At 44.4% G+C, this 57671-nt stretch carries 53 protein-coding genes and 2 pseudogenes (2 of these 55 only partly in view); 6 read left to right on the forward strand and 49 right to left on the reverse strand.

Annotation, left to right across the window (positions count from 1 at the left end; genetic code table 11):
• Positions 1-2223, reverse strand: the 5' portion of a protein-coding gene (locus C3V36_01820) for a hypothetical protein (protein AVM68101.1). The gene continues 486 nt to the left of window position 1, outside the view; the window shows 2223 of its 2709 coding nt (coding positions 1-2223); its start codon is at positions 2221-2223; its stop codon lies off the left edge, out of view.
• Positions 2224-2232: 9 nt separating this feature from the next.
• The gene (locus C3V36_01825; protein AVM68102.1) at positions 2233-3576 is read right to left on the reverse strand and encodes a hypothetical protein; all 1344 of its coding nucleotides are present in this window, start codon (positions 3574-3576) and stop codon (positions 2233-2235) included.
• Positions 3577-3867: 291 nt separating this feature from the next.
• Here C3V36_01825 and C3V36_01830 point away from each other — a divergent pair, with 291 nt between their 5' ends.
• Positions 3868-4635: a hypothetical protein gene (locus tag C3V36_01830; GenBank protein AVM68103.1), complete on the forward strand. Its 768-nt coding sequence runs from the start codon at positions 3868-3870 to the stop codon at positions 4633-4635.
• Between the two features lie 179 nt (positions 4636-4814).
• The gene (locus C3V36_01835) at positions 4815-5252 is read left to right on the forward strand and encodes a hypothetical protein (GenBank protein ID AVM68104.1); all 438 of its coding nucleotides are present in this window, start codon (positions 4815-4817) and stop codon (positions 5250-5252) included.
• Between the two features lie 239 nt (positions 5253-5491).
• Here C3V36_01835 and C3V36_01840 read toward each other — a convergent pair whose 3' ends face one another.
• The 15 genes and pseudogenes from C3V36_01840 to C3V36_01910 all read right to left on the reverse strand — a co-directional run bounded on the left by C3V36_01840 (position 5492) and on the right by C3V36_01910 (position 19595).
• A complete protein-coding gene (locus C3V36_01840; GenBank protein ID AVM68105.1) occupies positions 5492-6859 on the reverse strand; it encodes a triacylglycerol lipase in 1368 nt (455 codons plus the stop codon).
• 280 nt (positions 6860-7139) lie between these two features.
• Positions 7140-7793, reverse strand: a complete 654-nt coding sequence (locus C3V36_01845) for a class II aldolase family protein (protein AVM68106.1) — start codon at positions 7791-7793, stop codon at positions 7140-7142.
• A gap of 11 nt (positions 7794-7804) precedes the next feature.
• Positions 7805-8338, reverse strand: coding sequence for a hypothetical protein (locus C3V36_01850; GenBank protein ID AVM68107.1), 534 nt, complete (start codon positions 8336-8338; stop codon positions 7805-7807).
• 255 nt (positions 8339-8593) lie between these two features.
• Positions 8594-10000 (reverse strand): PTS galactitol transporter subunit IIC, encoded by a 1407-nt coding sequence (locus C3V36_01855; protein ID AVM68108.1) that lies wholly within the window; start codon positions 9998-10000, stop codon positions 8594-8596.
• Between the two features lie 70 nt (positions 10001-10070).
• Entirely contained in the window at positions 10071-10376 is a 306-nt protein-coding gene (locus C3V36_01860; protein ID AVM68109.1) for a PTS fructose transporter subunit IIB, read from the reverse strand.
• 67 nt (positions 10377-10443) lie between these two features.
• Positions 10444-10914 (reverse strand): transcriptional regulator, encoded by a 471-nt coding sequence (locus tag C3V36_01865; GenBank protein AVM68110.1) that lies wholly within the window; start codon positions 10912-10914, stop codon positions 10444-10446.
• A gap of 76 nt (positions 10915-10990) precedes the next feature.
• Positions 10991-11782, reverse strand: coding sequence for a triose-phosphate isomerase (locus C3V36_01870; GenBank protein AVM68111.1), 792 nt, complete (start codon positions 11780-11782; stop codon positions 10991-10993).
• A gap of 1 nt (position 11783) precedes the next feature.
• The gene (locus C3V36_01875; protein ID AVM68112.1) at positions 11784-12236 is read right to left on the reverse strand and encodes an RpiB/LacA/LacB family sugar-phosphate isomerase; all 453 of its coding nucleotides are present in this window, start codon (positions 12234-12236) and stop codon (positions 11784-11786) included.
• 19 nt (positions 12237-12255) lie between these two features.
• Positions 12256-13533, reverse strand: a complete 1278-nt coding sequence (locus C3V36_01880) for a transcriptional regulator (protein ID AVM68113.1) — start codon at positions 13531-13533, stop codon at positions 12256-12258.
• A gap of 29 nt (positions 13534-13562) precedes the next feature.
• Positions 13563-14195 (reverse strand): hypothetical protein, encoded by a 633-nt coding sequence (locus tag C3V36_01885; GenBank protein ID AVM68114.1) that lies wholly within the window; start codon positions 14193-14195, stop codon positions 13563-13565.
• 84 nt (positions 14196-14279) lie between these two features.
• Positions 14280-16355: a hypothetical protein gene (locus C3V36_01890; protein ID AVM68115.1), complete on the reverse strand. Its 2076-nt coding sequence runs from the start codon at positions 16353-16355 to the stop codon at positions 14280-14282.
• Positions 16356-16627: 272 nt separating this feature from the next.
• Complete coding sequence (locus tag C3V36_01895; GenBank protein ID AVM68116.1) at positions 16628-17125, reverse strand: hypothetical protein; 498 nt, start codon at positions 17123-17125, stop codon at positions 16628-16630.
• Positions 17118-17315 carry a hypothetical protein gene (locus tag C3V36_01900; GenBank protein ID AVM68117.1) on the reverse strand — a complete coding sequence of 66 codons (198 nt, stop codon included), beginning with the start codon at positions 17313-17315 and terminating at the stop codon, positions 17118-17120. The genes C3V36_01895 and C3V36_01900 overlap by 8 nt, the downstream gene beginning before the upstream one ends.
• 47 nt (positions 17316-17362) lie before the next feature.
• Positions 17363-18637: an RNA-splicing ligase RtcB gene (locus C3V36_01905; protein AVM68118.1), complete on the reverse strand. Its 1275-nt coding sequence runs from the start codon at positions 18635-18637 to the stop codon at positions 17363-17365.
• 54 nt (positions 18638-18691) lie between these two features.
• A pseudogene (locus C3V36_01910) lies at positions 18692-19595 on the reverse strand (hypothetical protein).
• Between the two features lie 658 nt (positions 19596-20253).
• Here C3V36_01910 and C3V36_01915 point away from each other — a divergent pair.
• Positions 20254-20466, forward strand: coding sequence for a hypothetical protein (locus C3V36_01915; GenBank protein AVM68119.1), 213 nt, complete (start codon positions 20254-20256; stop codon positions 20464-20466).
• Here the strand turns inward: C3V36_01915 and C3V36_01920 are convergent.
• The 8 genes and pseudogenes from C3V36_01920 to C3V36_01955 form a co-directional block, all read right to left on the reverse strand.
• Positions 20467-21902, reverse strand: a pseudogene (locus tag C3V36_01920) (hypothetical protein).
• Between the two features lie 20 nt (positions 21903-21922).
• Positions 21923-22807 (reverse strand): acetamidase, encoded by an 885-nt coding sequence (locus C3V36_01925; GenBank protein ID AVM68120.1) that lies wholly within the window; start codon positions 22805-22807, stop codon positions 21923-21925.
• A 29-nt stretch (positions 22808-22836) separates the two neighbouring features.
• Positions 22837-23646 carry an alpha/beta hydrolase gene (locus tag C3V36_01930; GenBank protein ID AVM68121.1) on the reverse strand — a complete coding sequence of 270 codons (810 nt, stop codon included), beginning with the start codon at positions 23644-23646 and terminating at the stop codon, positions 22837-22839.
• 30 nt (positions 23647-23676) lie between these two features.
• A complete protein-coding gene (locus C3V36_01935) occupies positions 23677-25425 on the reverse strand; it encodes a hypothetical protein (protein ID AVM68122.1) in 1749 nt (582 codons plus the stop codon).
• Positions 25426-25598: 173 nt separating this feature from the next.
• Complete coding sequence (locus tag C3V36_01940; protein AVM68123.1) at positions 25599-26639, reverse strand: hypothetical protein; 1041 nt, start codon at positions 26637-26639, stop codon at positions 25599-25601.
• Between the two features lie 552 nt (positions 26640-27191).
• A complete protein-coding gene (locus C3V36_01945) occupies positions 27192-27698 on the reverse strand; it encodes a hypothetical protein (protein AVM68124.1) in 507 nt (168 codons plus the stop codon).
• 378 nt (positions 27699-28076) lie between these two features.
• Positions 28077-28319: a hypothetical protein gene (locus C3V36_01950; GenBank protein AVM68125.1), complete on the reverse strand. Its 243-nt coding sequence runs from the start codon at positions 28317-28319 to the stop codon at positions 28077-28079.
• Positions 28320-28349: 30 nt separating this feature from the next.
• Positions 28350-28640 carry a hypothetical protein gene (locus C3V36_01955; GenBank protein ID AVM68126.1) on the reverse strand — a complete coding sequence of 97 codons (291 nt, stop codon included), beginning with the start codon at positions 28638-28640 and terminating at the stop codon, positions 28350-28352.
• Positions 28641-28965: 325 nt separating this feature from the next.
• Between C3V36_01955 and C3V36_01960 the strand changes: the two genes are divergently transcribed.
• Positions 28966-30252, forward strand: a complete 1287-nt coding sequence (locus C3V36_01960) for a hypothetical protein (GenBank protein AVM68127.1) — start codon at positions 28966-28968, stop codon at positions 30250-30252.
• 169 nt (positions 30253-30421) lie between these two features.
• On the opposite strand, the gene C3V36_01965 is transcribed toward C3V36_01960, so the two are convergent.
• On the reverse strand, positions 30422-30811 hold the full coding sequence (locus C3V36_01965; protein AVM68128.1) for a nuclear transport factor 2 family protein: 390 nt from the start codon (positions 30809-30811) through the stop codon (positions 30422-30424).
• Positions 30812-30947: 136 nt separating this feature from the next.
• On the opposite strand from C3V36_01965, the gene C3V36_01970 reads away from it, so the two are divergent.
• Positions 30948-31292 carry a transcriptional regulator gene (locus C3V36_01970; GenBank protein AVM68129.1) on the forward strand — a complete coding sequence of 115 codons (345 nt, stop codon included), beginning with the start codon at positions 30948-30950 and terminating at the stop codon, positions 31290-31292.
• Between the two features lie 20 nt (positions 31293-31312).
• Here C3V36_01970 and thpR read toward each other — a convergent pair whose 3' ends face one another.
• From thpR to C3V36_02070, 20 genes are all read right to left on the reverse strand, one after another.
• Complete coding sequence (gene thpR / locus C3V36_01975) at positions 31313-31813, reverse strand: RNA 2',3'-cyclic phosphodiesterase (protein ID AVM68130.1); 501 nt, start codon at positions 31811-31813, stop codon at positions 31313-31315.
• Between the two features lie 190 nt (positions 31814-32003).
• Positions 32004-33941 (reverse strand): lysine--tRNA ligase, encoded by a 1938-nt coding sequence (lysS, locus tag C3V36_01980; protein AVM70403.1) that lies wholly within the window; start codon positions 33939-33941, stop codon positions 32004-32006.
• Positions 33942-34522: 581 nt separating this feature from the next.
• Positions 34523-35002, reverse strand: a complete 480-nt coding sequence (locus C3V36_01985) for a transcription elongation factor GreA (GenBank protein AVM68131.1) — start codon at positions 35000-35002, stop codon at positions 34523-34525.
• A gap of 201 nt (positions 35003-35203) precedes the next feature.
• Positions 35204-35914, reverse strand: coding sequence for a hypothetical protein (locus tag C3V36_01990; GenBank protein ID AVM68132.1), 711 nt, complete (start codon positions 35912-35914; stop codon positions 35204-35206).
• A 53-nt stretch (positions 35915-35967) separates the two neighbouring features.
• Complete coding sequence (locus C3V36_01995) at positions 35968-36147, reverse strand: hypothetical protein (GenBank protein ID AVM68133.1); 180 nt, start codon at positions 36145-36147, stop codon at positions 35968-35970.
• Positions 36148-36150: 3 nt separating this feature from the next.
• Positions 36151-37422, reverse strand: coding sequence for an AAA family ATPase (locus C3V36_02000; GenBank protein AVM68134.1), 1272 nt, complete (start codon positions 37420-37422; stop codon positions 36151-36153).
• 269 nt (positions 37423-37691) lie between these two features.
• On the reverse strand, positions 37692-38654 hold the full coding sequence (locus tag C3V36_02005; GenBank protein AVM68135.1) for a tRNA dihydrouridine synthase DusB: 963 nt from the start codon (positions 38652-38654) through the stop codon (positions 37692-37694).
• Positions 38651-39442: a type III pantothenate kinase gene (locus C3V36_02010; protein ID AVM68136.1), complete on the reverse strand. Its 792-nt coding sequence runs from the start codon at positions 39440-39442 to the stop codon at positions 38651-38653. The genes C3V36_02005 and C3V36_02010 overlap by 4 nt, the downstream gene beginning before the upstream one ends.
• Before the next feature lie 67 nt (positions 39443-39509).
• A complete protein-coding gene (locus C3V36_02015; GenBank protein ID AVM68137.1) occupies positions 39510-39968 on the reverse strand; it encodes a hypothetical protein in 459 nt (152 codons plus the stop codon).
• A gap of 99 nt (positions 39969-40067) precedes the next feature.
• Positions 40068-40439: a flagellar export chaperone FliS gene (fliS, locus tag C3V36_02020; GenBank protein AVM68138.1), complete on the reverse strand. Its 372-nt coding sequence runs from the start codon at positions 40437-40439 to the stop codon at positions 40068-40070.
• 174 nt (positions 40440-40613) lie between these two features.
• Positions 40614-43247, reverse strand: coding sequence for a valine--tRNA ligase (locus C3V36_02025; protein ID AVM70404.1), 2634 nt, complete (start codon positions 43245-43247; stop codon positions 40614-40616).
• 426 nt (positions 43248-43673) lie between these two features.
• Positions 43674-44927: a hypothetical protein gene (locus tag C3V36_02030; GenBank protein AVM68139.1), complete on the reverse strand. Its 1254-nt coding sequence runs from the start codon at positions 44925-44927 to the stop codon at positions 43674-43676.
• Positions 44928-45021: 94 nt separating this feature from the next.
• Positions 45022-46101 carry an iron ABC transporter permease gene (locus C3V36_02035; protein ID AVM68140.1) on the reverse strand — a complete coding sequence of 360 codons (1080 nt, stop codon included), beginning with the start codon at positions 46099-46101 and terminating at the stop codon, positions 45022-45024.
• Positions 46098-46886 carry an iron ABC transporter ATP-binding protein gene (locus C3V36_02040; protein AVM70405.1) on the reverse strand — a complete coding sequence of 263 codons (789 nt, stop codon included), beginning with the start codon at positions 46884-46886 and terminating at the stop codon, positions 46098-46100. Before C3V36_02040 ends, C3V36_02035 begins: the two co-directional genes overlap by 4 nt.
• Positions 46887-47128: 242 nt before the next feature.
• The gene (locus C3V36_02045) at positions 47129-47353 is read right to left on the reverse strand and encodes a hypothetical protein (protein ID AVM68141.1); all 225 of its coding nucleotides are present in this window, start codon (positions 47351-47353) and stop codon (positions 47129-47131) included.
• A gap of 33 nt (positions 47354-47386) precedes the next feature.
• Complete coding sequence (locus C3V36_02050) at positions 47387-48661, reverse strand: hypothetical protein (GenBank protein AVM68142.1); 1275 nt, start codon at positions 48659-48661, stop codon at positions 47387-47389.
• A 272-nt stretch (positions 48662-48933) separates the two neighbouring features.
• Positions 48934-49914: a prolyl aminopeptidase gene (gene pip / locus C3V36_02055; GenBank protein AVM68143.1), complete on the reverse strand. Its 981-nt coding sequence runs from the start codon at positions 49912-49914 to the stop codon at positions 48934-48936.
• A gap of 208 nt (positions 49915-50122) precedes the next feature.
• The gene (locus C3V36_02060) at positions 50123-50536 is read right to left on the reverse strand and encodes a hypothetical protein (GenBank protein ID AVM70406.1); all 414 of its coding nucleotides are present in this window, start codon (positions 50534-50536) and stop codon (positions 50123-50125) included.
• A gap of 137 nt (positions 50537-50673) precedes the next feature.
• Positions 50674-51885, reverse strand: coding sequence for a 6-phosphofructokinase (locus C3V36_02065; GenBank protein ID AVM68144.1), 1212 nt, complete (start codon positions 51883-51885; stop codon positions 50674-50676).
• A gap of 94 nt (positions 51886-51979) precedes the next feature.
• A complete protein-coding gene (locus tag C3V36_02070; protein ID AVM68145.1) occupies positions 51980-52513 on the reverse strand; it encodes an adenylate kinase in 534 nt (177 codons plus the stop codon).
• A gap of 367 nt (positions 52514-52880) precedes the next feature.
• On the opposite strand from C3V36_02070, the gene C3V36_02075 reads away from it, so the two are divergent.
• Complete coding sequence (locus C3V36_02075; protein ID AVM68146.1) at positions 52881-53087, forward strand: hypothetical protein; 207 nt, start codon at positions 52881-52883, stop codon at positions 53085-53087.
• Positions 53088-54162: 1075 nt separating this feature from the next.
• Here C3V36_02075 and C3V36_02080 read toward each other — a convergent pair.
• From C3V36_02080 to C3V36_02090, 3 genes are all read right to left on the reverse strand, one after another.
• The gene (locus C3V36_02080) at positions 54163-55491 is read right to left on the reverse strand and encodes an amino acid ABC transporter permease (protein ID AVM68147.1); all 1329 of its coding nucleotides are present in this window, start codon (positions 55489-55491) and stop codon (positions 54163-54165) included.
• Between the two features lie 120 nt (positions 55492-55611).
• Entirely contained in the window at positions 55612-56874 is a 1263-nt protein-coding gene (locus C3V36_02085; GenBank protein ID AVM68148.1) for a YeeE/YedE family protein, read from the reverse strand.
• A 124-nt stretch (positions 56875-56998) separates the two neighbouring features.
• Positions 56999-57671 carry the end of a pyridine nucleotide-disulfide oxidoreductase gene (locus C3V36_02090; protein ID AVM68149.1) on the reverse strand. The gene runs 1025 nt beyond the window's last position, so only the last 673 of its 1698 coding nucleotides appear in the window; its start codon lies off the right edge, out of view — the gene reads right to left on this strand; its stop codon occupies positions 56999-57001.

Raw genomic sequence — 57671 nt, forward strand, 5'->3', positions numbered from 1 at the left:
CGTATCATCAAAATGTTTATTGCTGATCCACAGAGAAAAGTCTTTTAATCTTGCCTTTTGCTCAATCTCCGTATTGACCGCACTAATCTGCTTCAGCTTCTGGTTGGCATGATAGTATAAATCAACCTCGGTTTTTTTACCCTGCTTATCGACAAAGAAATAATGCGGCACTACTTTAATCGAATCGGCTTCATAAAATAGATCGCTGTTGGTTGTCAGCATTAAGTCAACCGGCATCCCCAGGGCAATGCCGTCCTGCCGGTTTGCGAGCTTGCCGGCCTGCGGATAAACCGGCATTTCTAAGCTGGCATAGTTTCGTCCGTCGGCAATCTGCAAAATCCGGCTGTCCATTACCTTGCCAAAGACTGCCACTGTAAAGTCCTGAACCGCTTTTTCGTTTTTAATATCTTTATTGGCCAAATATTCAAAGGCTTGACTGGCTTCATCCCTTAAGTTGACCGGCAGGCTGCGGAAAGAAATATCGTGCTTCTCGCCTTCTTTGGCCCAAGCGGGGATAAAGTAGCTGGCCGTATCTTTTTCTGCTCCGGCCGGAAAATCATACCATTTGCCGGCCGGCCGATAAATACCGGTATAGTCCGTCCCCTCATAAACATCAAAGCTGAACCGCACCTGCCGTTTGGCAGTGTAAGCACTGTAATCACGGCTGCCATAGCCAGGAATGGCTAAATGCTCGCCGCTTAGCGGATAGGTAACGGCAAAGCTTTCCTCTTTCATGTATTGCTTTTGACCGTCTTTTGCTTTCGGATATTTTTCACCCGGTCCAAATGTCCGATCCGATAGGCTGGGATAGCAAACGACCGGCGTATGCGCCGTGACCGGGTTTCCGGTCAGGCTTTCTTCCTTAGTTGCCGAAAAGTCCCCGCCATAGGAGAAAGCCAGCCGGTAAACGGCTCTGCCGGTAGTCGGCGCATCCTTTTGATTGGGTGTCGCCGTCGGAATGACAATTCCGTCCTGATACAGAACATCGGCGCTAATCTTGGGTGAAGCCGGTATCGACTCACCGGCAGTAATGGTGTGGCCATTAATCGTTAGCGTGGCATTCGTTGTTTTACCATTTTGATAGCCACCGCTGGTCATACTAACAGTTACAGGACTGTAATTTTGAGGCATCAGGGTCAACTGACCGCCCGGCAAAACGGTGCTGTTAATCTCGGCTGAAGCAATTTCATAGACATAAGCCCAAGCAATATCCATATAAGGATATTCTTTTTTCTCTACGCCGACTAATTTCATTTTTCCGGTTTTCGGATCTGGCTCATACTTCTTTTCCCATTCAATATGCACTCGCTTTTCCGGCAAATACAAACCTTTATACTGATCGATAATAACATTGGCATACAGCTTTTCGGTAGCGGGGATTCCCTTTGCCACATCAAAGATTTCCTGCCCCGGCTTTTCCGAAGCCAGTCGCAATATCCCCCCCTGAAAATCGGCCGCCTGGGGAATCAGCGGCTGAACCAGTTCTTCGGCGGTAATTTCTATCGGTGTCTTCGACGTTCTCAGCCAATCCTTGGGCATACTGGCAGTGACTTCATAGATTTTGCCATCATCCCCTAAGTTACGGAAAGAAATCAAAGTCCGCCTCCCCTCGGCCATCGGATACACCAAAATCGCCGCTTTCAGCATCGCCTCTTCCATTTCCTTGGTAATATTTTCCCGGTCAAAACCTTTGCCGAACTCGGCTTCAAAGCTGTCTTTGATTAGGTTGATATAGTAGTAGTGCTGGCGTTTTCGCTCATCTTTGGTCAGCAGTTCTATTTTTTGCCATAAACTGGTTTTCTCATTCTGATTTTTTATCCAGTTAAATTGACTAAATGGCTTACCGTTATAAGCATCTGCCGGATAATCCGGGTTTTCTACCAAGTATCCTTCTGGGGTAGTGCCCAAATATTTCCACTGCCCATTTACCTTTTTATTATCGGTGATGGTCTTTTTAAAGCCTTCTGTTATGTCAAAACAAGAAAAACGTGGTTTTTGAACATTTTCTTTTGTTACCAATAGCCCATGCTTCGCCCATACTTCTTCACTAAAATTTTCTATTCCCCTCTTAGCATACTCTGCATTTTGCGCGGCAAAAATTGTTAATGTCTTTTCCATTTCCTCTTTGGAATAAACATTGTCTGCTTTTACCGGCAAAAGAAAGGCTGACAATACACTGACAGTCAATGCAAATGCAATTCCCATTTTTTGATATCTTTTCATATCCGCCTCCTATCGAATCTTAGGGAAATTATAATCATAAATTTCTTTATATAATTTTTGCCATTTGGCATCCATATAACAAATATTAAAAACAACATCATACGCATTACCATCAAAGTCTTCCGCATTGCTGTTTATTATGGTACGAATTTCCATAAAACGAATGAGATAGCGATTATTATCTAAAATAAAATCAACGTTGCGATAACCCAAATGCTCAATCGCATTGGTTTTTTTTCTTAAATATTGCATTACCTTTTCTGCTTCTGCTTTTGGCAGACGGCGCAGCAGCAATTTTTCAAAATCTTCCAACTGTCCCGGTGATTTCATCCCCTCGTCCGTGTATTTAATAATTCCCCTTATTTCATCAACACTAAGATTTGGCCAATCATTGTCCTCAATTACAATATTAACTCTTGGCGAATAGTGCAATCCCCCTTTAGTCATATTCCGGTCTTCCAGCACCCGGGTCAATTTAGGAATACTTTCATCCGCTGGATTCACCCACTTGCTGCCGCCGTAATAGTGAGCAGCCAGCTCTGTCTCCTGCTTTTGCTTCATCACTTCCGGCTGAAAAGCCGACCGGCGGCTGGGGGTAAGCAGACGCATAACGACAGTAGCGGCCTCCGCTCTGGTCAGGATTCCCTGCGGCTTAAAACTGGTGTCCTCATAGCCAGTCAAGAGGCCCAGAACATAGGCTTCCTTGACCGCTTTTTGATAGGCTTCTTTGCCGGCAGTTGTCTTTTGATAAGCCCCGACCAGAACAAAATCCAAGATTGCCGCCTCCGCCTGACTAATATCCAGCTTTGATAAGTCCTCGCGGCCGGCTAAAAAGCGCATCATTAACAGCGCCATTTCCTCACGGCTAATTTCCGCCCGAAAGTCAGCAAAATCGCCGTCCTGCAAAATCCCCATTTCTTTCGCCTTGTTTAAATAGTTAATCGCCCAGTATTCGGAATTATTTGCCGCTGTTTGGCCGCCCGTCCGCACCAGCATAGTAATAAACTGGTCAGCCGTCAGTTTGGTATCCGCCCGAAAGCTGCCGTCGGGATAGCCCTTGATGATTCCGTTGCTGTTAGCCGCTAAGGCGGTAACATCGGCGGCATACCATTCCTTGCCCTTGATATCGGTAAAGCTGACCGCTTTTACCGGCGCAGCGCTAAAGCTCCAAAAGCCGGCTAAAATACTGACGCTCAGCAGCAATGCCCAAAACGCCCGCCGGCTGCTTTTTTCTGATTTACTCAAAAACTTTCCTTTTTTTGCCATTTCGGTAATCCGGCGTTGAAAGGTAGTCGGCACTTTGTTTTGACTTCCGGCAAGACCTGTTCTTTTCATTTCTGTTTTTTGCGTCATTATGATTCCCTCCTAATATTAAATTGCGTGGTTTGTTCCGGATTAGCCCGATTGTTTCGGCTTGTTACTTACCGGCTGCTGCTTGCAGTCTGATTTTCCGGCTGTTACCGTTGATTATTACTGACTGCCTAGCATTTACTAATTCTATTTTAACATTTTTTTCTCAAAAAGTCGTCCACAATTTGTGGAATTAATAAAAATCGAAAAAGCCTCATAAATAATCCCTGTGTTTCTTGACATTTTTTCAATAAATTGATACACTGAAAAAAAGATGTAAGGGGACTTGAACCAATGAAAAGCAAGCAAAATATAAATTATCTTTCTCTTCTCTCAAACCTGCTCAGCTTGGCGCTTGGCATTGTTCTTTCCGTTGTTTTGCTTTTATCCGCCATCCGACATTATTCCTGTAATGAAACTTATCTGGAACAACAGTTTCAAAAAAATAATATCGCCGCCGCCACTGGTTTCAGCGAGCCGGCCCTAACTCAAATCATCCGGCAAATGACCGGATATTTGTCCGGCCGGGAAAGTTCGGTTCAGCTGACTTTGCCTGTCAGCGGAAAAGAAACGCCTGTTTTTAATAATCGGGAGCTGGCATATCTGCTTGACGTAAAAGTAATCTTCGTTTTACTTGATAAAATAAAGCAGTTTTGTTTACTGCTTCTGCTGACAGTCTTGATTCCATTTTCGCTTTATGTTTATTTTTCCTGCCGCAAGCGTCGGAATGCCAAAACGGTTTGGCTGCAGCGCCGGTACTGGATGAATATTTTCAAAATTCTGGCCTTCAATGCCGCATTTACTCTGATTTTGACCGGTGGACTGACGTTTATGATGCTGACAAACTTTGATAAGTATTTTACTTATTTTCACCGTTTTCTTTTTGATGTCGATTTATGGCTGTTAAACTCTTATGACCGCCTCAGCCAAATGCTGCCGAAAAAACTTTTTTATGATGTCATTTTGCAAATCATGGGGCATTACGCTGTTATTTCTTTAATTTTGGGCGCTGCCGGACTGATCTTTTTTGCCATCTTAAAAAAAGACGAAGCTGCCCTTTAAAGCTTTGTTTACCTGCGGGGAAAATTTTATAATGGCCGCACAGAAACGGGCAATGTTTCGAACATGGGAAAGCCCAATAAAATGATATAACTAAGGCTTTGACCGCAAATTGGGGTGTCTGCTGCCAAAGCCGTATCATCGTAAAATTAACTAAGGAGGGGGCCTTTTGCCCATATGTCATGAAAAACCGCGAAGAAATCCGTACCACTTTTTTGCTGCAGGAATTAAAGGAAAGCAAGAGTATTTATAGCTATCTGCAAAACAATTATGAAATTTTTTCCGAACAGATTTTTACTGAATATCTAAAACAGCTGATCGACCGAAACAACATTCCCAAAACCGAATTGGTTTTGCAGACCGGTTTATCCAAATCTTATGTTTACGCAATTTTAAGCGGCGAACGGCGGCCGCCTTCCCGCAATCGGGTAATTTTAATGGCACTGGCTGTTAAGGCAACCTTAGAAGAAACACAAAACTTACTGGTTTACAGTGAATATAACCCGCTTTCTCCCAAGGTTCAGCGCGACGCCGCCATCATTTTTGCCATTGAACAGCAGCTCAGTTCGTTTCAACTAACCGAGCTGCTGTTTGACTTAAACCTAGAGCCGCTGGAATAACGTCACATACAAGTTCGCTAATATGCAAAATTACCTTAATGGTTAGCTGTATTTGCCTATACTGAAAGCAAGCTTTCGTATAGGCAATATAAGCTAACCATCTTGATAATATGCTTTTGTTGCCTATATAAGAGCTTGCTCTTAATATAGGCAAACAGAGCAGATTATCTTGCTGTAATCCATTGAAAAAAAACTTGCTCTGAAAGGCAAACTGCAAAACAGCCTGCGCCGGCCATGCTTTAATATCCTCTGTCCTTTAAACCGGCTGCCAGGGATACATAAAACTCCCGGACATCAAAGCCCGGAATATTTTCCCGATTCAGATCAATCATATCACCATGCGAAATCCCGCGCCGGGACCCGGGCTCCAAAAGAGTAAACCGTTCTCCCCACGGCGCTGAGTCGATCGCTACCAGCCCGTCATTTTTACCGTCAAAATGCCTGACGACAGGATAACTGACATTCAACGGAAAACGCCCGCCGGTGGCCTTGCGGCAATAGGAGCCGACGCTTTCATAGAGTATGCCCGGCATATCCGGCGTGATTTTATTCCGCTCGGCACAGGCTGATGCCGTCAAATCACCGACTGCCGCCAAAAAATCCGGCGTTTGATCACCCAACTGCTTCAGCACCCGATTATAGGAGGCAGCCATCGCTTGTTTTAAGCCATTCGGACAGCGTCCGATCAGATATTCGGCGAAAATGCAGCCCCGATGCGGCGTATTAATAGTGGTCAAACTGGCGACATAGGGCGCTGCCCCAAAACGGCTGATTGCCGCCCGGCTGTCCAGCCCGCCTTTAGAATGAGCAATGATATTCACTTTGCCGCAGCCCGTTTCCTGAACGATCTGCCGGATTCGTTCCGCCAGTTCTGCGCCGCAGCAATCAACGGACGCGGCTGACTGCTGGTTGCCGTAATAAATAGTCGCGCCGTTTTTAATCAGCTCTCCCGGCACCCGCCCCCAATAATTCAAATATCGAAAATCTCTGAAAAAAACACCATGCACCAGCAGCAGCGGATATTTGGTCCGGCAAATCTCACTGGCCGCCCGCCGGCTGTTTCTTTCAGCCTTCTCGGCTTCAATCGCTATTTCCGCTTCGGCAATGCGAATCATTTTCAGCAGATAGTATAAATTAAAGCCCGGCACCCACGCCAACAGCAGCGCCAAAACCCGGTGCCTGATCCCCAGCTGAACGGACATCGTGTATAAACGCAGCATTCCGCTCCAAAAAACAACCGCTTCACACAGCAATGCCAAGAAGATACTTTGAGCAGCATAGGCCAAATACCAGATGCCCATTTCCGGCCCTGCTTCCTGATAAGCTCCAATCAAAAAAACAAGCTGCAGCGGCAGTGTTACGGCCGCACTGATTAAAAACAGGCGCAAAAGCTCACAGCCATTGGCTAGCACACGCAGCACTTTCGTCGGCTGGCTGTTCTTCTGCGGAACAATCAAAATAAAAAGCAACAACAAAAACAACAGCGCCGTCAGGATTCCCAGCCCGATCGCCGACACTCCGGCCGTCATCAACAGTGCCAGTAAAACAAATAAATTAGCCGCTCCGATAATAATGCCGCTGTAAATAAAGCGCCTGAATAATCGCATGATGTTTCTCCTCATATTTTGACATTCTCTCATTGCCAATTTGAAAATGCTCAAATGCAAACCATTTCGTCAAAAAAGTCGAAGTACTAACATAAGATACTACTAAATATTATATCATAAACTTAGCGTGAGCAATAGAAGATATGAAAAGATTTCTTTTTTGGACATACTAAAAGATGTGCCTGCTTTCCAATCAGAATAAATTAACCTTGCTATTATGCTTGAATAAATCTATGACTTTTCATAACTGGAAGCATGCACAATTGATTTGATTTCAATTTTATTTTTCGTGATACCCATGCCATTTTTTGCCCAGTTCATTAAGACGTAAAACCTCATTGGCAGGCAAATCAGCATTAATATCTGGAAACATTAATTTACGGATAAACTCCGTCTGCAAAAGATTTTCCAATGAACATATTTTAGCAAAAGCTGTCAATGGGTCTGCAGCATAAGCTACCACTCCATGATTTTGTAAAAAAACAGTATCATAATCCATTATATATTTAGAAATATCCCCCAAGATATCCCTTGTTCCCGGCATTCCATATCGACAGCATGGCACTCTGCCAAATTGAAGAATTCCTTCGGTCGCACATTTTGTTTCATATGCCTGCCCCGCTTGCGCCCAGGCCGTCGAAAAAGGCGCATGACAATGCACAACCGCATTTACATCCGAGCGCATTCTGTATATTTCTGTGTGTAAAATATATTCTGATGTCTTTGCCAAATCACCTTCCTCTTGATTCCCATCAATATCAATACAAATTATTTTTCCTTCCGTCAATGTCTCTTTGTCCTGTGTGGTAGGCGTCATATAAATCCGCTCCCCATTTCTATAGGAAATATTACCTTCAAACGTTCCGGCAAAACCTCGTCGCGCTAACCTGTGAGCAATTTCTACAACAGCCGCTTTACACTCATAATCAAACATATTTCCTCCAGCTATAGTTTATAGAATCTTCCGTTTAAATTACCCTCTAACAAATCCAAGAGAATACTGTACTCCCGCTCCGTTCGTATCGCTCGTTTGGGAATAACTACCGCATCCCGTGCATTTACTCCAACTAAAAAATAATCCTCTAATTCCTTTACTCTCGCAATATCTTCCCAACTATTATGACCACTTTCTTGGGTGGAACGATTTCTAAATGTAAAACCACTTTCATCCACGGAAATTTGTCTCTTAAAATTATTTTCTGTTTTATATTTTGTTTTATAGTTATATATGGCAATTTGCATTGATATCCATGCTGTCCCTACGATAACCGTCACCAATAAAAAGCATGTATACATTGTCGGGCTGACCTGAAATACTTTTGTTACTGTCAACAAAAGGCATACAGCACTAAATATCCATGTTATATAAATAGCATATCTTTTCCATTTTTGTATTCCAAATGTCATTGCCACTATTGTTGCCGCATAATCGCTCGGTTCAATTTTAAAATCAAATGTCACAGTTTTTTTAGCTGGCATGTCTCCCTCCTTATCCTATCCGGGGTAACAAGTTGCTTTTTCGGCAATTAAGCATAAATACAAACACTTTATCAGTACCTCAACTTTCCCATATTTGTTAGAACGATCTTTTTTAAACCAGTCGCGCACTCACGCAGAAGCGCAAAGCACTTCGCACAGGGAAAAATTGAGTTGCCAATTATCCTTATCTGTAATCTTTTAAAAAGGGGGAAAGGGCACGCCGGTCTGATGAATAGCGTGCCTTTCCCACTAAATCTACGCAGCAGCCGGTGTTTCTTCGCCATAATGCGCCTGTTTTTCAAGCACTTCGTGAATCTTATCCATATTTTTCTTAAGCACAATATATAGCACAGCATAAATCAGCACTTCAATTAGCACCCCAATCCAGCCGAATTGATATGCCAGTTGGAAGAGAAGATAAGCAATCGGTTGTCCAATAATAATCAACGACGTAACCATCATCTCTCCATTCACCTCACCACCTGCCGCAACCACAACCTGATGGAATGTCGGTCCGCATGCTGTACAGCAGTACAGGAAAATAACAGAAATAATCGTACCGCCAATTACCGATTTAAGAACATTACCATTTGCCATCGCTACCATCGGCTGAATACAGTAGGGCAGAGCGACTAAATCAACAACCGGCAATGTCTGGTTGCCCGGAAGCACAAAAGACAGGAACAAACACAGAGGCATACAAATCAAACCAGAAATCAAAGTGGCTGTTTCCCCATAGCCAGTCGCATCATTAACCGCCAAGTACCATTCTCCTTTGTATCCTTTCGTCCTCTTTTTAGATGCTTCCGTCATGGCTGAAAATGCACCAGAGAAAATAGAGGAAATACGCGGGAAAACAGACATAACTGCTGATGTCGCAATACCACAGGTAAAAATTTCACCCCAAGCTGCCAAATCACCTATCCGCGTGATATTTCCAATAAATCCAATAATAAGCCCCAGCAAGAGGCCTAAAGTCATTGGTTCACCGACAAATCCTAACTTTGCTTTAAGTGCGGCCGGATCCGCCTTCACCTTATAAAGGCCAATCTTATTCATAAGCCAGTTCAGTGGAATTGCAAAAACCGCTATTGTAGCCGTGTGCAATGACGCGATTGAACACCCCGGATACTTATAGTATGTCGACCAGCGCTTTGCTATCACTTCTGTAATAAGAAGCGTATAAAGCTGCTGAATAATCATAACTGCAACTGCAAATACCATATTGCCAGTCAGGACATAAATCATAGAACCCCAGCACATATAAGAATAGTTATTCCAAAGATCTCCCGCTTGGAAAATACTTGTAAAATGCGACAAGAATAAGACAATCTGAAGGAAAATAGCAATTGCAATAAAAATCATTCCGGCAGTTGACGAGTATGCAACTACAGAAGTATTAGGCCATCCCAAATCATAAACCGGAAGATTAACCCCGGTTGCCGTAATCATTCGGCTAATAACCGGAGTGATTACAGATGAATATGCATTAATGACCAGTGAAAAGCCTTCCAGACCAACACCGGCGGATAATGCAGATATAAATGCCTTCTTGCGCACAACGCCAAACGCACGATTAATAATATACATAATGACCGGAACAAATACTGCCGCCGGAAATGTGTCAAAAAACGCTTTTAATGCACTAAAAAAACCATCCATTTTTAATAACTCCTTTCCCTTTTCTCAGCCATTCAATTATTAACTTTCCCTTAGACAAAACGCCACAGAATTATAGACCCTGACTTTTAAGAACCTCCAACATCTGCTCTTTAAATTCATCCGATCCGCGTCCGGTAATTAAACCAATTGCCGGAATTGCCGGAACGCCGTTTGTTTCTTTTTCATCAATCGGCGAAGCATACGCAATAAAGTTATAATTTTTGCGCATTAAAAAGGTTGACATTTCACTCGGATTTGATTCCTCCGCACTAACATCATACCCCTCTTCTTCCAGCATTTCTTCAATCTGATGAGCAATCATTGAAGATGTAACGATTCCGGATCCACATACTGTTAAAACATTTACTTTTGCCATAATTTTGTTCTCCTTTCACTCTATTAAATTATCCTGAACAATTAATGTCCATTAACCAAGACCGTTCTCATTCACCATCCCCCTCAATTTTGAGGGCAGGCTCTAATATATCGTACACTTCATCTGCCGTTTTGGCATTTTTTACTCGAAACAGCAGATCATCACTTTGCACAATCTTAACAATATTCTGAAGAGTCTTTAATTGATTTTTAGGATCAATGATTGCCAACATAAACAGGAGTTGAGGGTATAATGTAATCTCAGGCGAACCCATCTGTTTAAATTCAACCGGATGCTCCAGAATGGCTATTCCCATTGCTTCTTCATTCACATACTCTGCATATGTATGAGGAATTGCAATATCAAACGCTGCTGCCGGCAACGCAGTTGGGTAGTCTTTTTCCCTGGCAACAATCGCATCTGGGTAGTTTGACTTGCCCACTCCCGCCTCTACAAAAACAGCTGCAAAGTTTCGTTCTACTTCTTCTGATGTACTTCCTTTCAGCCCAATCCTAATTAGATCCTTTCTTAAAAGCATAATTACTTACCTTCCTTCAAGTCTGTAATTAACTATTACCTAAACGGTTATCTGCAGCATTTACTCCATATAATCCCTAATTTCTATCTTTCTCCCTTTGTAATGCCATTAGCGACTGTCTAATCAATGCATTAAAATCATCTGCATTCCATGCTGCCCGTCCGACAAACAATCCGTCAATGGATGGCTGAACAATTAATGATTCACAATTTTGTTGATTAACACTGCCGCCATATAGCACCGGAATATCACGCCCTTTAGAGCCAAAAATTTCAATCAGGCACTCCTTTATAATTTTATGCATTTCTTCTACATAATCTGCTTTTGCTGGTTTTCCATTCACACCAATTGACCATACAGGCTCATACGCTATCCATATTTTATTTACAGATTCTGTGTTGACACCATAAAATCCGATTCGAAGTTGTTCCCTAAGTACCTCTTTGCTGATCATATAGTCTTTTTGTGTTTCCGTTTCACCGATGCAGAGCAATGTTATAAAGCCATTTTTCAGCGAAGAAAGAACTTTTTTATTCTCTTCATAATTCGTTTCATTAAAAATATGCCGTCTTTCCGAATGACCAATCATCACTAAATCAATACCTGTTTCTTTTAACATTAACGGCGAAATTTCACCGGTAAACTGTCCTTGATCTTCCCAACACATATTTTGCGCACCAAGCAGGATTTTTTGGTGATCAATTGACTTATTGGCCGATTCCAGCGCCGTGTATGAAGGTATAATAAAAAGTTGAACGTCATCGCGACTAAGGTCATAGGTATTCTGCTGTAGATCTTGCAAATAAGTAACTGTATCTGCTATGTTTTTATACATTTTTAAATTGCTGCCAAAATATACCTTTTTCATACTAATAGCAACTTCCTTTTAAGGCATCATATTTATGATATGCATCCACTTTAGGCTGACTGCTGCATCCTGGTACAAACTCATTCGTCAAAAAAGCCGTTATTATTTCTTCCCTATTTTTGCTGCCGGTTGTAAATGCTCCCATAGTTATAATATTCGCATCGTTTGATAATCTTGCCCGTTCAGCTGAATAAACATCTGCTGCCAATGCTGCATAAGCTCCCTTTACCTTATTGGCCGCAATTGACATCCCGATCCCTGTTCCGCAAAGCAAGATTCCTCGATCATATTCTTTTCTGGCGACTGCTTCCGCCAGTTCAATTGCAACATTTGCGTAAATCGGATCTTTGCTGCCAAAGTCCGTTACTTCACCATATCCTTTTTTTTGAATGAACTCAATAACAGCTTGCTTCTCCGCTTCTGCATTTGGGTCGCATCCGATTGCAATTTTCATATTTTCCCTCCCATTTTCATTAATCATTTAAGTAACCCCATCGCGCGATTGCGTTTTCGAGTTCAATATGTCCTTGTGCGGCATCCAAAAAGTTTTCTTCCCTGCATACAATATCGATGGCATCTCTCATTGCTCTTGCGCCAGCCGTCGGCCCCATAGAGTGCCCCTGAATAGAACCGCCTGCAGCCAAAACAATATCTTTTCCAGCTTCTTTAATATATTTTTCAACTATTCCCGGATGAACTCCGCCCCCAATGGACGGCATAACGGGTTTGATTCCTGTTAAAGGTAAGACCAGCTGCTGCAGTGTTTGCATATACTTCTGTTTCCGCAACGGATAGCCTCCATATGGTGTATTTAACATTACAATATCAGCCCCCGCCAAACGAGCCAACTTTCCCACAGCTAATGGAGTTGCCATGCCACTCATAATTCCTTCCGTATACATGCCTGCGCCAGCAGAATGTCCTAAAATCGGCAGTTTTGTATTTTCCGAAACATACTTCAAAACGCTGTACCCAAGCACCGCAAAATTAACCATTAACCCATCTGCACCGGCATCTTCAATTTTATGAATTCCATCTAACAGCTCGTCAACGCCTCTCGTTACATTTGCAAAATAATAAACTTTATTACCCGTTTCTTCATACACACGCTTAGCCGAATTTTTATATGCTTTTACTCTCGTTTCCGTAGGACTGTATTCTGGATTGCCAAAAAGCTCATCATCCTTAATTAAATCTACGCCACCCTTAGCGACATCATAAAAAATATCAGCGCCAATTTTGGGTGTCGTACCAGTACAAGGTTTAATCATATTTAAGAGCAGCGGCCGATCATAAATATCAAATTTTTCACGAATTCCACTAATCCCAAACTTAGGCCCATTGAATTTCTCGAGAAAATGCTTAGGAAATTCAATATCCATCAATTTCACCTGAGCTGATGTTGATGCGTCATTTCCCAGCAAAGATGTTATCATCAGTGGAAAATCATTTCCAAAGTTTGCTGCCGGATACGCAATCTGAATAATATAACTCAATTCCTCTTCCTCAAGCTGCGTTGACAATTCAACTGGAGGAACATCAAAAATATTTACAACTTTCCCCATGTATTTTTCACGGATTTCATTTGTAATTCCAGGAATCGGAACCCAAGTTCCAATCGTTTGACCAACAGCTAAGGATTCTGCCTTTTTAATAATATCTATTTTCTGAGACAGTCTGATAAAATAGGTAGCAATGACATATTCCTGTGTATGTATCGTTTCGGATAAAGAATATAATGCACTGTCCATTTCCATCCTCCTTATGTGTGCTAAACTTTCTAAATCTCAACAACCGAAATTAAATCTGTCAATTTACTAATGCAATAATCAAAATCATTTGTATTACCAAAACCATAAGAGGCAAAAGCAAATCTCACTCCCGCCGCCCGCGACGCATCACAATCCATTTGCGTGTCTCCGACATAAAGCGGATTATGCAAGGAGTGTTTTTTTTTCATCAGTTTAATATTTTCGGCTTTATTAAGATTGGTATCGCCATTACAGACATGATCCAAAACATACGCTGCCGTCCCACTGCTGTCAAGAAATGCATCGATATATCCAACTACCGAATTACTAATGACTATAATTGGAACTTTCTTTGACAAGGTTTCAAATGTTTCTTGTATCCCCGGATAAAAATACGGCACTGTTTCCCGAACAGACCAAACTTGAGCCAATGTAAGTTCTGGAATAACCTCATCTATTTTTGCCTGCGGCACGCTGTTGGGTACGGAATGCCGTATTACATAAGAAAGTTCGTTACCGAACAAAGGACTTAAGTTTTCAACTGTAAGCCGCACATCAATTCCATGCCGATTAATAATTTTTGTCCATGCATCCGCTAAAATCTGCCTCGTATCCCAAAGTGTTCCATCCAGGTCAAACATCACACTATCAATTTTATCCACTGTGTTTTATGCTCCCCTTTCCAAATTGCTTATAGCTTAAACCGATCATTTGTCCCGACAGACATAAGCCCCGTCTTCCCTCCGCTACATTCTGCGTTCATATTTTTTTATCATTTCCGCCATTTGCTCCGGCGTTTCACACAACTCCAATTCTTCTAAAAAAGGCTGTAACCGAAGCAGGTTTAGCAGTTCAAAAAACGGCTTTAAATGCTGCTTTTCGTCCACCGCCGAAAGCACCCCCACATAGCGAACCGGATCCAGCAGCCCCGCTCCAAATGCAACCGGCTCCTTCAGCTTGGTCAGGCTTAAGGCCACCTTTAAGCTACCCTCGTCAATACCGGCATGAGCCAACGCAAAGCCTTGAGCAATCACAATATAGGCTCCGTTTTCCTCCACATTTTTAATCATCGCCTGTACATATCTTTTTTCAATGCAGCCATTTTGCAAAAGCGGCTCGGCAGCTAATGAAATCGCTTCCTTCCAGTCTCCGGCCTCTGCTCCCGTTCTTAAAAAATCCAGTGTCAAAAAGTCAGTTAAGCTGCTGCCTCCTTCATTTTTTTGCTCTTTTTTCTGAAAATAGACTTTAACGTCCTTTTCCAGCTTTTCCAGTAAGCCGTCATATTGCGACACCAGCGGCCGGATTTGGGAAATCAGTTCCGCAGCTTTATCTTTTTCTGCTTCCCGCTTGGCCGGCAGCCGGTCAAGCCGCCGAATCAGTGCAATATGGTCCTCTTCCGTGAGCAGCGGCGAAACCTTAATATATTTTTCCGGCGAAAACGGCAAATCAACCGTGCTGATAACCAAATCCACTGTTGCCAGTTCCTTGGCCGCTAAGCTATGTGACGATTTAACCTCCGTTACCTGAAAAGCAAACCTTTCGGTCAGACGGGACTTGAGCAGTTGACTGGTGCCAATGCCGCTGTTACAAATCAACAATACCCGTAAATCGGAGTTCTGTGCCCTGAGCCGCCCAATGGCCGCGTACACATAGATAACAATAAAATCCAGTTCCGCTTCCGTAATTTTGCGCCGCGCCATGCGCTCAATCAAACCAATTGTTTTTTCCACCGCCCCCACAATTTCCGGATTTTGATTAATAATTGCCTTAACCTCCTGATATTCAGAAATAAAAGTAATTTTTTCCTCAAAAATCCGTTCCAAATGCCGGGATAAGCCAATAAATAAATCATAATCCCGATAGAGCTTAATATGCAGCTCACCGGACAGTTCCTCGATAAACTTGCGGGTGATAGTCTGAATCCGAACACTGTTTTGATTGCGCCGAGTATTTTTCTGAAGGTAGCGCAGATTCATAATCACACCGCACAGGAACTGAAACTCGGCCTCTGATTTGGAAAAATCAAAATATTGACAAATATACCGATATAAAACTTCCGGAAACACTTCCAGTTCCTTGGGTAACCGTTCTTTTGTGCCGCTTTCCATCTCCCGCAGATAATGATTTTTCCGCAATCTTTGCACCAAGAAATAAAGATATTTCATCAGGGCCCGATAAGAACCCTCTGTTAAAAAATTGCCGCTGACCTGTTCCGCTTCCGCTGTTAAGTTTTGCAGCATAATTTTTTCCGAATCCTTTAAAATTAGAATTTCAGCTTTTTGTCCATCTCGGGGCTGATGAAAAAACATTTCCAGCAAATACTTTTTCCCGGCGGCACAAGCCAAAAAATAGCGTCGAATCGCCAGTTCTGAACCACTCAATTTAACGCCATGACTGGAATACCCCTGCACTGTTAAATTTTCCCGGCCTAAAGCATCATTTAAATCTGTTAAATCCGTAATGACAGTAGTTCGGGAAACAGCGCAAAAATCAGCAATTACTGCCAGTGTTACATATTCCCCGGCAAACAGCAGCAGCAGCGCCTCAATAGTCAGCCGTTCCTCCTTAGATAAAATATATTCCTGAAAAGACAAACTTTCCAGTGCCGCCGGCAGCATTTGTCTTTCTCCAGTTAGTATCAAAGCTCCATCCTCTAACTGAATTTCCCCCAATTTCCTTGCTCTTAAAAATTCGGAAATAATGGCGACATCCTGATAAATCGTCTTGACTGATACCTTGAATTTGACGGACAGGTCTTTTAAAGAACTTTTCCCCAGGTCGTTTTCCATATAAGCGATGATGTCTAACGCTCTCTTGTTCATAGCCTTCTCCTTTTCTCATTATTTTCGCCGCTTATATTTTTTATTCTTAAATTTTCTCAATTAATATTAAAATACTTTTTTTATGTTTTTATCTTATCATTTTTACATAAATTTGAACAGTTAAAAAAGAGTCTTTTCAATTTACTTGGTTTGAACGGTATCTTTTTTCTTTATTTTTCTCGATATAGAAAAAACAAAAAAGAACCCTAACTCCGCCCATCGGCTGTTAAGGTTCTTTTTTATCCTATTTATTTTTCAGCGGCACTTCCGACCTATGCCCAAGGGTTACTGCTTTCCGGCTGACGAATTCCTCCCAGCAAAAACTGTTCCCACATATACCATTTTCCATCTTTCGCATTGCGCATCTTAACCTGCCGGGGCGAATCTGCTCCGCCGGAAAAAAGGTTCAGTTTAGCATAGCCCTCCCCCGTATAAGAGTACGGTTCTTCACTAACTACCACGGTATAGGGCTGAGCCGGTGTATAGTCATTGGCCGGAACTGCTCCCACAAAATAGGAGCGCGGCACATAATCCTTGTCCATAAACCGGTCAGCAATAAACTGTTTCTCCACGCCGTTTAAAGGTCTGGGGCCTCTTAAAAAATCCAACATCTCCAAAGATAATGCCTTGTTTTGCGGATAAACGCACAGCGCTAGCACTGTCAGAGCTGCGGTATCAAAGGGCGTTGCCATCTGCGCCTGCGGCAGCATTTTAAATTCTTCGATACTCTGCGGAATCCCGGGAAACACAATTCTTTCACTTCTAAGCATAGTCGTCACTCTCCTCTTCTTTGTCTGTTATTATTCTGTACCAATCCGGCCGGGAAAAGGGTTCAACACATGGAAAGCTTTTCGGTCTTTTCCTCTTTTCCCTCTTTTTTCCCTGTGACTGTACATTTTTATTATAAGGATTCCCTGACGAAATTGCAATAGGAAATATTTTTTTCGGTACATAAACCACGCCACAGCCCTTACCAATCCCGATACCCGCCTTTTCCTTTAAGTTCCTTATTCTGTCACATCTAAAAACAATCCCTCATTGTTATTTCCCTGCTTTTTCTGCCACGGAAGCTCATCGTCGGCGGCTTTAAAATTATACACCGGCTTCATGATATCAATAATATCAACCGAGTCGCCAATCACATCAATGATGTCATCAATTGATTTATACGCCATCGGCGCTTCGTCAATAGTCTGTTCATTGACGGATGTGCTGTATATACCTGCCATCGCCGCTTGATATGCTGCCAGATCAATCTTTTCTTTGGCTTTGCTTCTGGACATAATTCGGCCGGCACCATGCGGCGCGGAATAGTTCCACTCCGGATTGCCCTTGCCTACAGCGAGCACAGAACCGTCGCGCATATTAATCGGAATCAGCACCTTCTCCCCCTGATGGGCGGCAATTGCGCCTTTGCGCAAAATCATCTCCTTGGTATCAATGTAGTTATGAATCGTATGAAATGCTTCCATCGCCGTCATACCGGTTCTTTCCAGAATAATCTCCACCATTTTTTCTCTGTTTCTGCGGGCAAACCGCTGACAAATTTCCACATCATGCAAATAATCCTCAAGGAAAGAGCCATAAAGCCAGCACAACTCCTCCGGCACATCCGGCGTCTTGACTTTATATTCTTTTTCCAGCACTGTCAGTGTACTTTGAATTTCACTGCATCTGCCTTCCGCTTTATATGTGCTGATAATTTCCTCGAGTCTGCTCAAATAATCCTCTTTGCCGGCCTGTAAATCAATGGCCAGCTGCTGATAAAGTTCGGCAACCTGTTTTCCCAGATTTCGGCTGCCGGAGTGGATCACCAGATAAAATGCGCCATCCGAGGCCTGATCAATCTCAATAAAATGATTGCCCCCACCCAGAGTGCCGAGAGAACGCTCCAGTCTTTTGGCATCCCGCAGCTGGCGGTAACATATCAGGCCGGTCAGGTCAAAGTGCTCTATCCGCCCTTCCCAAGTATTCATGCCCGACGGAATAAAGTGCGCCGCCGCGTCAACTTTTTCAAAATCAATGGTTTTTGCCGTCAGCCTGACGGTATACATGCCGCAGCCGATATCAACTCCGACAATATTCGGGCAGACCTTTTCCTTGATGGTCATGGTCGTTCCCACCGTGCAGCCTTTGCCGGCATGAACATCGGGCATAATGCGAATCTGGCTGCCCTCGGTCAGCGCACAGTCGCACAGTTTTTTAATCTGCTCGACAGCACTGTCGTCAACCACCTTGGCGTAGCAGACGGCAGTATTTATTTTTCCCTGTATTTTAAACATAGTATCCCTCTCTTCCAAAAAACGGCGGACTCTTGTCCGGTCCGCCGCTTTATGCTATGCCGCTATTTTAGCATAGCGTTCGCTGCCCAGCACTTCCATCATAAAGTTGTACGGTGAAAGGACTCCGCCTGCCACCATTGAAAAAATGCGGGGCGTTACTCCTGACACCAGCGCCACTCCTTGCTCATTTTGCGTAACCGGCTGCTGCCGATTCCGGCTGGCCACATTCCAGAAAATGATCTGCGGGAGCTCGGAAAACTCTACTTCCTTTTCCGCCAGCGTAATATTTTTCATAAAGTTCTCTCCGTACCAATTGGCAGTAAGATAAGGCGCAACCAGTTCATAGGGCGCAACATGATCGGCATGCAAAGTTGCTGCTCCGGCGGCAACGGCATTGATAAAAGCGTTATAGCGCTCCTTGTCGTTACGGATAAAAGCTTTTCTGTATTTAAACAGAGCCTTTGACGGCTGCTTTTCATAGTCAAAGGAATAGTCCTTTTCCCGCAGGTTGTTTTCAATGATACGAACTTTTCGGCGCAGCGCTGTCAAAGCCTTCCTATAATCCGCTGCCGAAAGGCCAAGCGCCCTTGCCATTTTCTTGCCCCAAGTTTTGGTCCTTACGCAAGTCATCATAGCGTCCGTACTCGGCAACATACTCTATGTTTTTGCGAACGGATCCCGGCTCATTTGCCGCCAGCCAGTTAAAGATTACCCGAAATACCCGTCTTTCTCCCAATCCGCCTCTGATATCCCTGGCAAAAAAGAGCAGTTTCATGGCGATATCCGCATTTTCTGTATATGCGTGAACAAAACGGCTAATAATCTCCGTCTCTCCCTCCCGGCGAAGTGCGCCGATAGCGGCAAAAAGGTCAAGACACTCGGAGCCTGTCGAGGCAAAGGCGGCCGCTCCGTTTTCCGTTAAGGTCCTATTCGCTTCTTGTTTCATATATTCCAGCATGAAATTTCCTCCTTTTATTCATCCTTAGCGTAGCTTTTCCCGGTTTGATAAAATCATCCTTTTTTCTTAGCGGTTCGCAAAATATTTCATTCCTATTGGCGAAAAGATCGTGCTTTTTTGATTGACATTCCGCTTAAAAAGTTAAGTCATCCCGTTACAAGGCACCGTTTGCGGTGGACTTAAGCCCACAAAGGTGATTTTTCATCACCAGATAACCATTTATCCCGAATTGCTGTTGGTGCCTTTAGCTCGGACAAGGCACATTTCGTTTTCCGGACTTCGTCCGTTAGCGATGAGAGTTAGCAGTTCTCGGCCAATATAGGTTGCTGTTTGCGCCTTTCCAAGATGCTTTTTCATTCAAACCCGGGTCATGCCCGGTGCCCGCCTAAAGCGGGTCATCAGTTTTGCGGTAAATGAATTGCTGTATGCATTTTTTGTTTTGCTGACAATGCTATTTTATCAATTCAGCTGCCGCTTATCACGGAAAAAAAGTTGCGAACCCCTTATTTCTATATCAAACATCTTCGGTTTCGTGCTTGAAAAATTCATATATTTCCTGTATGATTTGAATTAGATATCCTAGGGATAGTATCTAATTGATGATCTCTCGGAAGCCTGAGTAATGATGCCAATGAAACTCTGGCGAGGAGGGTTATTTATGAAAAAGATTAGCTGTTTGTTTTTTGCTCTTGCAATTTTGTTATCTGATGTGATGTGTGCAGTTGTTGCTTTTAAATATGCTAAAATGCTTTGGGGTATTAAAAATGCAGGATATAGCGCACCTGCCGCTACTGCTCTTTTATGGGCAATTCCTTTTTTAATCGGTATAGTTGCATGTATTATTATTGCAGTAGTAGCAAGAAAAAAATAGTTATGAATAATGCTCGCAACTTTTTTGCTTGATTAGTCTTGCTTTGATTAGATCCACAAAATGGGCAGGCGCCGTCACCTTCACCATCGGGCCAAATGACAATATTCTGATGACCATTTCGGTTTCATCCTCCACATCATAGGTAACTCTTACCTTGTATCGACTGTCATTTAGCCTCTCCGCCTGCTTTTCAAAATGCGCAAAATGCAACAGCACTCGTTCCAAAGCATTTCGATCATCAACCAACTCCAGTTCTACCGTTCTGCTTTTGGGTCGCCGCTTCCAGGCCGAACTTTTGTCATAAGGTTTATCATACGGCTTGGCATTTACTATCCGCCCCAGGTTGATGATTCCGCCATATCTGCTCCCTGACCCGATTAACCGGAATTTATCATCCTTTTCCGAGTATTCTATATATTCCGGCATCAGCACCAACTGAATCAGCCTGCCCCTGTGATTTATCGTCTCAATCCGCAACGGAACCCGATTCCGCACCGCAGCAAGTACCAGCCGAAAGTTTCTGATATAGTCCGCATCGGTATACGGATCACCGTCCGAATACTGGTCAAAAATAAGAATATCCTCCTGCTGAAAAAGCGGCTCTACTTCCGGCCAAGGAATCTCTTCATCCGTAAACAGCTTGATGCGCGGATCAGCAAATATGGCTTTCAGCCAGCGTTTTTCCCGCTCTAAGCGTTTATGAATATGATCTTCCTGTGCGTCATATCTGACTGTAAACTCGACATGCTCCAGCCGGCTGCCCGCCGGACTTTGAGTGCTGACACCCCACATATAGGCAAGCATGCCGTCCAGTTTCCTGCGAAGCTGATCAAACCGAGCGCAAATATCACCCGGCTTAACCGCAGCAATGTTATCGATCCGAAAAGATGTAATCCGCTTAAAACGCGGCGTATATGCCATCAGATACTGTCTCCCGCTTTGAACACTAATCATAATACGAAGCGGTACAACATGATTTTCCGTAAGCCTGTCTTGATGGCGATTAATTATTTCCAGCGCAATCTGCCTTTTTTCGGACATGGTAGCAAATAACAAGCATACTATTTCGCTGTCCATTGCGCCGGTTATATAATGATGCTTAAAGGCAAAATGCTCGTCATGAGCGCCTTCTCTATCCAGCAGATACGAGCCGATCACGCCGCAGGGCGACACCTCCGAGAAAAAATCCAGAATATCCGGACGGCCGATATTTCCTGTTTCTGCCCGCCGGTAATACATGGTTTTCCCACGTTTTTCTGAAACGATGATACCTTCGGCTATGTACTCATTCAGCTTTCTATCCGGCGCCGCTCGTTATCGTAGGAACGAGCACTTTTGCGGGTATATTCGTCACGGCTTTTAAAGCCATAAACATAGAACTCCCGCATATAGTCGCGAATACGGTTGAAGTTCTTGATCAGCTCGCTGTACGGCATGCCGGTTGCCTCCCTCTCACCTAAAATAACGAATCAAGAATTGATTTTGGAATGCACATCATAACTGTCCGTTCCGGATCGACTACCTGACAAAATTTTAAGTCGCCGACGGCACTGAGCAGCATACCGGCATCATTAAAGGACAAGCCCAGCTTTTTCTGCACGATCTCATTCATGATCCTGACCGCATGAAATACAGCTTTTTCAATGTGCTCATGGGAATAAATAACACCGCAGATATCCTCATTTTCCAGCATTGGCGTTTCAATCGTGAGACCTTTGATGACAGACAGCCGCACTTTGACATCGGCTGCAATCTCAACTCCGCTGACCATCACTTCTCCGTCTCCCATGGCCGCATGCACATCGCCTAAAGAAAAAATCGCCCCATCATGAAATACAGGGAAATAAAGGGTTGCACCTGCCGCAATTCGTTTATTATCCATATTTCCGCCATGATTACCGGGGGTACCGCAATTTACCGCTCCCTTTTCGGGAGCTACCCCTATCACCCCGATCATCGGATTGATAGCAAACACAATTCGGTCATTAAAATGAACCTTTCCGTTTTCCACTTTTAGACGCTTGACCGACTCCTCTGTAATCAGTGAGCCCAGCACACCATTATCCGGCAGGGCACACATGACTCCCTGCTTTCCAAGTGCAATTTCCAGAATTTCAACCTTGAGTACATCACCGGCTACTGCATTTTTGACATAGACCGGGCCGGTCGCCGGATTGATGCAATCCCAGTTCAAATTGCCAATGGTCGAGCCGGCTTCATCCAGCTGGTTGTCAAAGCAATCATGGGTCCGAAAAATCAGAGTTTCTCCATCCTCAACCTGTGCCACACATTCATTGGTGCCATCAAAGGCAAATATCATTTTGTTTTCGATTATTTTCATCGCCGGTTTCCTTTCTGCCAACCTGTCTTTTAATTGCCGACAAATTCCGCCACCACCTGATTAAATTTATCCGGTTCTTCCCAAAACAGCATATGTCCGGATTCCTCAAAGAAAACCGTTTTGGCACCCTTAATATTTTCACCGACCCAGGCACTGCCCTGCCAATCAAAGACCTTGCTTTGTCTGGCTACGCAAACCAAAGCCGGAACATCAATCCGTTTGACAAAATCCCGCCAGTCTAAATTGGTATGGTCTCTCATAATCTCAATTGCCACTGTGGCCGGACAATTTAAAATTTCAGTTGATAAAAATTGCAGCTCATCCTCTGTCGGCTGACGGTGCATACATCCATAGACCGTACCAACCGCACAATCTTTATGGGCATATTTTAAGTCGGCGCATAAGCGAATAAACATTTCCACATCATAACAGCCATTTTGCCCCCAAGCCCAATCCGGGCCGGTATATTGAAGCGGTGCCTGATCAACACAAATCAGCTTCCGGATTCGGTCTTTGCCAAATAATTCCAAGTAACTCCATAACACGGCGCTGCCCATGGACCACCCCAGCGCCGTAACATCTTCCAGTTCCAAATGATCCAGTAAGTTTTTCACATCCATTGCATAGCGGGCAATCCGATGTCCATGATCAACCTTTTCCGATTGACCATGCCCTCTGAAATCCATTAAAATTACTTTGCAGGTCCGAGACAGCGCTTCCGCATTTTTATCAAAAAATCTGGTTGAACATGTCCAGCCCGGCAGCAGCAATAGTGCCTTTCCCTCCCCTTTTACCTGATAATAAATTTGGACACCATCATTTGTTTGCAAAACAGCCATTTGGAATCTCCTTTCTGGATTCAATTTATTTTACTTTTCCTTTTGAATTGCCTCCCACACATTTAGATATGGCGCTTTTTTATCATTCGGAATATTACCCAGCCGCCAGATGGAAATATTTCTTACCCCAAACATCTTGGCCAATTGGATCTTCGCCACTATACTTCTGGAATCCTCATACCATAAGATGTTTTCTGTCCCGTCTTCCGTCAAATAAGCCGCTCTCGGACTGCTGTACTGCTCCTGAAAAGTAATCTCTGCGTTTGGCTTGGTCAGTGCTGCCGTAATTTTATCATAGGTCGGCTGAAAAGCACTTTGATTGATGACTTTTCCATTTTTTCTCTGCCACTGCACAGAGGCAAAGGACACTTGCAGCATAACTTTATTGATATCTTCCACTCCGGTATTCTTATCCGTTATAAAGCGCAGGGCATTATAGATCTTATCCAGTGGTGCTAACGGAGTTAAAGTATATCCCTGCTCGGCTTCGGACGGTGTCAATGTCTTGGCATAATAATCATGCGCCATTAATATCACTCGATCGGCAATCTGTCCGATTTTGCGAAAATCATAGCCGTCAAAATAGGCAATGCCTTCTTTTCTTTGCGGATGAACCGCGACCAGCAAACGTTTCCCGTTTAACGCAACTTTTAAATTATTTAAAAAGCTCACAAATTGCGCCTTCTTTGCCTCGCCTTTCATTTCCTCAAAATCAATGGTCACTCCATCCAAGTTCAATTTAGCCGCTGAAATCTCCTCCACAATCTGCTTGATCAGCTTGGCCTGTTCAGACGGCTTCTCCAAAAAGACAGTTAAATTGCCGGCCTCGCCAATTTTGCTGGTATCACTGGCATAAACCATCAAATGCATTTTTACATTTTGGGCTCTGGCTTCGGCTAACACTTGTTCATAGCCGACCGGGATTGCAAAATCATTATCCTTTTCTCTTGAAGTATTAAGGTAATATCCTTTTTGGGCGCTATGCCCCAACCGGCTCCAGCCAAAACTGACGGAATCCAGTCCATTTATAAATTGTCTTTGTCCAAATGAGCGAATGGCATAAAAACCATGCAAATCGCTGATACCGGCATCCAGTTTTCTGGCCATCCGAATCATCATGGCGGCCGCTTCTTCCTTTGTCGCCGTCGCCGTCGGCGCAAAAGTCCGGGGTCCGGTTCCGTTAATAATTCCCAAGTCTTTGGCTACATTAATATAACCTTTAAAGCGTTCTACATCAGAAAAGCTGGGTTCTAAATCCAGTTTGGAAGCAATCTGTCCATAACCCAAAGCCCGTACAATCATAATTGTCATTTCCTGACGGGTAATGGCATAGTCACCGCCAAATGAGCGCTTGGAAACACCCGGATTTTTATCAAACTCCGAGCCGACAGCCATCAATAAACCTTTTGAAACCGCCGTTTCCAGCGGCGCATAATACCAGGCCCCGGTATCAGTGGCATCAGCAAATGTGGGATTGGGCTGCTTCACCAAATCCCATTTCATGAGCCGCACCAAGAAAGTTACGAATTCATAGCGGCTGATTGACTTACCCATCCCAAATTGATTATTGCCGATTCCATCCGTAATACCCCGGTTTCTAAGTTCCTGCACATATTCCGCTGCCCAGTGCTCTGCCGGCACATCTGAAAATGCCTTTGGCTCCGCCGCTGATATAAGATTAAATGATAATAAATTAGAAATTATGCTCAGGGCAGCCAACCAGGCCCCTGTTTTTGTCTTTTTCCTATTTTGTCCTTTTATAGCCAAGTTATCAATCACCGTCTGTTTTCCTTTCTTATGTATTGCCCAATCCTGCTCAATATGCTAATTAATTTGATTATGATCCCTCTCGGATATTGCTTATTTTAATTGTACCATTTTTTAGTTTGATACGCAATGAAAAATGGCCCTGCTGTCACAAACGCAGCAGAGCCATTTTAGTTACTCCTCTTTTATTTCGTTTTTTCACTTTCCGTTTTTTCGCTTTCCATTTTCTCCGGTTGGGGTTGATTCACGCCCATATTCGGTGCCGCATAATTCATCGGATATACCGGCGGATGAGCGTTCATTCTTTCTAAGCGTTTTTTAGCCGCCCGTTTGCTAATCCTCTTAATTAACCAGATTACTATAATAATTATAAGCGCCATAATTAAAAGTGCAAACCAGGAGCGAACCAAAAATATCACCAAACCCTGGAAAAAGTCAACCATGCCGTCAATAGAGTCCCGAAAGGCCGTTTTCACGTCACCTAAGAAGTTATCTTCTTCAATTACTTTTGTTTCTCTGACCTCTCGCAAGTTGATTGACAGAAAATCATATTGAACATCATATTCCAGGTTTTGCAGAGCCGCCTGGCTATATTCCCGGTTGGAAATAATTTCCGCCAGTTCGGTTTCAATGTGAATCAAGGCTTCAATGTCTTCCGTTTTTTTGGACAACTCAATCAAGCGGTCTTCCTTGGCTTTTAAAAGCTCAATATCACGCTTGGTATCACGAATTCGTTTGGTCACGTTTTCCGTGCTCATTTGTTCGTCCACAACCAGTCCAACTTCTGATTTAATGGTATTTACCGCAGTGGCACTGGAGCCTTTGGGAATTCGCAGCATATAGAACACCGACCGATTCCGGTTCCGGTCATAGGTTGTGCCATAACTTGCTTCTACGCTCTCTATATAGCCCTTTAATTCACTGGCCAGCGCTTCAATTTTCTTGACCGATTCATCAAATTCCTTTGTTTCAACACTTAAACGTGTCCGGACAATAAATTGTTCCTTAGTGGGCAACTCAAACTTTCCGCTTGAAAAATCCGCATCCGGTGCAATCTCTTCCTTCGACATTTCCGGCGGCATTGGCGCTTCCATAGCGTTTCCCACCATTTGTTTTGAGTAGTTGTAGTCATAAGAACTCTTGCTGGAACCGCCGCAGCCGGTGGTAATCAGCATCAACCCCATACATAAAACCCATGTCATAAAATAATACCATTTCCGTTTCATGTTACACCCTCCTTTTTTCTTGTACGCTATTTTTTTTACTTTTAAAATAAATACTGCCCGTGTATCCTATAGCGTTACCCTCGATCAAAAAAGTTTCATGAAAAATCCTCACTTTTAAAAGACCATTCCATTAATTAAAACCCGTTCTCAAGATATTTTTCGATAAAATATTTTTGAAAATTTATTCTTTTCTATACTCAACTTTCCCCTGTTCGAAGTCCTTCGCACTTCTGCCCGGGCGGGCGGTCTGCCTGATCGAAAGCTTCGCTTCCTGCCCGGGCGGGCGGTCTGCCTAAAAAAGACTGTTCCAGTTTTGCAGAATATGGGGAAGTTGGGCTTCTATATTTATATTATTTTTATATTTCGATTGTATCATTATTTTTCATAAAAAACAACCCGAATACGCTTCGGGAAGAATTAATTTTCATTTTTTTATATTTCTCTATGGCTTGCCATCACTGCTCCCAAATTAGCGCCAAAAAGCGCCATTTTAATTATCTTGTCTTTCAATTTAGAATAATTTTTATTTACTCCTAATCTATCTACATAAATTTATCTTCCTAATAAGCCAACAATCAGAGCCTGCATCGCCGCTGCAAACGGTATAATCAAAAATGGAGTTACTACAAAATGTTCCATGATTGCCAAATGCTTCATCCAGTTGCCGAACTCATAATCAGGGTGTCCTTCTGTCCCGGGAATGACGATTTTATCTTTATATTTCCCTTGGAATAGCAGGCAGTCCAACAAAAAGAAATCTCCTAAGTTTAATATGCTCCACTGAATATATCCCATCCAAAAAAGATTCCAAAAGCCCGAGATGTCTGTATGTAAAAGACTCACTACGGAATACACGAAACAAATTCCACAAATGATAATGGTTAGAATGGTATTTATATTTTTCTCTTTTTTTGTCATCTGTTCAGGTGCAGCCTTCTGAATTGCCTTTGGATAAGAATCAAAAAAGTATCTTGGATCAATAAGCACCAAAGCAGCCACTGCGCCGTTAAAAATAGCAGCTATTGCAATTCCATCCATAATTGCTCGCATTACATCCATAAAACACTCTCCTTTAATTATTTCTCCTCTTTTGGAGGCTCCGGTAATTTTTTCGATGATATCCTAAGACAGAAATTATTGATATTGTATCACTTCACGTCTTAATTTTCAAGAAATTATCGCAAGTTTTAAGATGTTATCCGATTCCTTCTTTCGTTTAAGTAACCTGCGCTTATACTTCCTTTAATGATTTCTTCAATGAAAAGCTACTTTGAAACGCTCAATGATGTCCCTTTCTTCAGTGCTTAATTTTGATATAGCATTTCTGACTGCGAAAGTCTCATCTGTGTTTCGACAATCTTTTCGACATCAACGATTGTTTCTACAAAATGTCCATCATAATCCAAAGAGGAAAAAACAGCAAATCTTTTTCAAGATTTACTGCTTAAACGGCCCGATGTCCATCATGGAGTCCCGCTCCGTTTTCATGTCATCGTTTTTTTCCTTCCAATATTCGTCCTCCTTTTTCTGCTCCTCCGGGGTAAGCGGAGCGTCTTCTCCTCCCTCCGGGATTTTGGGTGCCTCGCCGGGAGCAAGCTCCGGGGCTTCTCCTACTTTAGTAGGGGTAAGATTCCAGATGGTATAGAGGTACTTCCCCTTGCTTTCGGCTTGCACCGGCACGGTACACGTAGGTTTTATACGTTCAAATCTCTAATTCTTTTTTACTGCGATATGAATGACCCCGTCCAACTCCGTTTTCAGCGTTTCCACGAAAGACTCTACCGCTTTCAAATCCAGGATTTGTCCCTCATACATGGTTTGTCCGCAGAGCATAGTAAAGTACGTCTTGCCATGGTCATTTCGGGTGATGCAAAAATCCTTGACCTCCGAATAGGGCAGTGAGAATGCATCATTCTCCCCGGTAAACTCCAGCGCGGCGCTACCGGTGTTAAGCTCATAGCGACTTGTAGAAAAATCTTCCCGTTTAATGAGAATCTGCATATTTGCCGCCTCCTTTGCGTTCGTATATTTATATATTATCTGAAACTGCGGCTAATACAATAGGTTATGTCAAAATGGTCATGCCAAATTTACGGCATAGTTTGTGCCATTCTCATTGTAACAGGTTCTATTATATGTTATAATGTTGCCAAACAGAAAGGGGGAATGAGGTCGTATGTTTGCGGAAAGATTTGATACTTTGATGAATATCGCAGAAGTGTCCAACAGTCTTCTTGGGCGAAACATCAATATAAACTCTTCTCACATAGGGCGACTGCGCTCGGGTGCGAGACCTCTGCCAAAAAAGCATGAGTATCTTACTCCCATGTGTTTATATTTAGCCAGGCATATCAAAAAAGATTATCAGATGAATGCATTGCAAAAGCTGACGGGGATCGGAACGGTTGCTTTAAGCGCACCTGATGCTATGGCGTTATATCTGGAACAATGGCTTTTGGAAAAAGAGAGTGATGCCTCAGAGGCAACCGGAAGGCTGATCTCCGGTTTTTCCCGTCTTGCGGCGCAGCCGGTCACTCTTCCTGAAAAAAAGGATATGAATGATATTTCGCAAAAGTATGCATCCTATCTTTACGGAAATGCCGGAAAAAGAAGAGCCGTAGAACAGTTTTTCCTGATGATCCTCAAAGAGGAAAAACCGCAGACACTTCTGCTTTTTTCCGATGAAAATATGGCCTGGCTTTATGAAGATGCCGCTTTTGTATTGCGCTGGACAGAACTTTTTACACAGGTGCTTCTAAGAGGAAACCGGGTGCGGATCATCCATACCGTATCCCGGAACATGAATGAAATGCTGGAAGCCGTCACGAAGTGGATTCCCATTTATATGACAGGAATGGTCGAGCCTTACTGCTATCCCAGACTGCGGGACGGCTTATTTCAGCGGACTCTTTTTATCGCACCGAATACAGCCGCTGTCATTTCCTCTTCCGTACAGCAGGAGACGGACGGAATGCTCAACCTCTTTCTCACCGATCGGGCGGCAGTGGATGCACTGGCAACAGAATATGAACGTTATTTTGCATTTTGCCGCCCCGTCATGCGGATTTTTACCGAGCAGAATCCAGATGTTTTTCAAAGCACGGCAGAAAGCCTTACTATGGCAGAGGGAAATGCTTTCCTGTGCTGCACAGTGCCTCCTCTTTTTGCTATGCCGGAAAAACTCGTCCGGAAACTGTCAGAACAAGCCGGAGACGATACCCTAATTCTGCAATGGAAGCACCGTCTTTCCCTATTCCGGAAAAGTATAAAACAGCAAAGTCTCACCGTGGTACTGCCTGATCCGAAATCCACCATTCGCACGCCGGTTGAACTTCGATTGCCTATGAGCGAATTGTTCTCCGACCGTGTTTTTCCTTACGAAAAGGAACAGTATCTCATGCATATAGAGCACCTGAAATATCTGGAACGCCGCTACGAGAACCTAAAGGTACATATTGTCAGTGCATTTCCAGACAATACGCTGCTCTATGCGAAAGAAGATATGGGCGTAATCATGGAAAAAACAGACACACCTAAGAAAGCATTCGTGATAAATGAACGAAACATGATCAATGCTTTTTACGATTACATAGAAAAGCACATACTGGCCTAACGATTCGTTAGAAAGGACGCTCTGCAACCAAGTTGACATTGATGTTGATCATTTTCTGCTTCATATTTTTAAATTCTCCTTTCCGGTTTTTGAATTTTTGACAACAAAAAAGGAAGTATCGGCTATTTGCTTTTACTTCCTTTTAGTGATTTTATTGGATGAATTTGATTTATTCCCAAAACTTATCTTCCTCATCTTGTTTTTCTGCGAAAGTCCAAACTTCTTGTATCTTGCCGTTCTCTATTCTAAATAGATCAATCCCCGGATCATTTAGTTTTTCTTCTCCTCTTTCTGCTAAAGAAACAACACTGGCAGCCACAAAACAGTCATTGCTTGCGGCCCAATTTGTCATAACTTTAAATGTTCCGTTGCTTCTCTTTGCAAATTCACTCAAACGCTCTCCTAATGCCTGTTTCCCAACTACCACACCGGAAAGTGGACTCTCTCCTCCCATATGCCATACAATATTATCCGACATCGTTTCAAAAACCGCTCCAAAATCTCCTTTCAATAATGCTTTCGTGTAAGCATGAAACACTTTCATAACTTCATTTTTCATAGCTGATCTCCTTTCATTTTTTGAGAAATGATTTTCTCTTGCTATCATTATACTTTTTTAGTCTTGATTTTAGAAGTACGAACATTTATAATACATAGTATCTAATACGGTACTATAATTATCTAAGGAGGTCACAATGTCAACTGTTTATGATAGATGTCCCTATGTTACTACTCAAAAAGTTTTACAAGGAAAATGGGCAATTGTAGTTTTATATCATCTAAGCACAGGTACGAAAAGATTTAGTGAACTTGAAAGGTTAATTCCTGATGTTACTCGAACTGTATTAACAAGACAGCTTCGTCAATTGGAACAAGACAAACTAATCGTTAGAAAAGTTTTTCCGGAAATACCTCCCCATGTTGAATATTCTTTGAGTACATTAGGCACTAAGTTCCAAAGAGTATTAAATGAAATAGAGGTCTTTGGTTTGGATTATATTGCTGAACTTAACAAGTCTAAAAATATAAAGAGACATTAGACATAACCTGTCTTATCCGCTTAAATCTGAGGCGCGCTGAAAATCTCCGTATAAACCAGTTTGCCATTTTCTCTGGCTGATTTCATCAGCGATATTTTTTCTACCTTCATTTTTGCATCAGGAAGCTCCAATTTCGGAACATCTCCTTCTACCTTTCTGGCTAATGTAATGTGTGCTTTAAAAGGTTTCCTGTCATAATCAATTTTCGCCTTATCCAGTTCAATTTTTATGCTTTTTGAAAGTTCGCTTAACGCCTGATTTTTCTTGATTACCACCCAAATCATGTCCCGAAAGTTTTGAACCTCGGAAACGCTCAGCACAAATGGCTGAAAATTCACTCTTTTAAGAGCCGATTTTATTTGATCAACTTGCTGCGTTTCACCGATAAAACAAAGCGTTAAATGCAAATTTTCATCTAAGGTAAAATTCCCTTCGACTCCTCTTTGCCTTAATTGATGCTTTAGGTCAATAAAATGATTTTTAAAGTCCGGCGAAAATGTTATTGCAATAAATAGTCTCATAATACCTCCATTGAATATAAAGCAAGATTTTCACATCGTCTGATCCCCGTGCAAAAAAGCACCCGCTTCAGCAAACCGCCAAAGCAAGTGCTTCTTTCATCGGTTATATAATTTTTATAGATTCGCCAAAGCACAAAGCATCCTCTGATCTTTGTGCTTTGGTCTCTGCTGTTTTTAATCCAAGAACCGATTAGTACAGCTTTGCCCCTGCCGGAATATGCGGATCCACCATCAACAGATGAAGCTTTTCCTCGCCTTCTTCTTCGTGGACGGCGCTGATCAACATACCGCAGGATTCGATTCCCATCATTGGCCGCGGCGGCAGATTGGTGATGGCAATACAAGTCTTTCCCAGCAGTTCTTCCGGCTCATAAAAGTTATGAATACCGCTTAAAATCGTTCTGTTTACACCTGTTCCATCATCTAAGGTAAACTTTAAGAGCTTCTTGGACTTGGGCACCGCCTCACATCCCAGAACCTTTACCGCTCTAAAGTCGCTCTTGCTGAAAGTTTCAAAATCAACACAGTCTTCAAACAAAGGTTCGATTTTTACCTTGGAAAAATCAATTTTTTCCTCGCCAGCCGGTACAACCGAATCTGCTTCAAAAACCTTCCCCGTCTCTCTCTTTTCGCTCTTATTGCCGTCGATATTTTTCATCGTCGGGAACAGCAACACGTCCCGAATCGACTGAGCATTGGTCAGCAGCATAATCATCCGATCCATGCCGATACCCAAACCGCCCGTCGGTGGCATTCCGTATTCCAGCGCCGTGATAAAGTCATCGTCAATCCGGTTGGCTTCTTCATCACCGGCTGCCCGCAGACTTTCCTGATACATAAAGCGTTCCTTTTGGTCAATCGGATCGTTTAACTCGGAAAAAGCATTGGCATGCTCTCTGGTTAAAATAAAGAGTTCAAACCGCTCCGTATAGCCCGGTGCATCAACCTTTTTCTTAGCCAGCGGCGAAATCTCAACCGGATGATCCATAATAAAAGTCGGTTGCACCAAATGTTTCTCGGCATATTCTTCAAAGAAAAGATTTAAAATCTCACCCTTTTTGAAATGCGGCTGAAATTCAATATGCTTTTCCTTGGCCAGCGCCCGCGCCTCTTCATCACTTCCGATTTCATCAAAATCAATTCCGGCATACTGCTTAACCGCGTCTTTCATGCTCAGACGAGCAAAGGGCTTCCCTAAGTCAATCTCCACATCGCCGTAAGTAATCACCGTCGTGCCCAGCACACGTCTGGCCGTCTCTCGGAACAGTTCCTCCGTCAAATCCATCATCCCCTGATAATCGGTATATGCCTGATATAATTCCAGCAAAGTAAACTCCGGATTATGCCGAGTAGAAATACCCTCGTTTCGGAAAACCCGGCCGATTTCATACACCCGGTCAAAACCGCCGACAATCAGGCGCTTGAGCGGCAGCTCTAAGGATATCCGCAAGTGCAGCTGCATATCGAGCGCATTATGATAGGTATTGAAAGGCTTGGCCGCCGCGCCGGAAGGAATCGTCATCAAAATCGGTGTTTCCACCTCTAAAAAGTTCTTTTCTTCTAAAATATTGCGCACCGTCCGAATAATTTCCGAGCGCTTTCTAAACGTATCTTTTACCTCCGGATTAACAATCAAATCCAAGTACCTCTGGCGGTAACGAATATCCGTATCCTTTAAGCCGTGAAACTTTTCCGGCAAAATCTGCAAACTCTTGGACAACAGCGTCAGCTTTTCCACCCGCACCGAAATCTCACCCTTATGCGTCCGGAAAACACAACCGGTTATGCCGATGATATCGCCCAAATCCAACTCTTTAAAGCTCTGATAAACTTCCTCGCCGACAATATCTTTTTTGATATATAGCTGAATCCGGCCGTCCTTATCCTGCAAATCACAGAACGAAGCCTTACCCATTGTCCGCTTGGTCATCATCCGGCCGGCTAAGGTTACTTCCTTTTCCTCAAAGCTCTCAAAATTATCCTGAATTTCTTTGCTGTAATTGGTAACGGTAAACCGGGTAAGCACAAACGGATCTTGTCCGCTCTCCTGCAATGCCTTTAATTTATTGCGGCGAATCTGAAACAATTCCCCCAATTCTTCTGCGCTGACCGGCTCTCTGTTTTCCATATTATTATTTTCCATGTTTTACTCCTTTTTATTCAGTATTTCCGCTTGCCGCGTATTGCTATCAGTATACCAAATCCAACCACATTTTTCAAATGATTTTTGCAAACAGTTCAGGCAAGCAGGTATGTGTACCAAAGATGCTGGCGGAGAGTTTACTCTCCAAAAGCATCTCATGCTTAAATTCCTATTTGCGTGAGCAAATACACGGATAATTCGCTTACAGCGAATTATCCGTGCTGCTTGTCTGAACTGTTGAAATTTGAAAGTTTGCCCGCAAAACTCACAACCGATTTCCATACTTTTGACATTTATGTCATTAACTACGAAAAATCTTGTGCGCATAGCAAAAGGGCTGTTGCAAAATAGAGATTGCACAAAATGTGGCGGCATTTCAGCAGAATGCCATCATATAACCTGTGTAAAACTCTTAAAATGCAACAGCCCCTTAATAAGTCAACTTTCCCATGTTCGTTCAAACAATTTTTACAAACATAAGCGAACAGCACTTCCATCAAGGCAGGACACCCACCAGCCCAAAAGACTGCATCTTTCGGCGCAGACACGAACGGAATGTGATTTGTTTACTGATGAATCTTTAAAACCCTGACCTTGACTGTTCCGTTCGGGGTGCTGAATTCAACGATCTCATTTTCCCTTGCACCGATTAACGCCTTGCCCATCGGCGATTCATTGGATATCTTATTGGCCAGCGGGTCGGCTTCGGTCGAACCGACAATGGTAAAGTCAATTTCCTCGTCAAACTCCATATCGTAAACTAAAACTTTAACGCCAACGCTGACTACACTGAGATCAACCTCATCTTCATCGATCACTTCGGCATTTTTGAGTATTTTCTCAATCTGGACAATCCGTGCTTCAATCTCACCTTGCTCATCTTTCGCTGCATCGTATTCGGCATTTTCCGACAAATCACCCTGCTCTCTGGCTTCCTTAATCTTAGCCGCAATCTCCTTGCGCTTAACCAGCTTCAGGTTTTGCAATTCTTCTTCCAACGCTTTCAATCCGCTATACGTCAGTATCTTTTTCTCTAAAGTCCTCAAATGCGTACTCCTTCTACTTTTCCTCAACCATCAAAATCGAAAAGAGCCTGCCAAACAAGCTCTTGTCCTCTCTGTTACGTATTTTGGTATTATAGCCCATTGCCTGCCGCTTGTCAAGCGATTTTATTCCATTTGCGCAAAGGCGGCTATTAAAATTAAAGCCTCTCTATTTTCTATTTTTTATAGAGAGGCTTCATAAACTCATTCAAACTCTACTCTTTCTCCAAAAACCGTTAAAAACTTTTCTGTTAAAGCTTTGCTGTCCGCTTCAATATTTGGAATCTCCGGAAACAATAGTGCCATATCTTCCGCTTCTAAATGAACCCGCTCTTGATATTGATTTAGTTGCCACCAGCCATCCAATTTTTGCCACATATAAGCACGATACAAAGTACAGCCACAAACCGCAAGCTCTTCGCCGCTGACCGTCAGCTTGTCAAACCGGAACGGCGTTTTCACAAAAACATAGGCTAAATTATCCTCCTCATAAACCTTAGAAAAACGCTTGTCCGCCGGCTGCACATTCCCTAAATTCTTCTTCTGATTTTCCAAAAAAGAATGGTATAATTTTTGTCCCTCATCTGCATTGGCTTCCAGTATCTGACTTAATGAAGTCCTCTGTTCTTCTGCTTCCCGGCCTGCAATCGAAAAGATTTGACTGCTGTCCAATTCCAAACAAGCCTTTTCCAAAAACTTTTGCTTGCTGCCCTCGGCAAATGAAATCTGAATGAAATCTTGTTCTGCTATGGAATCTCCTTTTGACGCTATTTCAATCATCTTTTCCAAGTGCTTCGTCTGTTCTAAAACCGTCGGCCTTTTCTCCTGACAGGCCGCAACCGATAGTGCCGCTAAAATCAAGACAAGTACCGAAAAATATTTAATAATACTATTTCTTATTAAATTCCTCAGCATATTCTTTTCCTCCCTAGTAAAGCAGCTCTGCTATATTGAAATATTTTCGTTTTTTATTTTAGGCAAAAATTCGCTTCCATTTCCGCAAACGTCGCTGTCAAATACTCCCTGACCGCCTGCGGGTCTTTCATCTCCATCAGTTCCCGCCGCAGCGCCGCTATATCTGTTTCCTTCTTGCTTCCTTTTTCCGGCTCATCTATGATATACCCTTTTAAACTGTTTGAACTTTTCACTTATCATTTTTTCAAACATCCTATAGGAACGATATATATTCCATCCTCTCTCCTATATGCAAAATCTCCTATTCCAACTACAATCATCATAAATGATGGCAACGGCATCTTGGTAGTATCAATTTTATCTGCAAGTCTCTTGAGATTAACAGCCCCCTCTTCCATTAATTTCTGTCCGCCGAGCTTTATCTCAGCTAATCCATACTTTCCATTTCTCAGATGAATTACCGTATCACACTCCAGTCCCGACTTATCTCTATAATGTAGTACTTCACCACCCAAATATTCGGCATAAACTCGTAAATCTCTGACACACATCGCCTCAAATAAAAGTCCCATCGTGTTCAAATCATTTAATAAATCTTTCGGTCCTACACCCAGTGCTGCTGCGATAGACGGGTCTACATAATATCTGGTATCGGTTGTTCTGATTGCTGTCTTAGAGCGCAAATTGGGATTCCAAGCAGGCATATCTTCTATTACAAATATTTTTTTCAGTGCATTTATATATGAGGCAATGGTATCTTCATTCAATTTATCAGTATCATTTGCCTGAATGTCATCCCTCAAAACGGTACTCGCAACTTGTGCTCCTTGGTTACGGGCAAAAGATTTCATCAACCTTTTTACACGCTCAGGATTTTTATTGACTCCATCTGCCCTGTTTACATCAGATTTAACAACTGCATCATAATAATCCATTGCCTGCGAAAGTGCCGCTTTTTCACTCATTTCCATCGCACCCGGCCAGCCGCCTCTACATATTGCAAATGCCAGCTTTTCAAGATCTAAACCATTAATCCCGATTATTTGTTGGGGAGTAAGAAATAATTCTTCTAAACTCACTTCACCTGATGACTCTTCTGATTCATACAATGACATAGGACGCATAGTGAGCCAAGTAAACCGTCCCGTTCCCGAATGAGTTATTTCCTTTGAATCAACCGGAACTGCCGACCCGGTCAAAATAAACTGCCCTTCCTCTCCTCTTGTATCTACTTCATATCTGGCCGCATCCCACAGTTTAGGTGCAATTTGCCATTCATCAATAAGTCTGGGCGTTTTTCCCTGCAATAAACGTTCTGGCGCAATTTCTGACATCTGAATATTAACATCTCGTTTAGAAGGCTCGTCCATACGCAGCACACTGCCTGCAACCTGCATTGCTGTAGTTGTTTTGCCACACCATTTAGGACCTTCAATGATTACTGCGCCTTTTGCTTCCAGCTTATCCTTTAGTATTTCATCTGCGATACGCGGTTTATATTCTTTCATATTCTCACCTCTTATGCTGAATTATAGCACTTTTTCGGCGTTTTGGCAACTTTTTTTCGGCGTTTTGGCAACTTTTTTTTCGGCGTTTTGGCAACTTTTTTTTCGGCGTTTTGGCATTTAAAGAAATTGATACCCTCACAGCCACTTAGAATGGAAGAAAATATAAGGTACCAAATAGAATTGAAAAAGCCCCTTTTTTTCGGGGCTTATCATTCAATTATTTGGAAACATAATCCTTTATACTTGTCAAGCGATAAAAAGCGATTTTTTTATTCCATTTCCGCAAACGCCGCTGTTAAATACTCCCTGACCGCCTGCGGGTCTTTCATCTCCATCAGTTCCCGCCGCAGCGCCGCTGCACCGGCCAGTCCCTTTGTATACCACAGTAAATGCTTCTTCATTTCCTGCATAGCGGCAAACTCGCCTTTCTGGTCAAGTGCCAGCTGTAAATGCTCAAAAATCATGGCCTTCCTCTCCGCCAAAGTCGGCGCCCGGTACGGCTTTCCGGCCAGTGCGCTTTTAATTTCGGCAAAAATCCAAGGATTCCCCTCCGCGCCGCGAGCGACCATCAGTCCGTCGCAGCCGGTCTGCTCCAGCATTTGCACGGCCGCCTGACCGGAAAAAATATCGCCGTTGCCGATCACCGGAATCTTAACCGCCGCCTTGACCTGCCGAATAATATCCCAATCCGCCTGACCGCTGTAATACTGCCGGGCTGTCCGGCCATGCACCGCAATCGCTACCGCTCCGGCAGCTTCCGCGATTTTGGCAATCTCTACCGCGTTGATATGGTCATTATCAAAACCCTTGCGAATCTTAACCGTCACCGGCTTTTTCAGGCGTTTCGCCATCGCCGCCACGATGGCGCCGACCCGCTCCGGCTGACGCATCAAAGCGCTGCCCTCACCGTTATTGACGATTTTGGGAACCGGACAGCCCATGTTGACATCAAAGAACGCAATGTGGGGATTGTCAATCTTTTCCGCCATTTCCGCCAATAGCTCCGGCTCGGAACCAAAAAGCTGAACCGCCGCCAGTTCCTCCCGCTCATCAATCGTCAGCAAGTCTTTTGTTTTTTGATTATCAAACGACAGCGCCTTGGCGCTGACCATCTCCGTATAAGCCAGTTCACACCCCCGCTGCCGGCATAACAGGCGAAACGCCAAATCCGTCGTTCCGGCCATCGGCGCCATAAATAGGCCATACTGAAAGTTTAAATTTCCTATCTTCATCCTCGTCTGCTGTCCCGATTCATTTTATTTTTTTCGTAGATATAGCACAGCCCTTTAAAAGTCAGTTCCGGGTCATAAACTTCAATTTTATCCGTTTCTCCGACAATAATCCGCCCTAAGCCGCCGGTAGCAACTACTTTTAAATTGGTCAGGCCGCTTTCCGCCCGCACCTTATCAATAATATATTCCACTTGTCCAATATAGCCGTAAACAAGACCTGCCTGCATGCTGGTAATGGTATTTTTAGCCAAAATGCTTTTCGGCTTTTCAATTTGAATTTCCGGGAGCTTGGCCGCCTGTTTCCACAGCGCATCGGCACTGATCCGGATGCCCGGCGAAGTGATACCGGCTTCAAACACGCCCTTTTCCGAAATAAGATCATAGGTCGTCGCCGTACCGAAGTCAATCACCAGCACCGGCCCGCCGTATTCATTATAGGCCGCCACGGCATCCACAATCCGGTCAGCTCCGATTTCCCTGGGATTATCCGTATGAATCGAAATTCCGGTCTTTAAGCCCGGCTCGACAATCATCGGATTGACGCCGAAATATTTATAAATTGCATTAATCAGCGAATACATCAAGTTCGGCACAACCGACGAAATAATGACGTCGTCAATTTGTTCTTTCGATACATCTCTCTCCTTTAATAAATTGACCAGAATGACGCCATATTCATCACTGGTACGTTCCGTCTTGGTGCGCAGCCGAAAACTGCCCTTGTTTTCTTTGTCCTCATAAACCGCTACCGTAATATTGGTATTGCCTACGTCAATCACCAAAAGCATCTTTGATTCCTCCTGTTGTCATAAACTCAAAAACTCTTTTCCGCTTGCGAAAAATGCTGCTTCTGCATCAAAAATCTTTTTTCTCCTGTTGCAAACCCTTTTTTGCCTGCTGATACTTTTTCAGCCCTGCCGCTTGGGGAAGCGGACGGCTTGCTTTGGCTTCCTTTTTAACCGAACCGAGCATAACCTCGGCGTAATTTTTCTTTTCCGCCTGCCGAATCTCACTTTCGACCGCCATAATCTGTTCAATCAACTCCTGCATCCGGACAATGCTTTCCCGATACTGACCGGGATTTTCCTGCAAAAACGGCAGCAGCTCCACCGACAGCGTACTAAAACCTTGATCCAGCTTCTTTATCTCCTCAATCCATTCCTGCTTCTGCGCCAAAATCGTCTCCGTTGTCAGCCCCGCTTTATCCGCACCGGGCGCCTGACAAAGAGTATATGCCTTGATCTGCTCCAGCCTTGCCAATTTTTTTCTCAAAGTAAAGAGTAACAGATTTAATTTGGTTAAGATATTTTTCATCTTCTTACCCCCGCCGCTGCCTCAGTGCACAGAAAATGCTCAAAGTAAATAACCCGCTTTGCTTAACGGCAAGGCGGGTCTGCTGGTGTATCCAAATCCTTATTTCCTAGATAGTGCCATTGCTTCTTTCCAGGTATCCCGGAATTCACGGATAAAGATCAGAGCCGTTTCTACCTTCTCGGCACTTTTTTCAATATTGGCTTCTACCAAAGTAAAGGATATGAACTCATACATCCGATCCATCTGCTCGGCAATCGGAAAATCAAAGTTCAGCGTTCCTCTTAATTCATCAATAATATCCTGCACCCGAACGATCAGCCGATGCGCTTCTCCGATGTCCTTGGCATTTATAGCAGTAATTGCCTGATTGCCAAACTTAATCGCGCCCTCGTAAAGCATCAATGTCAATTCTGCCGGACTGGCCGTCATAATTGAATTATTTTTTATTTTATTGTACGGGTTGTTTTGCATGTCTTCCTCCTAATTCACAGCTCTTACTCCACAAATCATATATCGGTTTGTTTCTTAAAAACTTTACCCTGAATTTGCTCAACCGTTCCGGCAAGCAGATAGTCTGACTTGAAAACTTGCCGAAACACTCCTTTTTTGAAAACATTTTAAAACAAAACCTACACCGTTCGCACTCTATCCCAGCCGTCCCCGGCTTTCTTCGGCCTGCCGGAACATGGCCTCATAACCGGCCCGCTTTTCCTGTTCTTCCTTAACCACTGCCGCCGGTGCTTTCGCCATAAAACCGGGATTCGCCAACTTTTTATCAATTCTCTCCATTTCCTCATTCAGCCTTTTGATTTCCTTGTCCAAACGCTGCTTTTCCTGCTCCAAATCAACCAGTTCGGCAAACGGCATATAAAGCGCCGCATTCGGAATTGCGACCGACAGCCAGTCCTCGCCCAAACCACTGCCGTCCTCGGCAATCACTACTTCCGATGCCATCGCCAGCGCACCGAAAAAGACCCTATTACGGGCAAAAATCTCCCGGATTTCCGCCTGATCGCTGACTACCACTACCTTTACCTTTTTCTTGGGGCTGACTTTCATCTCGTTCCGCAGGGTGCGGATGCTGCCGACTGCCTGCTTAATCAGGCTGATTTCATTTTCCTCCTGCTTAAAATCCCATTCGGCACGAAAGACCGGCCAAGCCGAAACCATGATCGACTCTTCTTCATCCTGCAAATAGCTGAAAATTTCCTCGGTGATAAACGGCATAAACGGATGCAACAGCTTCATCGCCTGAATCAGCACGCTCTTTAACGTCCGCAGCGCCGCCGCCTGATCAACCGCGTCCGCGCTGTTCAGCCTTGGCTTAACCATTTCAATATACCAGTCGCAGAACTCCTCCCACAAAAAGTCATTCAGCTTGCTCAGCGCAATGCCCATTTCATATTTATCTAAGTTTTCCGTTACTTCCTTGGTCAAAGTATTGACCCGGCTTAAAATCCATTTATCTGCCGGTGCCAATGTAAAGTCCGCCGTTAATTCTTCCTCCGGCAGATTCATTAAGATAAAACGCGAAGCATTCCAAATCTTGTTGGCAAAATTGCGGGACGCTTCAATTCTTTCCTTGTAATAGCGCATGTCATTGCCCGGCGCGTTACCGGTCAGCAGCGTGATCCGCAGCGCATCCGCCCCGTATTTTTCAATTTCTTCCAGCGGGTCAATGCCGTTGCCCAGCGATTTACTCATTTTCCGGCCCTGATCGTCACGCACCAAACCGTGAATTAAAACAGTGTGAAACGGCAGGCGGCCGGTAAACTCCAGCGCCGAAAAGACCATCCGCACCACCCAGAAAAAGATGATATCATAGCCGGTCACCAACACATCGGTCGGGAAGAAATAATCAAAATCCTCGGTTTTCTCCGGCCAGCCCAAGGTTTCAAACGGCCACAGCGCCGAGCTGAACCAGGTATCCAGCGAGTCCTCGTCCTGATGCAAGTGCACGGAGCCGCATTTTTCACACTTTTCCACCGGCTCGGCACTGACGGTCTTATGCCCGCAGTCCTGGCAGTAATACACCGGAATTCGATGCCCCCACCACAGCTGCCGGGAAATCGCCCAATCCCGAATGTTTTCCAGCCAGTTCAAATATGTCTTGCCATAGCGCTCGGGTACAAACTTCAGCTCACCGCTCTTTAGCGCGGCAATCGCCGGCTCGGCTAATTCCTTCATCCGTAAAAACCATTGTTCTTTCAGGAGCGGCTCAATCACTGTGCCGCAGCGCTCATGTACACCGACATTATGGCGATGTGGTTTGACGCCCAGCAAATAACCGCCGGCTTTTAAATCCTCAACAATCGCTTCTCTGGCGGCATAGCGCTCCAACCCTTGATATTTGCCGCCATTTTCATTGATCCGGCCATCGTCGGTCATAATATTAATCTGCTCCAGATTATGACGCAGTCCGACCTCATAGTCATTCGGGTCATGCGCCGGCGTCATTTTAACCGCACCGGTGCCAAACTCTTTATCAACATACTCATCGGCAATCACGGCAATTTCCCGGCCGACCAGCGGCAAAATAACTTTTTGGCCAATCAAACTTTGGTAGCGCTCGTCATCGGGATGAACCGCCACCGCCGTGTCGCCCAGCATCGTTTCCGGCCGGGTCGTGGCAATCTCAATATAGCCGCTGCCGTCAGCGAACGGATATTTGATATGCCAGAAAAATCCGTCTTTTTCCTCATGGTCAACTTCCGCGTCGGAAATCGTGGTTTTGCAGTGCGGACACCAGTTGATCAGCTTGTAACCCTGATAAATATAGCCCTTATTGTAATAATGAACAAAAGCCTCGTTGACCGCCGCCGTACAGCCCTCGTCCAGCGTAAAGCGCTCCCGATCCCAGTCACAGGAGGAGCCCAATTTTTTAAGCTGCTGCACAATCCGGCCGCCGTACTCCTCTTTCCATTCCCAGGCCCGCCGCATAAACTCTTCTCTGCCCAACTCCTGCTTGCTCAGCCCTTCCTTGGCCAGTTTTTCCACAATCTTAACTTCCGTGGCAATGGCGGCGTGATCCGTTCCCGGCTGCCACAGGGTTTCATAGCCCTGCATCCGCTTAAAGCGGATTAAAATATCCTGCATTGTATTATCAAAGGCATGTCCCATATGAAGCTGCCCGGTTACGTTCGGCGGCGGAATCACAATCGTAAACGGCTCCTTGCTGCGATTTACCTGAGCCTTAAAATAGCCGTTCTTCTCCCATTTTTGATACAGCCGGTCCTCCATCTCCGAAGGGTTATAATTTTTTGCCAATTCCTTTGCCATAATGCCTCCATTTGTTCTTTTTTCTTTTCTTAAAAGGGATAAATCAAGCCGCTTTTCCCTACTCATTGTTTCCTTGCCTGCCGCCAGTCAGCGGCTTTTGAATTTACTGCTCTTTATTATGGATGTAAGTGTCAAAAGATGATAAATCCTTTTGACACTTGTATCATTATATAGTATTCCCTTTTATTTGGCAAGTATTCGCTTTTATTTCCAAAAATAAAACCACTCTCCTTTTAGAAAGAGTGGTTTTGGCTTCCTAATTTGCCCAAAGCAGAACTTTTGGTCGGGGTGAGCCGCCCGGGCAGAAATGCGCAGCCTTTCGACCGGGCAAGATTGCCCGCCCTTTGAGCGAAGCAGACCCTAAAAACTATGCCGATTGCCGCCCATACAGAAAATGCACAGCGCTTCAATTAAGAGAAAATCAAATTATTTTTCCTTAAAAAACCGATTGCTGTCAAAGTCGGCTATGTTGATTTTTTGATATCCGCCAAACTGCGAATCGGCTACTTGCTCATACACCGGCTTGCCAACTAAAAATTCATAAATTTCATTTACTTTTTCAATCGGATCAATATCGGCAAATTTGTCCGGGTAAATCATTTTTCCGACAAAATAGGAATTCCCCATCGCCGTATCAATATTGATATCGCACCAGACAAAGGCTAACTGCGTATAAACCTTGTCGTTTTTAAAGGCGCTTAAAAGCTGATAATAGGCCTTATTCTTGTTATAGTCTTCCTGAATCAAGTGAATGCTGGCCAAGTCAATAAAAATATACTCTGGATTCCATTCAATAATCTTTTCTTTATCCACTTCCACCAATCCGTCCTTGCCAATCCCGTTGACTACGTTGACGGCATTTACGGCGTCAAACAGCGGATAGTTTTCTCTGGTGCCTTCAATGCCATGTGGGCCGTTCCATGCCAAGCCGGCCGCATACACGGTTTTTCTTTCACTTTCCGGAATATCCTTGGTCCGTTCGTTCAAATCCTTTTTTAAGGCTTCCATATAGTCTATTACTTCTTTGGCTCTTTCTTCTTTGCCCATGATCTTACCGATCAACTCCAGCGACTGATAGAGCTTAGGATCAAAGATAACGCCCGTCCCATAATCCAAGGCCACTACCGGACAGCCGGTCTGGCGCTGAATCTGGTCATAAGCCGCAACTTCGTACTGGTCGCAGAAAATAACATCCGGCTTGGCCAGCAAAACCGCTTCCCAATCCTCTATAAAATAGCCGCCGCCAAAGCTTTTCATTTCTAAAATTTCCGGATTGGCCAGCGCATACGGACGATTGGTCAAATTCTTGGCATCACGTGCCGATACGCCGACCAAATCATTTAAACCATTGATATAAGTATATAATCTCTGCGTGGTCGGACTGTCCGTCAGCGCTTTCCGATTGTCTTTTTTCGGCAGTCTGACCTCACGTCCGGCCATATCAATAATAACCATCTCTTCATCCGCCTGCAGCTGACTTTCGTCCTTTTTCTCATCCACCTTGGCCTGATTTTCGTCCTTTTTTTCATCGGCTTTTTCCTTTGCCGCTTCTTTCTCCTGCGTTTGGCTTTTGTTTTCCGCAACCGGTGCGTTTTCCTTTTTTGCTGCCGGATTACAGCCCGCTAAGCCAATCAGTAATCCCCATACCAGTGTCAAAATCAATATTTTTTTCATCTTCATTTTTTCCTTCCTGTCTATCAGTTATTTTTTTCTTTGCCTGGCTGCCGCCGGTTTTCCCCCCGAAAAATCTCTATCCGTCAATCAATAAATCACCTCACTCCTGCCGATAATCTTTCAGCAAAATATAAAGAAATACCGGTGCTCCTAAAAATGATGTTATCACTCCTATCGGCAGCACAACCGGCGAAAACAAAGCCCGTGCCGCTGTGTCGGAAACAAGCAGAACCAGCGCTCCCATCAGCGCCGCCGCCGGAATCAGAAATCTATGATCATTGCCGATTAACCTTCGGGTTATCTGCGGAGCAATCAAGCCAACAAAGCCAATAATCCCCAAAAAGGACACCGCTGTCGACACCAAGAGCGATGAAAAAAACATACCGCCCATTCGTATTTTCTGCGTATCAACCCCCAAACTGGCGGCATTGTCGTCGCCGCTGATCATGGCGTTATAGTCCCAACTTCTGAGTAAAAAATAAAAAAAGGCAACCAAAAACAAAGCACCCAATAAAGTCAATTCCGGCCAAGAAGCCCGGCCTAAGTTGCCAAATGTCCAAAACACCGCCGCCGCAACATGATGAGAATCCGCAAAATATTGCAGAAAAGCCGTTGCCGCACTGAACAAGGCGCTGACAGCTACCCCGGCTAAAATAATCACATTCGGATCAAACGCGCGAATCTTGGATAAAGCCATCACAAAGAACAACGCCGCCGCCGAAGCAATAAACGCAGACAGGGCGACCACATACGGCGAAGCAATAAAGACCGCGTCCGCCTGCGCACTTTGCATACTGCCGCTGCCCAAAACAATAATTGCAAAATTGGCACCAAAAGCCGAAGCACTGGTAATCCCCAGCGTTGAGGGCGAGGCCAGCGGGTTTCTCAGATTATTCTGCATAATGCAGCCGGCCGTTCCCAGTGCCGCTCCCGCAAAAACTGCCGCCGTAATCCTCGGCAGCCGAATATTCCAGACAACAACTTGCAGCGTTTCCGAACCTTTTCCCTGAAGCGTTTGCAGCATTGCCGCCAAATCCATTTCCGCAATACCGGAACGCAGCGAAATATAGGCCGCTGCCATAACCCCCATCAGCATAGCCAATAGCAGCAGCCATTTTTGCCGCTGATAGGACTTGTACTGCATTGTAATATTTTTACCTTCTGTTGTCATTCTCCTCATCCTTCCCCGTGCTCCGTCTCTTCTTCCCCCATCTGCCGTGCCGGGATCACAAACATACTTCCGTCTAACTGATATACCTTTACTTCTACGGAGTATACCTCGCTTAGCGCCTCTGCCGTTAAGATATCCTTTTTCCCATACTGATAAATTTTCTGGTCTTTCAGCAAGATAAAATCCGTTGCATAACGCAGCGACAGATTGATGTCATGAATGGAAACAATCGTCATAATATTCTTTTCCCGACAATATTTTTTAACAATGCTCATCACATCCAATTGATTTTTTAAATCCAGGGCCGAAGTCGGTTCGTCTAAAAGCAGTACCTCCGGCTGCTGGGCCAACGCTCTGGCCAACCGTATTTTCTGAGATTCGCCGCCGCTCAATTCGTCCATATACTTCATCGAAAACTTTCCCAAATCCAGATATTCCATAATTTCTTTGACAATCCGGTGATCTTCTGCCGACGGAAAATATTTAATATATGGTTTTCTGCCGATTAAAATCGCATCATATGCTCTCATCCGCGATGATTTCTCATTTTGCGCAACATACGACATCTTGCGGGCCAGCTGGTTTCGCTTCATATCTTTGATGTTTTTGCCGCTCAGCAAAACACAGCCCTTATGCGGTGCCAGAATTCTGACAATATTTTTTAACAAAGTTGATTTGCCGGAACCGTTGACCCCGAGCAAAGCCACAAAACTGCCTTTGGTTAATGAAAAAGAAATATCTTTCAAAACTTCTTTTTCATAGTTAAAGCATAGATTTTTTACTTGAACATCCATATCCTGCCTCAAAAAAAAGACCATAAAGCAGGCCTTTTCTAAAGCCTACCTTATGATCTTCTGATCCTGTGTTGTGTTATTTGAACTTTATCCGGCTGGCCCGTTTACGCTTTTCCGTCAGTAAACAGCATAAACGCGATGCCGCTTTTTGTGAAAAATTGAAACTTTTAACCGTCAGCAATTCATTTGCTGCATTTCCAATAGCATATCATATAATCAAAAAAATGACAAGAACTTAAAAATTAAAAGCCGAAAAAAATACCCCTACAAATGCTTACTCCAAATTTTTTTTTAGCCCAAGCCACAATCATTGTTTCCGATTGGGCTGCACTCCCTCCATGCACCGCTAACCCCGGGCCCATCACTGCATCCGGACAATATTGTATCAACGCCTGCACGGAAGATGCCTGACCGCTGACATAATTTTGACCTTTGTGGGAATAATAAATAATCAAATTTTTTGCCATTTTTTCTCCTCTGTAATACTCCTAACTTTTCCATTAAGGCCGCTTGCTCTTTGGCAATGGATTTTTTAAAATTCCCCAGCGTTCCCCGTCACGAACTGCCGCATATCCCTCGGAAAACCGGGTCAGTTCCGAAAACTGTCCAAACGGAACGATTTCTTTGCCGGTCTTATCAATATAAGCCATCTCCTCATCTTTTATGACCACCGCCAGACCATTATGAAACGAATTGTACTCCAAAAGCCCTATGTTTGTCATTTCCGAGACATAGGTTTCATACTGCATCGGAATTACTTCCTCGCCCCGGCGATTAATATATCCCCACCTGCAGCGATCCCTGTTTGCCCCATCCTGCCAAAACACAGCCACCGCCGCCAGCCCTTCGGAAAATGGAAGCGCCTCTGAATACTGGCGGAGAGGAATTGCCAGTTTGCCTTTTTTATCCATAAAACCAATGGTTTCGTCACACACGATCATTGCTAAGCCTTCGGAAAACGGCATAAATAACACGATTTCATTCTCGTCTTGCAACTCATCCTGAAAAGTGCAGGGCAGCACTACCCTACCCGTCCGGTCAATATAACTCCTATTTCCTTGCTGGTCTGCTACTGCTGCTAAGCCTTCCGTAAAAGGCCGACCGGCAAAATAATCATTATCCAGTACCGTTTTCCCCTGTTTATCAATATAAATCACTTTTTGATCGTCGGTCATCACCGGCGCTAAGCCACCAGAAAAGTTTCCGGCCCATAAGTATTGCTCCTGATTGATCCGCTGCCCGGTCGAATCAATGTAAAAATAGCCTTGACTCCAGGTTCCCACTGTCGCTATGCCTTCATAAAAGGAGATATCATCCAGATACTCGGAAGCATCAATATAGTCATATTGCAGCGGAATTACTTCTTCCCCCTGCTGATTAATGTATCCGCATTTTCCGTTCTGTCCTACTCCGGCCAGACCCTCTTTAAAATCCCAGACATGGCTATACTTACAGGCAATGACCTCCCGTCCGTCCGTGGTAATAAAACCCCATTTTCCGGTTTGATTTTGCACCGCCGCCATTCCCTCGGAAAAATAGCGAACAGTTTCATATTCCTGCTTCAACCATTTAATGGCCAGTTCGTTCTGCTGTTCGTCCTCCGGCTCTTCTTCCGTTTCTTCCTCAGGCTCTTCCTCCGACTCTTGATCTCCTATGCGCTCAAGTTCCTCTGTTCCTGGCACTTCCAGACCCGGCATATTCTCAAATTGTCCCGCCGTTGCCGCCGCTCTTATTCCCAATACCAACAGTATCAAATACAACAAACCCGTCCTCATTTTCGACCCCTCCTCATCAAAGTATTGCTTTTTACTCTACTTTCCCCCCTGATCGAAGTGCTGCGCACTTCTGCCCGGGCGGACAGTCTGCCTATCTGTCGAACATGGGAAAGTTGAGTTTTAGGTATCTATCTTTATTTCGTCAGCCTTCCTTGGCAAAAGGCTTGCCCTTTCTATCAGCCAAAAGGCTAAATACTCTGTCGAACACGAAAAAATTGACTTACTTCGTTGATTACACTTACCCTCCGAAAGCAAAGTTCCCAAGGAAAACGTTAAAATTTCAGTGCATCGTCTGCCGCCTGAATCAGTGCCTCGGCAATTTTCGGCTCACCGGCGGAATGACCCGACGCCTCAATAATCCGCAGCTCTGACCGGGGCAAACTCCGGTGCAGCTCATACGCTCCACTTAACCGGCAGTCCATATCATAACGGCCATGTACGATGATCGTCGGAATATGGGCAATCTTATTCGCATTGGCCAAAATATAATTATCCTCCGGCAAGAACAAATGATTAATAAAATAATGGCATTCCAGCCGCGCCAACGATACCGCCAGTTCCGGCGCCGAAAACTCTGCCGCTACCGCCGGATCCGGCAGCAAAGTAATCAGACTGCCTTCCCAGCTACTCCAAGCCTTCGCCGCCTGTTCCCGAATCTGCCGGTCAGGCGAAGTCAAAAGCCGGTAATAACCATTTATCACATTTAACTCCGCCCGGTCTTTTTCCGGAAGCGGCACCAAATAATCTTCGTATTCCTGCGGAAAAAAAGCATCCACACCCTGACGGAACGACCAGTCAACATCCGCCTGTCGGCCTAAGAAAATTCCGCGTAAAATCAGACCCGTTACCCTTTCCGGGTACTCAATGGCATAAAACAGCGCCAATGTCGAGCCCCAGCTGCCGCCAAACACATGCCATTTTTCCACGCCGACATGCCGCCGCAGCTTTTCGATATCCGCCGCCAGCTCCTGCGTGGTGTTTTCTTCTAACTCCGCATAAGGAAGCGACTTGCCACAGCCGCGCTGATCAAATAAAATGATATGATAGCGCTCCGGATCAAAATATTGGCGATGATATGGCTTAATTGCCCCACCCGGCCCGCCGTGCAGAAAAACCACCGGCTGTCCCTTAGGATTCCCCACCTGCTCGTAATAAATCTGATGCCTTTCCGAAACCGGTAAATAACCGCTGGCAAACGGCTCAATTGCCGGGTAATACTCTTTTTTTACTTGAAAATATTCCTGAATCGTCATAATCCTCCGCCCTCCGCTGAAAACAATCCGTCAGCGCTTTGCTGCTTCATCTTGCTAAATCTGCCGGTAAGCGCTGTTGTTCAAGTGTCTGCCGGCATTTTCCCTGATCCGCCGTTTTGTGGTCAGCCGCACTCGCACTTAACACTCTAAACTGCCGTCTAAGGTTTTTAGGCTTAAACTCCGCCTTTTAGTTAAATCCGGCTATTTATCATTCTTCCGCCAGTTTTTCTCTGACCATATTAATCAGATTGGTCAGCGCCTTATTTAAATTGCTTGCCTCCGCTACCGCCAGCTGAATGTTGCACTTTTGCATGGGCACCAAAACTTTCAGCGCCTCACTCTTACTGACTGCTGCCGCCATCTCCGGCGTATATTCGCCCAGCATGGAAAACGGCACTACAATCCCCATTGCCCCCAAAATAATATCGGCTCTTTCCGCGTTATAGGCAATCGCCCCGGCTCCGGTTGCCCCTTCATCGGCTCCCGCCTTCAGCATGGCGTTGGTGGCTATCACATTGGTGCCGCAGGCAATCACCGCCAGCTCGGGAAACTCCGCTTTCAGTCTCTCGACAATGGCTTTGCCTACGCCGCCGCCCTGTCCGTCCACTACCAATGCCTTCATTTTTTTTCCGTTCATGTTCTTTTCCTCTCTGCCTTATCTTTTTAATATTCTCTAACAAATCCCTTTCAGCGCAATCTTTTCCGCTTCCGATTTCTGCCCGGGCAGAAAGGAAAGCCTTGCGATTGGGAAAAGCCGATTTACTTTCTAACCAAAAACTTCGACAAACCATCCTCCGCCGGCGGGCAGATCTCGCCCTGAATCAGTGGCCGAAGATAGGATAAAAACTCTTCCCTAACATCTGTTCCCTCGGCGGTCAGCCACTGACGCGGCACCATTTTCTCCTGATTGCAAATCCGGTCAACCGCTGCCAGTTCGCAGCGCAGCCGGTACTCTGCCCCTGTCTCCCGCTGAAAAGTAACCATTTGTCCGGTTTGACCGCTGACTGCCTGAGCAACCGCAAACTCCCCAGCCAAAGCGGCTTCTTCTACATCCGCGCGGGACAGGCTTTGGCTGGCTGAACGCTGTGCCAGTCCTAAGTCAAAGCTCCTGACCTTAACCCCGATCTCATCCCGGACAACCGACTCCAAATAGGCCGCCGCTCCCGACAATAACTTATGACCAAAGTTGTCTTCCGCCATAGCGGCTGCATTTTCTGCCACAAAATGTCCTGCCTGGTCTTTCAACCCCTCCGATACACAAATCACCACGCTGTTGCGCCGGCTCAGTTCCGTTCTAACCGCTTCCACAAAAGCCGTCCGGTCAAAGGGAACCTCCGGCAGATAAAGCAGCGCCGGATTATCGTCCGGATAGCGCCTGGCCAGTGCCGCCGCACCGGTTAACCAGCCGGCATGCCGCCCCATAATCTCCATAATCGTCACGGATTTTAAATCATACGCATCGGTATCGGCTACTACGCCGCGCACCGATGCCGCCACATATTTAGCCGCCGAGCCAAAGCCGGGCGTATGGTCGGTCAAAACCAAATCATTATCCACTGTTTTCGGAATCCCCAGAAAAACAATGTCACTGCCGCGCCGCGCCGCTTCTTTCGCCAGCTTATCCACCGTATCCATGGAGTCATTGCCGCCGATATACAGGAAATAACCAATGTTCTCCTGCTCCAGCCGCTCAAAAATTTGCCGGTAAACCGGTGCATCCGTCTCGGCCGGCAGCTTAAACCGGCAGGAGCCCAAATATGCCCCCGGCGTTGTCCGCAGGAGCGTCAATTCTTCCGCCGAAAAATCAGTTAACTCGGTTTGGCGGCCGGCCAAAAAGCCCTCAATTCCGTAAATCATACCATAAATCTTACCAATGCTTTTATTTTTCTGCGCCGCTGCAATTACCCCGGCCAGCGAAGCGTTAATTACTGCCGTCGGCCCGCCGGACTGCCCTACTGCTAAGTTTTTCATTTTGCTTTTCTCCTTATTCTGCTGATTTTTCCTTGCTTCTTCTTTCTTAGGTGTGAGCAGCTCATCCTACATTGTATTGCATCAACGGACATCATCAAAATTGGAATAATTTATTTTCATCAATATCAATTTCATACCGCTCATCAATCAACACATAATTCACCTTGTATTTTCTGGCATATTCCAGCATCTTTACATTCTCCGCTAACACGCTTTCCAAAGTACACCACTTATCATCGATACGATTTTCAATAACATTTGCATATCGCTTTATGTCAGAAAAGTGATTCCTTATATATTCCTCACTCATGACCAGACAATAATATTGTATCTTCTCAAGATACTCTTGTTCAAAGCTATTTGACCATGAAAAAGGAATATAACAGCCCTCAACAATAAGATTTTGCTTATTCTCTATAGCGGTTTTAATTATCCCGCAAACAACGGGCCATAAATATTCCGTGAGTTTCCCGTCATCACTCATTGGCGTAAGGTCTGTATAACCGCTGCGAATTAACCCCATTTTTAAGTGGTCGATTGACAAATACGGATATTTATATTTTTCAAGAAGCCTTTGTGCCAACAAGGTTTTCCCTGTATGCGAAGCACCGGTAATCAATACAATCATAATTCTCTTTTCCCAGCCCTCAATTTGTCATTTTCTATTTGCCGTCTGCTCTTGCACTTAAAACACGGCTTAAACCGCTCTCTTTATTGTAACGTAATCTATAAAAATACGCAAGAAAAAGCTCAAAAATTTCAAAAAAGCAGCTGCTCTAAGTTGCCATCCGGATTTTAAAATATCATTTCAATCCTTTCTGAAGCAAAGGCCTTAAGCGCAGCTACTTTTTACATTCATTCTATTTTATTCAGGCAGAACCTGCCTTTTTATACTTTTTTATTTATTTTCTCTTTTTCAAGGCATAGCCGCCGCTAACAATCATTGCACCCACCAACCATACCAAGCCTGCCGGAACTCCACTGGTTTTCGGTAATTGCGCATTTCCCATAGGAATGCCGTTATCGTCCAAACTTTCATCCGGCTGTGGTTCCGGTTTCGATTCCGATTCCGGTTTCGATTCCGGCTCCGGTTTCGATTCCGACTCCGGCTTCGGTTCCGGTTTCGGTTCTTCCACCTTGGTATTAGTCACTGTACAAATCCATTTTTGTCCCCTATTAGCAGGCCAATCTGCATCCACTAATTTAAATTCGCCAACCTCACTGGTATAACCGGGGACCTGAGTGATCTCCCTGATTTCATATTTGACGGAATAACCGGGACGGAAAGCATCCCCGGGAACGGTATAGAGATCTGCCCAACCATCCGCTTTGGTAAGACGGAATATATGTCCATACTGCTCTTCCACTTTGGGGACATTATCCCTCATAGATGTAACGGTAGCAATCATCTGCACCAAGATCTCGTCTACCCCCTCAGGTTCGCCGCCGACCCATTTTTTGATGATTTCCACTTCATCGCCTTGCGGTTTCGGTTTCTCCTCCTCTTCTTCCTCTTCACGCGGAACATAGGGAGTTAACGGAACATATTTAGAATTAGTCACGGTAAAGACCCATATTGCGCTTCCATTGGCCTGCGGATCCATCTGGCGCTCTATTCTGGTGGTATAACCACTCACTTGCGTTGTTTCTGTGGCGATATATTCGACTTTTTTATTATGATATTCTGTTACAGCATTAAGTTGAGAGGCTTCCCACGAATTTGCCTCATTAAGTATAAACGAATATTTAAAGTTCTCTAATTCAGCCGGACTTAAATTTTCTCCCTCGATGGTGCCTTGTACTACCACTGTAACTTCGGCTGCTCCCGGTTGCTGCGGATCCTCCCAGATTTTCTTAACTCTTATCTCATCATCTCCCATGAAAGCCTCAGCCGTTGAAATAAATCCCAACTGCAATAAGCACAGCGCAAATGCAAAACCGATTACTTTCATCCAACAGATTTGCCAATTTTTTTTCATTTCTTTCATGCGCTCTTCCTTTCCCTTTCAAATTAAAAAATTATCTCTAAAATTACCGTCCTTACCTTCACAGTCCCTTGTCCAAACGGAGCAGACCCTTTTTGCCTTAAATGGGTTTTATACCTGTGCAGAAACGCGCGTTTCGACAGGACAAAAAGCTTCTTGTCGGGCAGTCTTATAGGATGGATTCCGAACCGGTTAGTCAGTAATTCTTACTGCTTTTTTATTTTACTATTTTTATCAGTATTTTTCAAGCTTTTCTTCAAATTTTCTTGTTTTTTTATTTTTTCGCCAAAAATTATGCTTTCTTTTTGGTGGCAACCGTAAAATAATAAAATATCCCCAAAACCACCCATAAAACCGTGATAATAATCGACGGCAACTGCAAACAACTGGGTGAGCCCGGCCACACCAAAAGGCCAACAAACAGAATACTGGAAAGCAGACCCAAAGAGCTCATTATCCGGTATTTCCCGGCCGAATAGCGAATACTGATAAAACAAATATAGCCGTACACAATTGCCGCCATCAGCGAACACATATCGACCACATAAATAATAATCTCCCGCCCCAAAAAAGGTGCCAAAATACTTAACGCCGATACAAATAAAATCGAATTGCGGTAAACGCCGACCTGATTTTTTTCCTGATATTTGGCCGGAATCATCCGGTAAGCAGCCATTGCCCCCAGCAGCTTACTGGAACTAATCATAAAACCGTTAATCCCGCCAAAGACAGCACCAAACAGCGCCATGGTCAAGAGAATGAATCCGCCTGTGCCCATATATTGCAGCACCGCTGCCCCGACCGCCCAGTTTTGCGCTGCCGCCTCCTCCGCAGAAAAAGCCAACCCGGCCACCCAGTTTAGCGCATTATATAAAAAAGCGCCGATAAAAACCGTAACAATACTGATGCGAATTGTTTTCTCACCCGGAAAGCCCAAATCCGTCGTTACCTGCGGCACCACATCAAAGCCGACAAATAAAAACGGCGTAATTGCTACCACTCCGCTGATTTGACGAAAATCAAAGCGATATCCGACAAAATAATTTTGATAAAAAACTGACAAGTCAACGTGAAACAGCATATAGAGCAACACAAATAAAATATTAAAAAACAGCAGCCCGCTCAGCACCTGCTGCACCTTGGCACTGACTGATACTCCCCGAATATTGATATATGCAAAAATCACTACCACCAGCGCCGCTATGCCGATTTCAGATAAATAAACAGGATAGCCGGCCACCTCATACAAATAGCCAAAGCGGAGACCACCCGGAATAATTTCTTTTAAAATCAGGGCCGCCGCCGTCGCATTCAGCGGCACCAGGCTTAAATAGCAAAGTACCAGCGCCCAGCCAACCACAAAGCCATGTCCCTGTCCCAAGTTGCGAAGGGTATAGCTGAATTCGCCGCCATCCTCATGATTATTCTGCATCAGCGTCCGATAGCCGATTACCACAAACGAAACCAAAACGCCGCCCAGCAAAAAGCCAAGCATGGTATTGACTACACCGCTTTGCGGCAAAAACTTACTGCCCGGCAGGGTAAACGAGCCCCAGCCGATAATCGCGCCCAGTACCAGCGCCATAATATCAATCCGACTTAATTTCTGGTCTTTCTTCATATGCTTTGCATCACTCCTTTGAATTCTCTGCACATCCGTTTACGGTAAGATAAGCCAAGACCGCTCCCTTCGAGCCGCCTTGGCTTATTCCGTTCTTATTTCCGCTTCTTGTATATTATTTTAGACATTACGTTTCGGTACGATATTCAGCTTTCCTTCCGATAATTTCAAAAAGACAATCGCACCCAGAGTCATGAATACCAGGAAACCCCAGCCATGCAGCGAAAATGCGGTAATCGCCGAATAAAGCGCACCCACATTACAGCCTCTGGCAAACCGGGCGCCGATACCCATCAGTAATCCGCCCAGCGCATACCAGGCTGCGTCCTTGGCTTTGAAATCCCGGTCAATGGTAAACCGTCCGGCTAACAGGAAAGAAATGGACGCACCCAAGATAATACCGATATTGCGGATTGTTCCGTTATGAGCCAGCAAATTAGCCGCTTCCTTAATTTCCTTATCAAATCCGCCAATAGCAGCAAAATCAACGCCAAACCGGCTAAACAGTGCGACACCCCAAGTCGTAAAGGCAGAAGTTACGCCCCAAGTCTTTCCGGTAGATACCAAAACAAAAATAAACATCAGCGCCAGCAAGATTCCGCCCGTCATAAACGACCAACGTTTAATGAAAAAGCGATGATAGGTCGCATAGCTGAAGAACGGAGCATTGTCATAATCCAGCTCTTTTTCAATATCTTCATAACCCGGTTTAATATAAGTTCCGGCCTGCTTTCTTTTGTAGCTGTATCCTTTAACAATATAAAACAGCACCAAGAACAGCAGCGCCGTCAGCGCAACTGAGCCGACATAGCCGAAGCTGTTCGGAAAATACATGCTGACATTGACAATCTTATTTTCTGATTTTCCATAAACAACCCGCATCCAGTGGCCAATCGGCGAACCGATAATATAAAAGACCAGGGCAATCAAAGACCGCACTGCGCCTTCGCCCAAATCCGTCAATGTACCGGAAGCACAGCCGCCGGCAATAATCATGCCGCCGCCAAATAAAAATCCGCCAATCATTACACCCAAATCCAGCGGCCGCACCGACTGCGAACCCGGTATCACCTTATCGCCTTCTTTGGCTAAGCTGGCCAGGACTGCACCGCCGTCGGCTGCATGCCAGTGAATGGCTGCCACCACCACCGCTGTAATGGTAAACATAAAGAACAAGGCTTCATTCAGTGCCGTATCGCCTGTCATATACGGTCTTTTTACACCGCCCGCAAAACCGAAGCGGGAACGGGTTAAAATGTATCCAATGAACAAGCCGCTGATTAAAAAGCCAACGGATTTTGCCGGCAGATTAAAGCTCCACAGGATCATTAATACAATTAATCCCAGCCCAATTGCCATTTGTGTTTTTAAGGTTTGACTCATAATATCCTCCTAAACTCCATTTCTTTTCAAAAGGTTGGGGTCAAAAAGTTTTTGACCCCTTACTATTGATTGCTTTGCGCTCGCACTCTGCCAGACTGTCAGAGCAGATATTAAAAAGTGTTATTTATTTAAAGTTATATCCGGTTACAATCGGCTCTCTGCCGGTGGTGACATCATTAAAGAATTCATAATAGCTCAGCGCTAAGAACGAACCCTGAATATTAACCACATTATGATAGCCAAAGCCCTTTAAGGCCTGAATGACATAATAGCTGTTCCACGAAGTCCGGCAGTGAACATAAACTGTCCGATCCTTGGGAATCTCATGATAACGCTCTCTGATTTCCTCAATCGGGATATTGACGGCACCCTTAACATGCGACTTTTCAAAAGCGCCCTTGCCCCGGATATCCAAAATATATTCGCCTTTTTCGACCAGTTCTCTGACCTTGGTCACCGGCACCTGATCATATACACCGTTTAAGTAGTTTAAGCCGGCCAGCGCCGCAAAATTGACCGCGTCCTTCGCCGTACCGAATGCCGGTGCATAGCACAGTTCCAGTTCTTTCAAGTCCTCTAAATCGCCATGCATGGTAATCATCGTGGCAATGACATTGACCCGTCTGACCACATCACCCTTGCCGATCGACTGTGCACCCAAAATCTTACCACTCGGATACTCATAAATCAGCTTAAAGTGGATCGGATTGGCATTCGGCATCAAGCCAACCTTGTCATTGGGCATCACCAATGCTACCCGGTAATCAATGCCGTGCTTTTGGCATTCCTTTTCATTT

This window comes from Lachnospiraceae bacterium oral taxon 500 (assembly GCA_002999035.1).
Taxonomy (GTDB): Bacteria; Bacillota; Clostridia; order Lachnospirales; family Vallitaleaceae; genus W11650.

What these genes read in the sequence shown, in the direction of transcription:
- C3V36_02030 (AVM68139.1), bottom strand. Translation starts at nt 44,927, where the DNA reads ATGAAGATGAAAAAAATATTGATTTTGACACTGGTATGGGGATTACTG.
- lysS (AVM70403.1), bottom strand. Translation starts at nt 33,941, where the DNA reads ATGGAAAACAGAGAGCCGGTCAGCGCAGAAGAATTGGGGGAATTGTTT.
- C3V36_01835 (AVM68104.1), top strand. Translation starts at nt 4,815, where the DNA reads ATGAAAAACCGCGAAGAAATCCGTACCACTTTTTTGCTGCAGGAATTA.
- C3V36_01850 (AVM68107.1), bottom strand. Translation starts at nt 8,338, where the DNA reads ATGCCAGCTAAAAAAACTGTGACATTTGATTTTAAAATTGAACCGAGC.
- C3V36_01970 (AVM68129.1), top strand. Translation starts at nt 30,948, where the DNA reads ATGTCAACTGTTTATGATAGATGTCCCTATGTTACTACTCAAAAAGTT.
- C3V36_01930 (AVM68121.1), bottom strand. Translation starts at nt 23,646, where the DNA reads ATGGCTGTTTTGCAAACAAATGATGGTGTCCAAATTTATTATCAGGTA.
- C3V36_02060 (AVM70406.1), bottom strand. Translation starts at nt 50,536, where the DNA reads ATGAAGGCATTGGTAGTGGACGGACAGGGCGGCGGCGTAGGCAAAGCC.
- C3V36_01840 (AVM68105.1), bottom strand. Translation starts at nt 6,859, where the DNA reads ATGCGATTATTCAGGCGCTTTATTTACAGCGGCATTATTATCGGAGCG.
- C3V36_02050 (AVM68142.1), bottom strand. Translation starts at nt 48,661, where the DNA reads ATGAGGACGGGTTTGTTGTATTTGATACTGTTGGTATTGGGAATAAGA.
- C3V36_02010 (AVM68136.1), bottom strand. Translation starts at nt 39,442, where the DNA reads ATGCTTTTGGTGATTGACGTAGGCAATACCAATATTACGGTAGCGGTT.
- C3V36_01945 (AVM68124.1), bottom strand. Translation starts at nt 27,698, where the DNA reads ATGGATGTAATGCGAGCAATTATGGATGGAATTGCAATAGCTGCTATT.
- C3V36_01865 (AVM68110.1), bottom strand. Translation starts at nt 10,914, where the DNA reads ATGCTTTTAAGAAAGGATCTAATTAGGATTGGGCTGAAAGGAAGTACA.
- C3V36_01860 (AVM68109.1), bottom strand. Translation starts at nt 10,376, where the DNA reads ATGGCAAAAGTAAATGTTTTAACAGTATGTGGATCCGGAATCGTTACA.
- C3V36_02085 (AVM68148.1), bottom strand. Translation starts at nt 56,874, where the DNA reads ATGAGTCAAACCTTAAAAACACAAATGGCAATTGGGCTGGGATTAATT.
- C3V36_01965 (AVM68128.1), bottom strand. Translation starts at nt 30,811, where the DNA reads ATGAAAAATGAAGTTATGAAAGTGTTTCATGCTTACACGAAAGCATTA.
- C3V36_01955 (AVM68126.1), bottom strand. Translation starts at nt 28,640, where the DNA reads ATGCAGATTCTCATTAAACGGGAAGATTTTTCTACAAGTCGCTATGAG.
- C3V36_02045 (AVM68141.1), bottom strand. Translation starts at nt 47,353, where the DNA reads ATGGCAAAAAATTTGATTATTTATTATTCCCACAAAGGTCAAAATTAT.
- pip (AVM68143.1), bottom strand. Translation starts at nt 49,914, where the DNA reads ATGACGATTCAGGAATATTTTCAAGTAAAAAAAGAGTATTACCCGGCA.
- C3V36_01940 (AVM68123.1), bottom strand. Translation starts at nt 26,639, where the DNA reads ATGAAACGGAAATGGTATTATTTTATGACATGGGTTTTATGTATGGGG.
- C3V36_02025 (AVM70404.1), bottom strand. Translation starts at nt 43,247, where the DNA reads ATGGCAAAGGAATTGGCAAAAAATTATAACCCTTCGGAGATGGAGGAC.
- C3V36_01825 (AVM68102.1), bottom strand. Translation starts at nt 3,576, where the DNA reads ATGACGCAAAAAACAGAAATGAAAAGAACAGGTCTTGCCGGAAGTCAA.
- C3V36_02005 (AVM68135.1), bottom strand. Translation starts at nt 38,654, where the DNA reads ATGAAGATAGGAAATTTAAACTTTCAGTATGGCCTATTTATGGCGCCG.
- C3V36_02080 (AVM68147.1), bottom strand. Translation starts at nt 55,491, where the DNA reads ATGAAGAAAGACCAGAAATTAAGTCGGATTGATATTATGGCGCTGGTA.
- C3V36_01855 (AVM68108.1), bottom strand. Translation starts at nt 10,000, where the DNA reads ATGGATGGTTTTTTTAGTGCATTAAAAGCGTTTTTTGACACATTTCCG.
- C3V36_02040 (AVM70405.1), bottom strand. Translation starts at nt 46,886, where the DNA reads ATGGATGTTCAAGTAAAAAATCTATGCTTTAACTATGAAAAAGAAGTT.
- C3V36_02000 (AVM68134.1), bottom strand. Translation starts at nt 37,422, where the DNA reads ATGAAAGAATATAAACCGCGTATCGCAGATGAAATACTAAAGGATAAG.
- C3V36_01925 (AVM68120.1), bottom strand. Translation starts at nt 22,807, where the DNA reads ATGAAAATAATCGAAAACAAAATGATATTTGCCTTTGATGGCACCAAT.
- C3V36_01990 (AVM68132.1), bottom strand. Translation starts at nt 35,914, where the DNA reads ATGCTGAGGAATTTAATAAGAAATAGTATTATTAAATATTTTTCGGTA.
- C3V36_01830 (AVM68103.1), top strand. Translation starts at nt 3,868, where the DNA reads ATGAAAAGCAAGCAAAATATAAATTATCTTTCTCTTCTCTCAAACCTG.
- C3V36_02070 (AVM68145.1), bottom strand. Translation starts at nt 52,513, where the DNA reads ATGATTGTATTGATTACCGGTGCTTCGCATACAGGGAAAACCTTGTTG.
- fliS (AVM68138.1), bottom strand. Translation starts at nt 40,439, where the DNA reads ATGCAAAACAACCCGTACAATAAAATAAAAAATAATTCAATTATGACG.
- C3V36_01960 (AVM68127.1), top strand. Translation starts at nt 28,966, where the DNA reads ATGTGTTTATATTTAGCCAGGCATATCAAAAAAGATTATCAGATGAAT.
- thpR (AVM68130.1), bottom strand. Translation starts at nt 31,813, where the DNA reads ATGAGACTATTTATTGCAATAACATTTTCGCCGGACTTTAAAAATCAT.
- C3V36_01875 (AVM68112.1), bottom strand. Translation starts at nt 12,236, where the DNA reads ATGAAAATTGCAATCGGATGCGACCCAAATGCAGAAGCGGAGAAGCAA.
- C3V36_01890 (AVM68115.1), bottom strand. Translation starts at nt 16,355, where the DNA reads ATGAACAAGAGAGCGTTAGACATCATCGCTTATATGGAAAACGACCTG.
- C3V36_01880 (AVM68113.1), bottom strand. Translation starts at nt 13,533, where the DNA reads ATGGACAGTGCATTATATTCTTTATCCGAAACGATACATACACAGGAA.
- C3V36_02035 (AVM68140.1), bottom strand. Translation starts at nt 46,101, where the DNA reads ATGAGGAGAATGACAACAGAAGGTAAAAATATTACAATGCAGTACAAG.
- C3V36_01905 (AVM68118.1), bottom strand. Translation starts at nt 18,637, where the DNA reads ATGTTTAAAATACAGGGAAAAATAAATACTGCCGTCTGCTACGCCAAG.
- C3V36_01895 (AVM68116.1), bottom strand. Translation starts at nt 17,125, where the DNA reads ATGCTTAGAAGTGAAAGAATTGTGTTTCCCGGGATTCCGCAGAGTATC.
- C3V36_01845 (AVM68106.1), bottom strand. Translation starts at nt 7,793, where the DNA reads ATGTTTGATTATGAGTGTAAAGCGGCTGTTGTAGAAATTGCTCACAGG.
- C3V36_02015 (AVM68137.1), bottom strand. Translation starts at nt 39,968, where the DNA reads ATGAAAAATATCTTAACCAAATTAAATCTGTTACTCTTTACTTTGAGA.
- C3V36_01915 (AVM68119.1), top strand. Translation starts at nt 20,254, where the DNA reads ATGAAAAAGATTAGCTGTTTGTTTTTTGCTCTTGCAATTTTGTTATCT.
- C3V36_02065 (AVM68144.1), bottom strand. Translation starts at nt 51,885, where the DNA reads ATGAAAAACTTAGCAGTAGGGCAGTCCGGCGGGCCGACGGCAGTAATT.
- C3V36_01870 (AVM68111.1), bottom strand. Translation starts at nt 11,782, where the DNA reads ATGAAAAAGGTATATTTTGGCAGCAATTTAAAAATGTATAAAAACATA.